Genomic DNA, 57,671 nt, shown 5'->3' on the forward strand with positions numbered 1-57,671 from the left:
TCCTGCGCAATCTGCGTCTCACCAACTGGATCGCGGCACCGATCGCGGCGGGCTTCACCGTCTGGTCGTTCGCCCTCTATCCCTATGGCGATCCCTTCGCCAAGAGCCAGGTGGCCTTCTACATGGCGGTGACCGTGATCGGCTGCATCTTCTCGCTGATGCATCTGCGTTCGGCCGCGCTGATCGTGACCCTCGTCGTCGACGTGCCCTACGTCGTGTTCTACTTCGCCACGGGCGAGCCGACGCTGGAGGCGATGGCCGTCAACAATTTGCTGGTCACCGGCGCGATGGTGACGGTGCTGACCATCTACTACCGGGACTTCGCCGATCTCGTCGCCAGCCGCAAGTCGCTGCTGGCACAGCAGGCGGCGACCCAGGCACTCTCGGACGAGAACTTCCGCCTCGCCAATCTCGATTCCCTCACCGAGCTGCCGAACCGCCGCCGCTTCTTCGCCGAACTGACGAGCGCCTTTGCCGACGCCGAGCGCAGAAACGTTCGCGTCGCGGTCGGCATCATCGACCTCGACGGCTTCAAGCCGATCAACGACAATTACGGCCACAGCGTCGGCGACCGCGTCCTGATCGAGGCGGGTCGCCGCATCCGCGAGGTCTGCGAGGGCTTCGGCCCGCAACGCGTGGAATTCGCCCGGCTCGGCGGCGACGAGTTTGGCCTCGTCGTCTGTGGCGATCCCGACGATGCCGATCTGGCACGGCTCGGCGAACGTATCGGCGGGCAGGTCAAGCTGCCATACCAGCTCGACACCGCCCACACCGGCCTGTCCTGCTCGATCGGTTTTGCGCTGTTTCCGGACTCCGCGACGACGTCGGAAGCTCTCTATGAATGCGCCGACTATTCGCTCTATCATGCCAAGCGCCAACTGCGCGGACGCACCGTGATCTTCTCGGGCGAGCTCGAGGCCGAGATCCGCAGCCGCGGCGTGATCGAGAATTTGCTGCGCACCTCCGATTTTGGCGCCGAGATGGAGCTGGTGTTCCAGCCGATCGTCGATGCCATGAGCGAGCACACTGCGGGTTTCGAGACGCTGGCGCGCTGGCACAGCCCCCGTCTCGGCTGGGTTTCCCCCGCCGACTTCATTCCGGCGGCCGAGCGCATCGGCCTGATCCGCCCACTGACGCAGACGCTGCTGGCGCGGGCGCTCGCGACGGCCAAGACCTGGCCCGACGACATCCGCCTGTCGTTCAACCTGTCCGCCCACGACGTCTGTGCCGCCGAAGGCATCCTGCCGCTGATCTCCATCATCGAGAAGAGCGGCCTGTCGCCGCGTCGGATCGACTTCGAGATCACCGAGACCGCCGTCACCTTCGATTTCGTGCGCGCGCAGCAGTCCATCTCGACGCTGAAGGCGATGGGCTGCGGCATCTCGCTGGACGATTTCGGCACCGGCTATTCCTCGTTGAGCCACGTGCACCGGCTGCCGCTCGACAAGATCAAGGTCGACCGCAGCTTCGTCGCCGACATCAACGAGAATCCGGTCAGTCACAAGATCATCAAGTCTTTGACGGGCCTCTGCGACGACATGGAGATCGCCTGCGTCGTCGAGGGCGTCGAGACCCGCGCCCAGCTCGACACCCTGCGCCGGCTCGGCTGCGACTTCATCCAGGGCTATTATTTCGCAAGACCCATGTCAGCCGATGCGATCGGCGACTATCTCGCGAACGAACGCCAGCGCCTCGACGGCGCCAAGGTCGTGGCCTAGCGGGCTAAACGTCAGACCGCGCAGTAGCGTTCCTGGATGTCCTTGTCCGCGAGCAGCGCCGCAGCGCTGCTCTCGTGCACGACCTCGCCCTGGTCGATGATCACGGCGCGGTCGGCCAGCCGCAGCGCCCATTCGACGTTCTGCTCGACCAACAGCAGCGTCTTGCCCTCGTCACGCAGGCGGCGGAACAGCACGCCCATCTCCTCGACGAGGACGGGCATGATGCCCTCCGAGGGCTCGTCCAGCAGGATCATCTTGGGCTTGCCGATCAGTGCGCGCGCGATCGCCAGCATCTGCTGCTCGCCACCGGAGAGCGTCACGCCCTCCTGGTCGAGGCGCTCCTTCAGGCGCGGAAAGGTCGCGGCGATTTCGTCGATCGCGGCCCGCTCCTCGATGCCGCTGCCGGCCGCGACGAGACCGAGCCGGAGGTTCTCGCGCACCGACAGCCCGGGAACGATGCGCCGCTCCTCGGGCACGTAAGCGAGGCCAAGGTGGAAGCGCTGATGGGCGCGCAACGGCAGGAGCTCCATGCCTGCAAAGCGCACGCGGCCGGTCGCCTTCGGCATGAGGCCCATCATGGTTCGCAAGGTCGTGGTCTTGCCGGCGCCGTTGCGGCCGACGAGGGCAACCACCTCGCCCTTCTTCACGTGCAGGGAGATGCCGTGGAGGATGTGGCTCGCGCCATACCAGGCGTGGAGATCTTCGATTTCGAGCAGCGCTGTCTCAGCCATAGCCTTCACTCTGTCCGAGATAGACCCGGCGGACTTCCGGATTGCTCCTGATCTCGTCGGGCGCGCCGTCCGCGAGCAGGCGGCCGTGGTGCAGCACCACCACGCGCTTGGACAGGCCCAGCACCATCTTCATCTTGTGCTCCACCAGCAGTACCGTGCGCTTGTCGGCGAGCCGCTCCAGCAGAGCGACCATGTCCTTGGTCTCTTCGGGACCCATGCCGGCGGTCGGCTCGTCGAGCAGCAGCAACTCCGGCTCGGAGACCAGCGCGATCGCGATCTCCAGCGCACGCTGCTGGCCATGCGAGAGGAACTTGGCAAATTCGCTTCGCCTGCCGAGAAGCCCCACCGCGTCGAGGGCCGCATCGGCACGCGCATGCAATTCGGTCAGCCGCGCGCGATTGCGCCAGATGTCGTAGCTCACGGTCAGCGCCTGGGCCGCGACGCGGACGTTCTCATGCACCGACAGGTCCGGAAAGATGTTGGTGATCTGGTAGGAGCGCGAAATGCCCTGGTGCACGAAGCGGTGCTGCGGCAAGCCGTTCAGCTCGCGCCCCCTGAATTGCAGCTTGCCGGAGGTCGGCGTCAGCGCACCGGAGAGGATGTTGAAGAACGTGCTCTTGCCAGCCCCATTCGGCCCGATGATCGAGGTGAGCTGCCCCGCCGCAAAGGACAAGGTAATATCCTCGAGCGCGACAAAGCCGCCGAAGCGCTTGCCGATTCCCTCGGCGCGAAGCAGTTCGCCGCTCATCGCCGCGCCTTTCCGATGCGAAGGGCATCCAGCAGCGTGCCCCAGATGCCCTTGGGCAGGAACAGCACGAACAGCACGAAGATTGCGCCGACGAAGATCTGCCAATGCGGCGTCCAGAGCGAGATGACATCCTCCAGGATCAGGAAGCTCGCCGCGCCGACGAAGGGTCCGAAAAAGCTGCGGGCACCGCCGAGCAGCACCATCATCACGATCATGCCCGAGGTCTGGTAGTGCAGGATGTCGAGCGGCACGATCGACAGATGCAGCGCCAGCATGCAACCGCCGAGCGAGGAGATCGCGCCCGACAGCATGAACACGACCAGCTTGCTGCGCTCTACGTCGTAGCCGCAGGCCCGCGCGCGCTGCTCGTTCTCGCGGATCGCCTCGATGACGGCCCCGAACGGCGAGTTCAGGATGCGCGACTGGAACCACATCGCCAGCGCCGCGAAGGCCATCAGCACGTAATATTTGTTGATGGGGTCGAGGAAATTGACCTGGAGGCCGAACAGGCTGATGCGGTCGACGGTGAAGCCGCGCAGGCCGTTCTCGCCGCCGGTGAAGGAGGACGCCTGGAGCGCGACGTAGTAGACGAGCTGCGCCAAAGCGAGCGTCACCATGGAGAAATAGATGCCGCGGGTGCGCGTCGAGACAATGCCGATCAGGGCCGCCAGGCAGGTGCTGAGACCCACGGCGAGCGCGACCGCGGCAAACCACGGCACGCCATAGCGGCCGATCGCAATGCCGGTACAGTATGCACCCGCCCCGAAGAACGCGGCCTGCCCGAACGACAACAGCCCGGTGTAGCCGAACAGCAGATTGTAGCCCATCACCACGACGCCGTAGATCAGGACGTTGACGGCCAGCGCCTTGGACGGCAGCAGCCAGGGCAATATCGCCAGCACGGCGATGGAGAGCAGCACGCGGTGGTCGAGAAGCCGGCCGAGCCCGCTCGGCGCAGGCTTGGCGAGAGCCTCGCCGCTCGAAGGGTGCGTCACGCCGTCCTCCCTCTCACGCCGAACAGGCCTTGCGGGCGGATCAGCAGCACCACCGCCATCAGCGCGAACATGACGATGGTCGCCATTTCAGGCGCGAACAGCGCCACCAGGCTGATGGAAATGCCGACCATGAGGCCGGCCACGACCGCGCCGACGATCGAGCCGAGACCGCCAATCACCGTGACGACAAAGGCTTCGGCCAGTACCAGCGAGCCCATCTCCGGATTGACGCTGCGCATCGGCCCGGCGAGCACGCCACCCAGCGCGGCGAGACCGACGCCGAGCCCGAAGATCGCAAGCCACACCCGGCCAATATCGACACCGAGCACCTGCATGATGGTGGGATCGCGCGCACCTGCGCGCACGATCAGGCCGACACGGGTCTTCTCCAGCGCCAGCCAGAGCGCCAGCAGCACCACCGCCACCAGCGCGATGACGAACAGGCGGTAGCGGGGGAAGAAGCCGATGCCGAGATCGAGCACGCCGATCAACTGCGGCGGGGTCGGAAACGGAATGCCGTCGCTGCCGAACACGATGCGCACGCCCTCGACCAGGACGTAGCTGAGGCCGAAGGTGAGCAGCAGCGGATCGTCGATCGAGCGTCCATACAGCCTGCGGATCAGCACGAACTCGATCAGCATCCCGAAGGCGCCGATCAGGATGGGCGCGAGCAGCAGCCCCCACCAGAAGCTTCCGGTGAGCGAGGCCAGATACAGCCCGGCATAGGCCCCGATCATGAACAGCGCGCCATGGGCGAAATTGACCACCCCGAGCATGCCGAACACGATCGTCAGTCCAAGCGCAGTGATCACCAGGACCGCCCCAAGGGCGATCCCGGAGAGAAGCTGCATGATGATCAGCGACAGGTCCATCGTCACAGGCTTCAGGTGGCGTGGCCGAGCTCGCTGCAGCTGCGCAGCATGTCGTCCGAGCCGGTGTCGTTGGCGAGAATGGCGAACAGATCGTTGTCGCCCGCCATGGCGGACTTCTTCTTGGACTCCAGCACCAGCACCGACTGAACCGACTGATGGTCGCATTTGCGGTAATGCTGCGGCCCCTTGGTCAGATCATATTGCAGCTTCTCGAGCGCATCGACCACCTTATCGGTGTCGGTGCCGCCGGCGGCCTGCATCGCAGCCAGCAACGATCCGACGCCGGAATAGCCATAGGCGCCGTAGTCGGTCGGGATCGCGCCGCCATTGGCAGCCTTGAACGCTGCATTGAAGGCGGCTGCCGACTTGCTCTGCGTCTCCAGGCCCCAATAGTAGTTGGCGCCGCCGACGACGCCCTCGAACACGTCGGGGCCGACCGCGAGGCGCTGGTTGTGCAGGATGACGGGGACCACGATCTTCATCTGCTGCTTGACGCCGAAATCCACCGCCTGCTTGATCGCGTTGGCCTGGTCGCGGCCGAAATTGGAGATGCAGAGCACGTCAGGCCGCATCGACATCAGGCGCGGCATGAAGGTGGAATAGTCGGCCGCACCGAACGGATGCAGGATCTCGCCGACATTGTCGGCGCCAATCGCGGCCTGCGCGCGCTTGAAGCCGCGCAGCATCTCATGCCCATAGGCGTAATCAGCAACAAGATGCGCGACCTTCATGCCCTTCTTCAGCGTCTGCCGCGCCACGGCAGCTGTCGTCATGTGTGGGTTCAGCGCTTCATGGAAGGTGTATTTGCTGAAATCCTTGGCTTCGTTGATGGTGTCCGACTGGCTGATCGAGACGTAGATCACGCCGCGGGCGCGGGTGACCTCGTTGACCGCGAGCTGCACGGCGCTCGATAGCGCGCCGACCACGGCATGAACCTTGTCCTTCTCGATCAGTTCGAGCGTACGCGTCGCGGCCTCACCGGCGTTGAGCTTGTCGTCGCGCACCAGCAGCTCGACCTTGCGGCCGCCGATGCCGCCCTTGTCATTGACGAGCTTCACCGCCAGCTCGGCGCATTTGACCTGATCGCGCGCTTCCGCCGCGAACGGGCCGGTCAGCGGCGTCGGAAAGCCGATGCGGATCGTCTCGTCCGCGGCGCGGCCGAGCCGGGGCATGGCAAGCAGCGCCGCGCCGGCCGAGAGGCCGGCGAGTGCGGTACGGCGAGTTATCTTCGACGTCGAACCGGATTTGGGCATGATTTCCTCCAATTGTCTTTTTTCTAGAAACGCTTCAGGGCTTTCAGGACTTTGGCAGGCGTGATCGGGATCGAATTGATCGTCGCACCAAACGGCGCGAGCGCGTCGTTGACCGCATTGAGCACGCAAGCCGACGCCGCCGCCGTGCCGGCCTCGCCGACGCCCTTGGCGCCGAGCTCGGTGTCGGCGGTCGGCGTCTCGACATGGGCGATGACGATGTCGGGCATCTCCATCGGCATCGGCACGAGGTAATCGGCGAGCGAGCCGTTCATGAGCTGACCGGTGTCGCTGTAGCGGCATTCCTCGAACAGCGCAGCACCCAGCCCCTGCACGATGCCGCCGCGGAGCTGTTCGTCGACCAGCATCGGATTGATGACGCGGCCGCAATCCTCGACGATGAAATGCTTCAGGAGCTTGATGAAACCGGTCTCGACATCGACCTCCAGCGAGCAGCCCTGGATGCCGTTGGTGAAGGCAAAGGGATAGCCCTGCGGCGCGAAATGATGGCTCACCGTGAGCTGCGCCTGCGTGCCCGGCGGCAGTGTGTCGGAGCGGAAATAGGCAATGCGTGCGATCTCGGAGATCGGAATCCGCGGGTTCCGCGTGCCTGCGTCGACGATTTCGCCATCGACGATGTCGAGCGCCGACGGTTGCTCCTGGAGGATCAGCGCGGCGATCTCCAGGATGTTGCGCTTGAGCGCGCGCGTCGCCTGCAGCGCGGTCTCACCGCCGATGCCGGCGCCGCGGCAGGCCCAGGTCGCCCCGCCATGCGGCGTCACCTCGGTATCCCCGGTGATGACCTTGACGTGCTCCTGGGCAAGGCCGAGCTGGTCGGCCACGATCTGGCTGATGATCGCCTCGGTGCCCTGCCCCTGCTCGGTGACCGAGATCAGGCAGCGGACCTCGCCCGACGGCGTCAGGCTGAGATTGGCGCCGTCCTGCGAGGAGATGCGCGCGCCGCCAACGCCATAGAACGCAGGGCTGGGATTGGTGATCTCGACGAAGGCGGCGATGCCGATGCCGCGATAGACGCCGCGCTTGCGCAAATCCGCCTGCTCGGCACGCAAGCCGTCATAGTCCATCATCTCGTGCAGGCGCTTCAGGCACGCCTGATGCGACAGCGCCTCGAAGCGGTAGCCGGTCGGCGAGGTTTGGGGATAGGCATTATCGGGGATGACGTTCCGCGCACGGATGGCGAAGGGATCGAGGCCGATCTTGCTTGCTGCCATATCGACCAGCCGCTCCGTGACGGCGCAGGCGATGGGATGGCCGACGGCGCGATACTGGCTGGTCTGCACCTTGTTCTGGAAGATCACCTCCAGCGTGGCGCGGTAATTCTTGAAGCGATAGGGCGCGCCGATCAGGCGAATGACCTGGTTGCCCTCGACCACGCTGGTGCGCGGATAGGTCGAGAACGCGCCGATCGCGGTCAGATCCAGCACGTCCATCGCCAGGATCTCGCCCCTGGCATCGAGCGCCATGCGGGCGCGGACGCGGTGGTCGCGCGCGTGGATGTCGGAGACGAAGGACTCCATGCGATCGGCAACGTACTTCACGGGACGGCCGAGCAGGATCGAGAGACCGACCACCGCCATGTCCTCGTGATAGACATGCAGCTTCATCCCGAAGGAGCCGCCGATGTCGGTCGCGATGACGCGGACGCCCGCTTCCGGGATGCCGTAGTGGCGGGAGTAGAGGTCCTGGAACTGGTACGGCGTCTGCGTGCCGTGATGCACGGTGAGCGTGCCCGCGGACGGATCGTAATCCGCGACAATGGCACGCGGCTCCAGCGTCACTGCGGTATGGCGGCCGAAGGAGAACTCCTCCTCCACCACATGGGCCGCATGCGCAAAGGCGTCGTCGACGGCGCCGTTGTCGAGCTGGCTGCGGAAGCAGGTGTTGTTGGCGCTGCCGGGATTGACCAGCGGACCGCCGGCCTCGCGTGCGCCGTCGATGTCGACGACGACGGGAAGGTCCTCGTAGTCGACCTCGATCAGCTCCAGCGCATCTTCGGCGATCGCCCGGCTCTCGGCAACGACGGCGACCACCGCCTGTCCGGCCCAGACCACGCGATCGAGCGGCAGCGGCAATTGCGGTGCGGAGGTCATGCCCTTGAAATGATCGAGCGTGCCAGTCCAGGGCGTGCAGATCCTGGCGAGATCGGCGCCGGTGGCGACGAGATGCACGCCTTCGATTGCACGCGCCTGCTCGGTCTTGATCGCGACGATCTTCGCATGCGCATGCGGGCTACGCAGGAACGCGGCGAAGAGCATACGCGGCAGACGGAGGTCGCTGACATAACGTCCCCGCCCGGCCAACAGCCGCTTGGCGTTCGGCCGCGGCACGGAACGGCCGATATAGGAGTTGGGCCGATCGAGCGAGGTCAGCGGCGCGCTCATGCTGCGCCTCCGCGTGCGCTGCGCGCTTTGGCCACCGCGTCGATGGCATCGACGATCGCTTCATAGCCGGTGCAGCGGCAGTAATTGCCCGACAGCGCGTCGCGGATCTCGTCGCGGCTCGGCTGCGCCGTCTGCGAGAGCAGCTCGTTGGCGTTGATCAGCATGCCCGGCGTGCAAAAGCCGCATTGCAGCGCATTGCGGCGATGAAATTCGGCCTGGAGATCGGCGAGCAGGCCGCTCTCGCTGAGCCCCTCGATCGTGTCGATCCTGCCGCCATCAGCCTGCACCGCAAAGATCAGGCAGGAATGCACGGCGCGGCCGTCGAGCTGCACCAGGCAGGCACCGCAAGCGCCCATCTCGCAGCCGGCATGCGTGCCCGTCAGCTCGAGCCTGTCGCGCAGGCAATCGACCAGCGTATCACGCGGCGCGACCTCGCAGGCGACCTTGCGGCCGTTGACGACGAGGCGGACTCGCACCGTCTCGTCCGCCTCGTTCAGCAGGCTGTCGTCGAAGCCGCTCATGCTCCCTCACCGAGACGTCCGAGCAGGCGGCCAAGCAATACGCGGGCGAGATGCAGCCGCATCGCCGGCGGCACCTCGTCGCTCTCGGGCGGCGCGAGATCGCCTTCGAGCGCGCCTTGCGCGGCAGCGATGCATGCCGCATCCAGGCTCGCGCCGATCAAAATTGTTTCCGCCCCTTTGACCCGTGCCGGCGTGTTACCGACGGAGAAGAAGGAGATGCGGATGTCGTCAATGCGCTCCCCGGTGCAGGTCGCAAGGATGCCGCAACCGACCAGTGCATAGTCCCCGCGCCGCCGCGCCAATTCGTCGAACGCAAAGCGCTGATCCGCCCTGAACAGCGGAACGTAGATCGCGGTGATCAGCTCGCCGGGCTGTAGCGCCGTCTCGAACAGGTCGATGAAGAAGTCGTCAGCCTTGACGCGCCGGCGGCCTGAGGGCCCGGCGATCTCGATCTCGGCATCCAGCGCCAAGGTCATCGCCGGAAATTCGGAGGCGGGATCGGCCAGTGCGACGCTGCCGCCGAGCGTGCCGCGGTTGCGGATCGCGGGATGGGCGACGAACGGTGCCGCAGCGTGCAGCAGCGGCGCGAACTCGGCAATCAACGGCTCGCTCAGCATTTCGCAATGGCGCGTCAGCGCACCGATGCGCAAGCTGTCACCTTCGCGCCTGACGCCGCGCAGTTCGTCGATGTGGGTGATGTCGATCAAAAGCCGCGGCGCCTGCAGGCGCAGCGACAGCGCCGGCACCAGGCTCTGGCCGCCGGCGATGAAACGCGCATCGTCCCCGGCGCGTGCGTGAGCATCCAGCGCCTGGTCGATCGTCGCAGCCCGAAAATAGCTGAAAGCCCGCGCCTTCACTGCCGTTTCCTCGATATCCATCGGCTCATCAGCCGGGATGCCAGATTTGTAACCATCTGGTCTCAAAATCCTGACACGGCTCCCGAGATCGGTCAACAGGAAATGACCATTTGGTCACAAAAGCACCTTGGGCTATGAAGACAGGGTTACGTTGATTCAGCGACGAGATGGCCCGAAAAGCGCAGAAAACTTTGAGGCGACCGGTCCGCAAGCGGACCGAGACAGGCAGCAAGTCCGCGCCAAAGCGTCGCAACATGCGCGCGGCCGACCGCGAGCGCGCGATCGTGGACGAGGCCATCCGCTTCTTCGCCGAGCGCGGCTTCGAGGGTCAGACCCGCGAGCTCGCCAAGCGCATGAGCATCACGCATTCGGCGATCTACCGCCACTTCCCGAGCAAGGAAGCGCTGATCGAGCGAGTCTACCAGGAGGTCTATCTCAGCCGCTGGTCGCCCGATTGGGGACCGATGATCCGCGACCGTTCGTTGTCACTCGAAGCAAGGCTCACACGCTTTTATCTCGACTATGTCGAACGCGTGTTCGAATACAATTGGGTACGGATCTTCGTGTTCTCCGGCATGAAGTCATTCGGCATCACCAGCCGCTATCTCGACATCGTCCGCCGCGAGATCATCGAACCGGCGGCGGCCGAACTGCGCCACGAGCTCAAACTGCCCGACTCGAAAGCTCACTCATTGGGTGAGCGCGAGACCGAGCTGTTCTGGGGCCTGCACGGCCGCATCTTCTATCTCGCCATCCGAAAATTCATCTACGAGACGCCGATCCCGCCCGATCTCGACGCCATCGTCCGGGACGCCGTCCAGACCTTCATGGACGGCGCGAAGACGACGATGCCGAAGCTGCTGGCGAGCAGCTAGCTACTTCGCAAGGCTCGGCAGATCGAGCCCCTTGTCACGGGCGCAGTCGATCGCGGTCTCGTAACCCGCGTCGGCATGGCGCATGACGCCGGTCGCCGGATCGTTCCAGAGCACGCGCTCGATCCGCTTGGCCGCTTCCGGCGTGCCGTCGGCCACGATCACCATGCCGGCATGCTGGGAATAGCCGATGCCGACGCCGCCGCCATGATGCAGCGACACCCAGGTCGCGCCACTGGCGCAATTGAGCAGCGCGTTCAGCAGAGGCCAGTCGGACACCGCGTCCGAGCCGTCCTTCATCGCTTCGGTCTCGCGGTTGGGGCTTGCCACCGAGCCGCTGTCGAGATGATCGCGGCCGATCACGATCGGCGCCTTGAGCTCGCCGCGTGCCACCATCTCGTTGAAGGCAAGGCCGAGGCGATGGCGGTCACCGAGGCCAACCCAGCAGATCCGAGCCGGCAGCCCCTGGAACTTGATGCGCTCCTTGGCCATGTCGAGCCAATTGTGCAGATGCTTGTCGTCGGGCATCAGCTCCTTCACCTTGGCGTCGGTCTTGAAGATGTCCTCGGGATCGCCCGACAGCGCAGCCCAGCGGAACGGCCCGACGCCGCGGCAGAACAGCGGGCGGATATAGGCCGGCACGAAGCCGGGAAAATCGAAGGCGTTCTTCAGGCCCATGTCCTGCGCCATCTGGCGGATGTTGTTGCCGTAATCGAGCGTCGGAATGCCCTGCGCATGGAAATCCAGCATCGCCTGGACATGCTCGACCATCGACGTCTTCGATGCACGCTCGACCCCCTTCGGATCGGAGCCGCGCTTGGCTTCCCACTCGGCGAGCGTCCAGCCCTTCGGCAAATACCCGTTGATCGGATCATGCGCGCTGGTCTGGTCGGTGACGATGTCGGGTTTGACGCCGCGGCGCACCAGCTCCGGGAAGATCTCCGCGGCATTGCCGAGCAGGCCGACCGAGATCGCCTTCTTCGTCTTGGCGGCCTCTGCCATGATCGCCAGCGCCTCGTCGAGCGTTGCGGCCTGGCGATCGAGATAGCCGGTGCGCAGCCGCATCTCGATGCGGCTCGGCTGGCATTCCACCGCGAGCATCGAAGCGCCGGCCATGGTCGCGGCCAGCGGCTGCGCACCGCCCATGCCACCGAGGCCAGCGGTGAGAATCCATTTGCCGGCAAGGCTGCCGCCATAATGGCGCCGGCCGACCTCGACGAAGGTCTCGTAGGTGCCCTGCACGATGCCCTGGCTGCCGATATAGATCCAGGACCCCGCGGTCATCTGGCCGTACATCATCAGGCCCTGGCGATCGAGCTCGTTGAAATGGTCGAGCGTTGCCCAATGCGGCACGATGTTGGAGTTCGCGATCAGCACGCGCGGCGCATCGGCATGGGTGCGGAACACGCCGACCGGCTTCCCGGACTGGACCAGCAGCGTCTGGTCGGCTTCGAGCTTGCGCAAGGCCGCAACGATCCGGTCAAAGCTCTCCCAGTCGCGCGCGGCGCGGCCGATGCCGCCATAGACCACGAGCTCGCTCGGGCGCTCCGCGACATCAGGATCGAGGTTGTTCATGAGCATGCGCAGCGGCGCTTCCGTCAGCCAGCTCTTGGCGCTGATGTCGCTGCCGCGGGGCGCACGGATGGTGCGGTCATTGTCCAGTCGGCGGTTCATGCGGGCACCTCTTTAGGCAAGTCGCGGAAATGGGTCAGTTGGAAGCATGGTGAGCGCCACGCTCGGCAGCGCATCGGCCTCGATCAGTGCAGCGGCCCTGGCGAGATCGCCGGCCATGTAGCGGTCCGCACCGAGCGCCGGCACCTGCTCGCGCAATGCGGCGATGACGGCAACGAGCGGCGCGCTGGTCGCATGCGGCGCGCGCAGCGTGATGCCTTGGGCGGCAACCAGGAGCTCGATGCCGAGGATGGCGGCGAGATTGTCGGCCATGTCGCACAGGCGGCGCGCGGCGTGTGCGGCCATCGAGACATGGTCCTCCTGGTTGGCGCTGGTCGGCGTCGAATCGATCGAGCAGGCCGCCGCGCGCTGCTTGTTCTCAGCATAGAGCGCGGCGGCCGTCACCTCGGCGATCATGAAGCCGGAATTGATGCCGGGATCTGGGGTGAGGAACGGCGGCAGGCCGAAATTCAGGGCGGGATCGACCAGCGTCGCAATGCGCCGCTCGCTGATCGCGCCGATTTCCGACAGCGCCAGCGCGAGCGCGTCGGCGGCAAAGGCCACAGGCTCGGCGTGAAAATTGCCGCCGGAAACGATCTCGCCGGTTTCGACCAGCACCAGCGGATTGTCGGTGACGGCGTTGGCTTCGACAATCAATGTGCGCGCGGCCTGCGTGATCAGGTCGAGTGCGGCGCCTGCAACCTGCGGCTGGCAGCGCAGGCAATATGGGTCCTGCACGCGCTCGTCGCCTTCGAGATGCGACAGACGAATGTCGCTGCCATCCAGCAGCGCCATCAACGTTGCGGCCGCGGCGATCTGCCCGGCATGACCGCGCAGCGCCTGGATTTCGGGACGGAACGGCGCCGTCGAGGCCATCGCCGCATCGACCGACAATGCGCCGGTGACGAGCGCAGCGCGAGCCAGACCGAAGGCGCGCAGCACGCCGGCAATAGCGTAGGCGGTCGAGAATTGCGTGCCGTTGATCAGCGCGAGCCCCTCCTTGGGGCCGAGCGTCAGCGGCGCGAGGCCGGCCGCGGCGAGCGCTTCACCGCCGGACACGGTTTTCCCGTCGACGATCGCCTGCCCCTCACCGATCATCACCGCCGTCATGTGCGCGAGCGGCGCAAGATCGCCGGAGGCGCCGACCGAGCCCTGCTGCGGCACCAGCGGCGTGACGCCCCGCGCCAGCATGGCCTGCAACTGCTCGATGACCGCGCGGCGCACGCCGGAAGCGCCGCGTCCGAGCGAGATGATCTTCAGCGCCATCATCAGGCGAACGATCGGCTCGGGCGTGACTGGGCCGACGCCGCAGCAATGCGAGACGATGAGATTGCGTTGGAGCAGCGCGGTCTGGTCCGCCGGAATGCGCTTCGAGGCCAGCTTCCCGAACCCGGTGTTGATGCCGTAGACGGGCGCATCCGCTTGCGCGGCCTTCGCGACGATTTCGGCTGCCGCCTCGACGCGCGGCCAGAATGAGGGATCGAGCACGACGGATGCGCCTTCCAGCACGCGCGCGAGATCGTCGAGGCTGACCGCTCCCGGCTTGACGACGATCGCGGTGCCCTGCTCCGTCACTGGCCCCTCCACACCCGGCGATGCAGCGGATTGAAGCCGATGCGATAAACAAGCTCGGCTGGACGCTCGATGTCCCAGATCGCGAGGTCGCACCATTTCCCGGCTTCCAGCGTGCCGGTTTCATCGAGCACGCCCAGCGCCCGCGCGCCCTCACGGGTGATTCCGGCGAGGCATTCGGCGACCGTCATCCGGAACAGGGTCGCGCCCATGTTCATCGTGAGCAGGAGCGAGGTCAGCGGTGAGCTGCCGGGATTGCAGTCGGTCGCGAGCGCCATGGAAACGCCGTGGCTGCGGAACGCCTCGACCGACGGCTTCTGCGTCTCGCGGATGAAGTAGAATGCGCCGGGCAGCAGCACCGCCACCGTGCCGGCCTTCGCCATCGCCGCGGCGCCGGCTTCGTCGGTATGCTCGAGATGATCGGCCGACAGCGCCGAGAATCTTGCAGCGAGCGCAGCACCGCCGAGGTTCGACAGCTGGTCGGCATGGAGCTTGACCGGCAGCCCCAGCTCCCTCGCCGTCTCGAACACCCGCGCAGTGTGCTCCGCCGAGAACGCGATGCCCTCCATGAAGGCATCGACGGCGTCGGCAAGACCGGCCTTCGCAACAGCCGGCAGCATCTCCTTGCAGACGAGATCGATATAGCGATCCTTGTCACCCTCCGCCTCCACCGGCAGGGCGTGCGCCCCGAGGAAGGAGGTGCGGATCGCAACCGGCCGCTGGCGACTGATGCTGCGCGCGGCCGCGAGCTGTCGCATCTCGGTCTCGGTGTCGAGGCCGTAGCCCGACTTGACCTCGACCGTGGTTGCGCCCTCGCCGATCAGCGCATCGAGCCGCGGCAACGCACTCGCGACGAGATCTGCCTCGCTCGCCTTGCGGGTCGCCGCCACCGTGGAGACGATGCCGCCGCCGGCGCGCGCGATCTCCTCGTAGCTCGCGCCCTTCAGGCGCAGTTCGAACTCGTGCGCGCGGTTGCCGCCATAGACGAGATGGGTGTGGCAGTCGACGAGGCCGGGCGTGATCCAGCGTCCCTCGCAATCGGTCCGTTCCGCCGCATCGGCATCCGCCGGAAAATCGGCCTGCGCACCGGCATAGGCGATACGTCCGCCGCGCGCGGCGATCAGGCCCCGCCCGATCTCGCCGAGATCGGGCCGGTCGGCCCGCATCGTGGCAAGCCGGGCATTGTGCCAGATCCGGTCGAAGCGCTCTGCCATGCAACGGTCCCTTCGCGTGGGATGCTTGACTTATATGTCTAGACATATAATCGTGGGACCGTTCTGTCCAGCCGGCGTGTAATCATGACCCGACTGCATTTCGCCTCCGCGCTCCTGCCCTCGGGCTGGGCCAATGACGTGCAGGTGGTGATCACCGCCGGCGCGATCGCGGCGGTGTCCGCGGGTGTGCAGCCGGCCGCCGGCGACGAGCGCCACGCCATCGCGCTTCCGGGACTTGCGAGCCTGCACAGTCACGCGTTCCAGCGCGGCATGGCGGGCCTGGCTGAGCTGCGCGGCAATTCCACCGACACGTTCTGGACCTGGCGCGAGACGATGTATCGCTTCGCCCTCGCAATGACGCCCGATGACGTCGCCGCCGTCGCGACTCTCCTCTATGTCGAGATGCTCGAACAGGGATTTACCCGCGTCGGCGAATTCCATTATCTGCACCACGATCGCGACGGCTCGCACTATGCCGATCCCGCCGAGACGGCCGCGCGCATCGCGCAGGCTGCCGAAGCCTCCGGCATTGCCCTGACGCTGCTGCCGAGTTTCTATGCGCACGGCTCCTTCGGCGGCGCAGCGCCTCATGACGGCCAACGCCGCTTCATCTGCTCGGTCGATCAGTTCGCGGCATTGATGGCTGCGTCGCGCAAGGCGATCAGCGCATTGCCCGACGCCAATATCGGCATCGCGCCGCACAGCCTGCGCGCGGTGACGCCACACGAGCTTGCGGCGATCATTCCGCTTGCCGACGGCGGGCCGGTGCATATCCACGCCGCAGAGCAGGTGAAGGAAGTCGAGGACTGCCTTGCCTGGTCGGGACGGCGCCCGGTGCAATGGCTGCTGGAGCACGCGCCCCTCGACCGGCGCTGGTGCCTTATCCACGCGACCCACACGACGGACGAGGAAGTCGCCGCGTTCGCGAAGACCGGGGCGGTGGCGGGCCTCTGCCCTGTCACCGAAGCGAGTCTCGGCGATGGCACCTTCCCGGCGCGCGAATTTCTCGGCGCCGGCGGTGCGTTCGGCGTGGGCACTGATTCCAACGTCCTGGTCGGGGTCGCCGACGAATTGCGCCAGCTCGAATATGGCCAGCGGCTGAAGCATCGCGAGCGCAACGTGCTCTCCAGCGGCGCGGGCCGTTCCACCGGTCGCACATTATTCGACCACGCTCTTGCGGGCGGCGCGCAAGCGCTGGCACAGCCGACAGTCGGCCTCGCCGCGGGCGCGCGGGCCGACATCGTCACGCTCGACACGGCGCATCCTTCGCTATCGGGGCGCGCCGGCGACGTAGCCATCGACGGCTGGATCTTTGCCGCGGGCAGTGGCGCGATCGATTGCGTCTGGGCCGGCGGCCACAAGGTCGTCGAAGGCGGCCGGCACAAATTGCGTCAGGGGGCGCGCGAACGCTTCAACGCGACGGTGCGGAGGCTCCTCGCATGAGCCTTGCGACCGATGCCGCCGACAAGCCGACGCTCTATAAGCGCATCCGCGCCGACATCGAGACGCGCATCCTGACCGGCGAATGGCCGCCGGGGCATCGCATTCCGTTCGAGCATGAGTTGGTGGCCCGTTACGGCTGCTCGCGCATGACCGTCAACAAGGCGCTGTCGGAGCTCGCGCAGGCCGATTTGATCGAGCGGCGGCGGCGGGCCGGCTCTTTCGTGCGCCGGCCGCAGCATCAGTCGGCCGTGCTCAAGATCGCCGACATCCGCGCCGAGATCACCGCACTGGGGCGCGGCTACGGCTACGAGTTGATCGGTCGCAAGCTGCGGGCTGCGACTGCCGCCGACCGTGACCGTCTCGGCGTGAAAAAGGCCGGCAAGGTGGTCGCGATTACCTGCCGGCACAGCGCCGACAAAGTGCCTTTTGCGGTCGAGGACAGGCTGATTGATCTGTCCTCGGTGCCGGAGGCCGCAACCGCGGATTTCGCGCGCGAACCGCCGGGGTCGTGGCTGCTTCATCATGTCCCGTGGACGGAGGCCGAGCACACCATCAGCGCCATCGTCGCCGACGATCGCACGGCGGATGCGCTCGCGATCGCCGTCGGCGCGCCCTGCCTCGTGATCGACCGCTACACCTGGCGCAGCGCACGCACCATCACTGCCGTGCGCCTGCTCTATCCCGGTGACTCTCACCGCCTTGTCGCGCGATTCAAGGGAGGCTGAGAGGATATGTCGGCACAAATCGTGCAACGCTTCGGGCAACGGTCCATCTGGACCGACAATGATCAACAGGACGTCAATCCATCGATCGGCAAGAGGACGACAATCATGCGTAGTTCGACGATATTTGCGACAATCATTGCTCTTTCGGCCTCCACTCCCGTGCTCGCCGACGACGTCAAGGTCGGAATCGGCATCTCCGGGTGGACCGGCTTCGCGCCGCTGACGCTGGCGAAGGAGGCTGGCATCTTCAAGAAGAACGGTCTCGACGTCACCATCAAGAAGATCCCGCAGAAGGACCGCCACCTCGCGATCGCGTCCGGCGACATCCAGTGCGCGGCGACCACGGTCGAGACCTGGATCTCCTGGAACGCCAACGGCGTTGCGACCAAGCAGATCTTCCAGCTCGACAAGAGCTTTGGCGCCGACGGCATGGCCGTGCGCAACGACGTCGCCGCGATCAAGGACCTGAAGGGCAAGACCGTCGCCGCCTCCGCGCCCGGCACCTCGCCTTATTTCGCGCTGGCCTGGATGCTCAAGAAGAACGGCCTCACCGTGAAGGACGTCACCGTCGTCAACCTCGAGCCGGCCGCCGCCGCGCAGGCTTTCGTCTCCGGCCAGAACGATGCGGCGATGACCTATGAGCCTTACCTCTCGACCGTGCGCGCCGCGCCCGACAAGGGCAAGATCATCGCCACCACGCTGGACTATCCGATGGTCATGGACACCTTCGGCTGCACGCCGAAATTCCTGACGGAGAATCCCAAGGCCGCCAAGGCGCTCGCCGACAGCTATTTCGAGGCGCTCGACATGATCGCCAAGGACCAGGCCAAGGCCTACGAGATCATGGGCGCGGACGTGAAGCAGAGCGGCGAGCAATTCGGCAACTCGGCGAAATATCTGCGCTGGCAGGACAAGGCCGCGAACCAGAAGTTCTTCGCCGGCGACTTCCTGACCTTCAACAAGGAGGCTGCCGAGCTGCTGCTCGAGATCGGCATCATCAAGGCCGCACCAAAGGTCGAGGATCTCTTCGACGCCAGCTTCATCAAGTAACTTCTTCTAGCGCTGCCGGTCCCGTCTTGCGGCGGGGCCGGCATTTCTCTTCATCGCCCGGATAGACAGTTTGATGCGTCCCCTGGACCCTGTTACATCGAAGCAGCGCATGGCCTACGGCCTTGCGTTCTTCGTGGTGTTCGTCGCCCTCTGGTCGTGGGCGACCTTCGGCGGCTATGTGTCGAAGACCTTTCTCGCCAACCCGCTGACCATGGTGCAGGAAGGCTATGACCTCTTGGCCAAGCAGGGGTTTGTGTTCGACATCGGCATGACGATCTGGCGCGTCGTGGGCGGCTTTGCGCTCGCAGCGATCATCGCAGTGCCGCTCGGCGTTCTCATGGGCGCCTACAAGCCGGTCGAAGCCTTCCTCGAACCGTTCGTCTCCTTCGCGCGCTATCTGCCCGCCTCCGCGTTTATTCCGCTCCTGATCCTGTGGGCCGGCATCGGCGAACTGCAGAAGCTCCTCGTCATCTTCATCGGCTCGGTATTCCAGGTCATCCTGATGGTCGCCGTGACCGTCGGCGCAACGCGGCGCGATCTGGTCGAGGCGGCCTATACGTTGGGGGCCCGCGACCGCGGCATCATCCGCCGCGTGCTGCTGCCCTCCTCCGCACCCGAGATCGCAGAGATCCTGCGGCTGGTGCTCGGCTGGGCCTGGACCTATGTCATCGTCGCCGAGCTGATCGGCTCGTCCTCCGGCATCGGTCACATGATCACCGACAGCCAGGCGCTGCTCAACACCGGACAGATCATCTTCGGCATCATCGTGATCGGGCTGATCGGACTGCTCTCGGACTTCATGTTCAAGGCGTTCAACGCCTGGCTGTTTCCGTGGAGGCTCGCATGACGATCCTCAAGGTCGAACAGGTCTCGCGCACCTTCCCCGCGCGCCACGGCAACGCGCCGACCAGGGCGCTGGAGCCGACCGATCTCGTCATCGGCAACAACGACTTCGTCACCATCCTCGGCCCCTCCGGCTGCGGCAAGTCCACACTGCTGCGCATCGTCGCGGGCCTCGACCGTCCGACCAGCGGCCGCGTCACGCTCGACGGGCGCGAGGTCACCGGCCCCGGCGCGGATCGGGGCATGGTGTTCCAATCCTACACGCTGTTTCCCTGGCTCACCGTGCGCGAGAACATCGCCTTCGGCCTGCGCGAGCGCGGCGTGTCGCAGGACGAACGCTACAGGATCGCCGACACCTTCATCCGCCAGGTCGGATTGTCCGGCTTCGAGAATCACTGGCCCAAGCAACTCTCCGGCGGCATGCAGCAGCGCACGGCGATTGCCCGCGCGCTTGCCAACGATCCCAAGATCCTGCTGCTCGACGAGCCCTTCGGCGCGCTGGACAACCAGACCCGCGCATTGATGCAGGAGATGCTGCTCGGGATCTGGGAGCGCGACCAGAAGACCGTGTTGTTCGTGACCCACGACATCGAGGAAGCCATCTTCCTCGGCAGCCGCGTCATCGTCATGAGCGCGCGCCCCGGCCGTATCAAGGCCGAGATCACAGTGGACCTGCCCCATCCGCGCTCCTACAAGATCAAGACCACGCCGGAATTCGTCCAGCTCAAGGAACGGCTGGTCGAGGAGATCCGCACCGAGGCGCTGAAGGTTACTGAGCATGCCTGACACCAAGCCGCGCGCCGATGGCCAGCGCGTCCTCGCCGACCTCAACGCACTCCGTGCCATCGGCACCTACAAGACCGGCGTGCACAAGCCGACCTTCTCCGAGCCGCATAAGGAGTCGCTGGACTGGCTGGTGCAAAAGCTGCCCGGCGCCGGTCTTACCGCTGCGATCGACGGCATCGGCAATGTGTTCGGCACTAGCGCCAAATCCGGACCCAAGCTTCTGGCCGGCTCGCATCTGGAGAGCCAGAACTACGCCGGCTGGCTCGATGGCCCGCTCGGCGTCGTCTATGCGCTCGAGGCGGCGCGCGTGCTCAATGCCGATCCGACCGTCAAAGGCGCCGTCGAAGTCGTCGCCTGGTGCGACGAGGAAGGGCATTTCGGCAACTTCCTCGGCTCGCGTTCCTATGTCGGCCAGGTGACTGAAGCCGAGATCGACGCCGCGCGCGACCGCACCAGCGGCCGCACCATGCGCGATGCGCTCGCCGAGATCGGGCTCGCCGGTCGCGCGCGCCTCGGCGTCGAGCCGGGCCGCCACGTCGGATATCTCGAGGCCCATATCGAACAGGGCGACACGCTCGAAAGCGGCAAGCTCGCGATCGGCGTCGTCACCTCCATCGTCGGCATCTGGCAGTACCGTATCAATTTCACCGGTGAACAGAATCACGCCGGGACCACGCGCATGGCCGTGCGCAAGGATGCCGGGCTGGCGCTGGCCAAATTCTGCGTCGCGATCGACCTGCGTTTTCCTGACACCTGCGGTCCGCGCACGGTCTGGACCACCGGGCGCATCACGCTCGATCCCGGCGCGCCGAGCATCATTCCGGGTGGAGCGGAGATGCTGTTCCAGATTCGCGACGACGATCCGGCCGTCATTGCCCGGCTGGAGCAGTTGCTGCGAACAATGGCGGACGAGGCCAGCGCGAACGGTCCCTGCACCGTGACCGTCGAGAAGATTCGCACCGGTGCGCCTGCCATGATGAATCCCCGCTTTCAGGACGCAATCGACGCCGCGAGCAAGGCGCTGGCCGGTGGACGTTCCATCCGCATGCCCAGCGGCGCCGGCCACGACGCGCAGATGCTGGCAACCGTCATGCCCGCCGCCATGCTGTTCGTGCCGTCGATCGGCGGCATCAGCCATCACTGGACTGAAGACACCGCCGACGCCGATATCGTCACCGGCGCGGAGGTGTACGTCGACGCCTGCCGGCGGATCCTCGCGGGCTGACGCCCTTTTTTTTGAGCATGATCTTTCGGAAAACCGCGCCACACTTTTCCGGATCATGCTCTAGAACGACGTCCCTCCTCCGAACCTGAACTCCTGGACGACGTCATATTTGCCCTTCGTGATCGGCACGGCGTAGTCGAAGCGCAGCGGCCCGAACGGGGAGGCCCAGATCAGGCCGACGCCGACCGACGACCGCACCGTGTTGCCGTCGTCATATTGCAATCCGCAGGTCGGGCACGCCTTGGTGTTGACTTCGCCCGTGGCCGACCACGAGGTCGGCCCCTGATAGCCCCAGAGCGATCCGGCGTCGACATAGACCGCGCCCTTCAGGCCGACCTCCTTCGGCAGGAACCAGAACGGCATCTGCAATTCCGCGGACGCGCCCCAATATTTCGTGCCACCGAGCGCATCGCCGCTGGCGCCGAGGCTCCAGTAGGTGATGTCGCGTGGACCGATACCGTTCGAAGCGAAGCCGCGCACCAGGCTCGGGCCCATCTGGAAGTGATCCAGCATGCGCAGGTCCTGATCGCCGAGCTTGCTGAGGAGGCCGCCCTGGAGATGGATCACGCTGACGATCTCGGAGACGAGCGGCGTGTAGTATTTGGCGTCCAGCGCGGTCTTCAAATAGGTGACGTCGCCGCCGACCCCGGCGAAATCCTGCCGGAAGTCGACCAGCAATCCGTCCGTCGGGTTCTTGGTGTTGTCGAGTGTGTTGTAGCTCAACGTGTAGCCGAGCGCCGAGGTCCAGGTCGCGCCGTTCGCCAGTTCTTTCCGGACCGGCAGGCTCGACTCGCCGTCGCCGTAGCAGCCGTAGCCATAGACCCCCGAGCTCGTGGAGTTGGTCGGGTCCACGCCGCCCAGGACGTTCTGGATGTAGGACGGCGTCGGGTTGTAGGCCAGCGAGGCGTTGGACGCGTTGTTGTTGCAATTGTTGTAGGCGCTGGCGAGCGTGATGCTCTGCTGATAGAGCGAATAGCGGAGCTGGAGCGAAAGGTCCTCGCGCAATGCAAGGCCAATGCGCGGAGAGAAGCCGAGCGTGGTTACGCCGTAGCTCGTATAGCTGTTCGACTTCTGCTGCTTCCAATATGTGTCGAACCCCAGCGCCATCCGGTAGTCGAGCAGATAGGGCTCGACGAAGGACAGCGATATGCCGCGTGAATACTGGCCATAGCTGACCGAGGCCTTGCCGTAGAGACCGCGGCCGAGCAGGTTGCGCTCGGAGATCGAGACTTCGGCGAGTGCTCCGTCGGTGGTGGAGTAGCCGCCCGAGATCGAGAAGTCGCCGGTCGATTTCTCCTCCATGTCGACGATCAGGACCACGCGGTCGCTGGAGGAGCCGGGCTCGGTGACGATCTTGACGCTCTTGAAGTAGTCGAGGTTCTTCAGCCGCCGCTCGGCGCGGTCGACCAGCGCGCGGTTGTAGGCATCGCCCTCGGAGAGATCGAATTCGCGGCGGATCACGTAATCGCGCGTGCGGGTGTTGCCGCGCAGGTTGATGCGCTCGATATAGCTCCGCGGGCCTTCGTCGACGTTGAACACGACGGAGACGGTGTGCGCCTCGAAATTGCGGTCGCCGCCGGGCCGGACCACGGCAAAGGCATAGCCGCGGCGCGAGGCCTCGATCTGCATCTCTTCGGTCGACTTCTCGACCAATTCGACGTTGTAGAGCGAGCCGGCACTGACGCGCGAATAGCTGCGGAGCGAGCCCGCGTCGAAATTGGGAATGCCGGAGCGGAAATCGACGGAGCCGATGCGATATTGGGCACCTTCCTCGATCTTGAAGGTGACCAGAAAGCCCTTCTTATCCGGATCGTATTCGGTGAGCGCGGCCACGACCTGGACGTCGGCGAATCCGTTCTTGAGGTAGAAGCGGCGAATCAGGTCGCGGTCGGCCTCGACGCGATCGGGGTCGTAGATGTCGTTGCTGCCGAGGAAGCTGAGCAAATTGCTCTCGCGCGTCTTGATGACGTCGCGCAGGCGGGAGGCCGAGAAGGCGCTGTTGCCGACGAACTCGACCGACTTCACCGAGGTCTTGGCGCCCTCCTCGACCGTGAAGACGAGATCGACACGGTTGTTCGGCTGCTCGATGATTTCAGGGGTGACGCGGACGTCGTAGCGGCCGGAGCGCCGGTAGATTTCGGCAATGCGCAGGGTGTCGGATTGCACCAGCGCGCGCGAGAACGTCCCGCGCGGCTTGGACTGGATTTCCGCCGAGAGCTGCTCGTCCTTGATCTTCTTGTTGCCCTCGAAGGCGATGCGGCCGATCACGGCATTCTCCACCACCGACACCACGATGCGGCCGCCCGCCGGGTTGATCTTCACATCCTGAAACAGGCCTGTTCCGATCAGCGCCTTGAGCCCGTCGTCGATCGCGGATTGATCGAGACGCCCGCCGGGGCCCGGCCTGAAGTAGGAGCGGACCGTCTCGGCCTCCACCCGGCGATTGCCTTCGACGACGATCGTCTCCGCCGCCTGCGCGGCCGCCGGCTGCGGCAGCAGTGCAAGCGGAAGCGAACTCGCAATCGATACAGCACTCATCGCCACGGCGATCAGCCAGGTCCGCAAAAACGGCATTCCACACCTCAGCAGCACTTCACATGCCCTGAAGACGGGAGCCCTGTGGCCGCGGTGTGGCTTTGAGATTTCCGCATTGTTTCTACGCGTTGAATTTCGTGCGGGCGGCCGGTCGCGCCGCGGCGTTCATGTCCCGGACAAGCTGCAACGCGCAGCATTGCGGCGCAGCGCCGGGACCCAGGGCAACCGCACCGGACGATGCTTCGCATCGCCGGGAGCGCTGCGCTGCAGAGCCGGGGCACGAGAGCGGAGTGCGGCGCCCGGTCTCTCCACCGTCATTGCGATGCTCCAATGCACATCCCAGCGTGCAGTGTCGTAGGGTGGGCAAAGGCGCACCGCGCCGTGCCCACCAATTCAATTGCGGTGCGAGGATGGTGGGCACGCTGCGCTTTGCCCACCCTACGATATCGAGTTTGTGGCACGCAGCTCAGCTCGCAAACACACCTTCGCGGCCTCGCGGCGGATTTCGCCCGAGCTTTGCTTCAACTCTCCACCCTCCAATCCAAGAGGGCGCAGGGAAGGCCGGGTGCCAGCTCGCACCCGCGGTCCGCTGCGCGAAATGCACACGCAGAAAGAACCGCACAGCAGCATACAGGTGGTGCCGAACACTCGGCCTTCCCTGCGCGGTGGTCGGACGGCTTATGCCGTGCTCTCCCGGGAGCCGAACTTTCCTTCTGGCCTCCCTCGCCCCGCGAATTGGATGATGCAGTCTGCCCGGTTGGGCTCGCTCGCACCTCCGCGGAAGCTTGACCGTAGCAACGACGGCCAGGACGACACGGTTTTGCCGTACGCGTTCAGCGTCGCTCGTCCGCACGCGGTTTCGGGCTCACAGGGACGACCCGCCCTGCCCGCTACCTTTTCGTGCCGACGCTGCCGCGTCCACCGCAACCCGGCTCGCGAAACGTGACGACGCGCGATCGCCCCTCAAGGTCAAGCCGGGATGGACGACACATACGTCGAAACCGAATTTCGGTAAAGTGGAATATTTTTAACGGAGCGGATTGACACGCGGCGACACAGGCGGGTCGCGTAACCCGGATGGAGCGCTAGCGGAATCCGGGACGGTGCAAAATGCCGGGCGAGCAGTCCGGATTTACGCTTTCGCTCCATCCGGGCTGCGGGACATCACCGCTTCGGCAGCGCCGAGACGTCCTGCAATACCTGTTTACATTCAGCAACATTCCGGCTGCCGAAAGGCCACGATCGGCCGGCTAGTGGCGGCTGCCTCGTCCTGCCCCTGAGGGCCATGAGCTCCCTCCGAGCCGAGGTCAATGGATTTCAGCCGATTTGATGCCGTCGTACTCGTTCGCCGCAAGTCCCCTGTCAACCGCCAAGGAGACGCATCGTTCGAAGCCCGCCCCGTTGCGCAGCCCCATGTCGCGCGCCGGATCAGCCTGCGTTGCGCTGATGCTGGGCAGCGCCCTGGCCGGCTGCGCGGTCGGCCCGGATTATGCCGGCCCGCCCAAGCTCGCCTTGCCCTCGCACTGGAGCACCAACACCGCCCCGCATCGGGACGCCGGCAAGCTCGACCGCTGGTGGCTGCGCTTGCGCGATCCCCTGCTCAGCCGGCTGATCGAGGAGGCCGTCGAAGCAAACCCTGATGTCGCGAAGGCGAAAGCGGTCGTGCGCGAGGCGCGCGCCACGCTGCAACAAACGATGGCAGGCCTGTTTCCATCCGTGAGCGGCACGGCCTCGGTGACCAGCAACAAGACCAGCGCCGGCTCCTCGTCCGTCCTCGTCGACAGTGCGCCCTACTCACTTCACCAGGCAAGCTTCGATTCGAGCTGGGAGCTCGACCTGTTCGGCGGCACGCAGCGGAGCATCGAGGCCGCGGCGCATGGTGCGCAATCCGCCGAGGAGGATCTGCGCGACAGCCTCGTCACGCTGATCGGCGACGTCGCCGCCTATTACGTCGAGTCGCGCGGCTATCAGGCCCGGATCGCGCTGGCGCAGCGGACCGCGGTCTCGCAGCGCGACACCGAAAAGCTCACCCGCAGCAAATACGAGGCCGGCAGCGGCAACGCCGTCGATCTCGCCAAGGCCACCGCGCAGGCCGCAAGCACGGAAGCCAACGTTCCGACCTATCAGGCGGCGCTTGCGGCCGACATTCACCGGCTCGGAATCCTGCTCGGGCGGCCGCCCGGCGGCGTCGCCTCGTTGATGGCGCAGTCCGCGCCCGTGCCGGCGCCGCGTATGCCGCTCCCCATGGGACTGCCCGCCGATCTCCTCATGAGCCGTCCCGATATTGCCAGTGCCGAGCGCAAGCTGGCGCAGGCGACCGCCAAGATCGGCGCCGCCGAGGCCGACCGCTATCCGGCGGTGTCGTTGACCGGCTCGGTCGGCACCTCTGCTCTGCGGGCCGGCGATCTCGCCAAATATTCGAGCGTCAGCTGGTCGGTCGGACCCTCGATCACCGTACCGGTATTCGACGCGGGCAACCGCCTGGCCACGGTCAGGATTGCGGAGGCGCAACGCGACCAGGCCTTCGCGACGTTCCATTCGACCCTGCTCACCGCGCTCGAGGACGTCGAGAATGCCCTGGTCTCGTTGTCGCGCGAACGCGTGCGCGCCACCAAGCTGACGGAGGCGGCCAGGAACTACCGCGAAGCCGCACGGCTGTCGCGATCGCTGTTCGAGACCGGCAGCGCCAGCTTCATCGACGTGCTGGATGCCGAACGTTCGCTCTATTCGGCCGAGGATTCGCTGATCCAGAGCAAGGTGTCGGCGGCCAAGGATTACATCGCGCTGGCAAAGGCGCTCGGCGGCGGCTGGTCCGATCCGGTCGACGTATCTACGCCTGTTATCGTGGACACCAACACGGGACCTCACTTCCGGGAGGCGCAGAAGTGACCGAGATCATCACCGCCAGACGCCTGAAGATTGCCGCAGCGATTGTTGCCGTCGTGGCGACCGGCGTGGTCGCGGCCACGCGCTTTCCGGGAACGTCGAGCAAGGCGCAGTCCTACATCACGGCGCCGGTCACCGTCAGCGATCTGCGCGAGGAGGTGCTCGCCAGCGGCACGCTGAAGCCGGCGCGGCTGACCGCGGTCGGCGCGCAGGTGTCAGGCCGGATCACCGCCCTCAACGTCCGCGTCGGCGACACGGTGAAGGCCGGCGACGTCATCGCCCAGATCGATCCCGTCACCAGGCAGAACGACCTGCGCAGCTCCGAGGCGTCGCTGAAGAACTACCGGGCGCAGAAGATCGAGAAGGAGGCCGCGCTGGTGCTGGCCGAGGCCAATCTCGCGCGCCAGCAGGCGACCCTGGCGCAACGCGCGACGTCGCGCAGCGACTTCGACAGCGCGGATTCGACCGTGCGGCAGACCCGCGCCCAGATCGTCGCCCTCGAAGCCCTGATCGTGGGGGCGGAAGCCAGCGTCGAGACGTCACGCGTGAACCTCGAATACACCCGCATCACCGCGCCGATCGACGGCACGGTCCTCGCCACCGTGGTGCAGGAAGGACAGACGGTCAACGCGGTGCAGTCCGCGCCGACCATCGTCGTGCTCGGCCAGCTCGCGACGATGACGGTGCGGGCGGAGATCTCCGAGGCCGACATCGTCAAGGTCAGACCGGGGCAATCGCTCTACTTCACCATCCTCGGCGACCAGGACCATCGCTATGAGGCCCGGCTCGAGCAGATCGAGCCGGCGCCCGAATCGATCAAGAACGACGCCAGCTTCTCCTCGACCACCACCAGCTCGACTTCGAGCACGAGCTCGTCGAGCTCGACCAGCACGGCGATCTACTACATCGGCGTCTTCAACGTGCCGAACAAGGAGCTCTCGCTGCGGACCTACATGACCGCGGAGGTGCACATCGTCACCGGCGAGGCCAAGCGCGTGAAGGTGATCCCGGCGCTCGCGGTGATGCGAAAGTCCGACGGCCGCAGCACGGTGCGCACGCTCGCCGCGTCCGGTGACATCCGCGAGCGCGAGGTCAAGACCGGCCTCAACGATCGCACCACCGTCGAGATCAAGTCCGGCCTCGACGAGGGCGAACGTGTCGTGACCGGCGAGGCGAACGAGCAGACCGCATCACGCGGCATGCCCGGCGGCCCGCCGGGAGGGGGAGGTCCCTGACATGATCCCTCATTTGGCCGATCCGATCATCGCGATCGAGAAGGTCCGGCGGGAGTTCGCGGCCGGCGACACCAGCGTGGTCGCGCTCGACGATTTCTCGCTGAGCATCCGGCCCGGCGAGATGGTGGCGATCATCGGCTCGTCCGGATCGGGCAAATCGACGTTGCTCAACATCCTCGGCTGTCTCGACCGCCCGACCTCCGGCACCTATCGCGTTGCCGGCAAGAACGTCTCCGAGCTCGATGCCGATGCGCTGGCGGCGCTGCGCCGCGAGCATTTCGGCTTCATCTTCCAGCGTTATCATCTGCTCGGCGACCTCTCGGCCGGCGAGAATGTCGAGATCCCCGCGATCTATGCCGGGATGAAGGCCCGCGAGCGCCGCACGCGCGCAGAGCAGCTTCTCGCAAGGCTCGGCGTCAACGACCGGCGCGGCCATCGCCCGAACCAGCTATCGGGCGGCCAGCAGCAGCGTGTCTCGATCGCACGCGCGCTGATCAACGGCGCCGAGGTCATCCTGGCGGACGAGCCGACCGGCGCGCTCGACCGGCGCAGCGGCGAGGAGGTCCTGAAGATCCTGAAAGAGCTGCATCGCGAGGGGCGGACGATCATCATCGTCACCCACGATGCCGATGTCGCCGCGCGGGCCGAACGCATCATCGAGCTGCGCGACGGCAGGATCGCCTCCGATCGCCGCGCGGAGACGACAAGCGCGTCGGAGCCGGCGGTTCCGGTGTCGCGGACGTCATGGAGCAGCGGCACCGGCTGGTCCGGCGCCTTGCGGCGCCTGCGGGAGGCCTCGCGGATGGCGCTGGTTGCGATGGCCGCGCACCGGCTGCGGGCCTTCCTGACCATGCTCGGCATCATCATCGGCATCGCCGCGGTGTCGTCGGTGGTCGCGCTCGGCAACGCGTCCCAGCGCAAGGTGCTGTCCGACATTTCGAGCCTCGGCACCAACACGATCGAGGTGTTTCCGGGCAAGGATTTTGGCGACGCCCGCGCCGGCAAGATCAAGACGCTGGTGCTGGGCGATGCCCGCGCGCTCGGCCGGCAGGATTTCATTGCCGGGGTCACGCCGACGGTGTCGACCAGCACGACGGTGCGATATCGCGGCAACGAGTCCAACGTGCTGGTGAACGGCGTCGGCGAGAGCTATTTCCAGGTCAAGGGCGCCAAGCTCGCGAAAGGACGCCTGTTCGATACCGACGCGATCCGCAACATCGAGCGGCAGGCCGTCATCGACGACAATACCCGCAAGACCTTCTTCGCCGACGACCAGACCTCCGGGATCGGCCGCGTGATCTGGCTCGGCAAGGTGCCCTGCCGCATCGTCGGCGTCATCGCCCAGCAGCAGGGCGGGTTCGGCTCGAACCAGAACCTGTCGGTCTACCTGCCCTACACCACCGTGCAGGCCCAGTTCACGGGCGATCGCGCGCTGCGCAGCATCCTGCTGCGGATCAGCGACGAAGTTTCGACTGCGCTGGCGCAGGACGCGGTGACCACGCTCTTGACGCAGCGGCACAACACCCGGGATTTCGTCATCCTCAACACCGACGATATCCGCCGCACCATCACCAGCACGACACAGACGCTGGCGTTCCTGGTGGCGGCGATCGCGGTGATCTCGCTGGTCGTCGGCGGCATCGGTGTCATGAACATCATGCTGGTGTCCGTATCGGAACGGATCAGCGAGATCGGCGTGCGCATGGCGGTCGGCGCCAGGCGCAGCGACATCCTCCAGCAATTCCTGGTGGAAGCGACCCTGATCTCGTCGATCGGCGGCATCGCCGGCATTCTCGTCGCGATGCTGCTCGGCGTCGCCATCAACGTCGCGGTGCCCGGATTCGAGGTCAGCTATTCGACGTTCTCGATCGGCGCGGCGTTCCTGACCTCGACCGGGATCGGGGTTGCCTTCGGCTTCTTCCCCGCCCGCCGCGCCGCCTTCCTCGACCCCGTGGTGGCACTGAGCCGCGACTGACCTTAGGATTGCACGATGACCGTAGTTCTTCGGGCGAGACATTCGTCCGCAAATCGACCAACGATCGGCAACCCCGATGCGATTTCAATCATGACCAGCGGCCCCCAGAACATCCTGATCGTCGAGGACGACAAGCAGACCCGCGACCTCATCTCGCGTTATCTGCTTGATCACAACTTCTCGGTCGACGCGGTCGCGAACGGCAGGGAGATGGACCGCCATCTCTCCCGCGAGCGGGTCGACCTGATCGTGCTCGACCTGATGCTGCCGGGCGAGGACGGCCTCAGCCTCTGCCGCCGGCTGCGGATGGAGTCCACGACGCCGATCATCATCCTCACCGCGAAGGGCGAGGATCTCGACCGGATCCTCGGCCTCGAGATGGGCGCCGACGACTATCTGCCAAAGCCGTTCAACCCGCGCGAGCTCCTCGCCAGGATCAACGCCGTGCTGCGGCGGCGATCGAGCAGCCTCACGGGCCCCACCGCGGCGCGTCTCAAGTTCCAGGGCTGGACCATCGATCTGCGCCTGCGCGAATTGCGCGATCCCGAAGGCGCGCAGGTGCCCCTGACCAGTGCCGAGTTCGATCTGCTGCAGGCTTTCTGCGAGCGGGCCGGCCGCATCCTCACCCGCGACAACCTCCTGAGCATGACGCGCGGTCGTGCCGGAGCAAGCTTCGGCCGCAGCATCGACGTGCTGGTCAGCCGGCTGCGCCGCAAGCTCGACCGGGCGGAAGGCGCATCCGTGATCAAGACCGTCCGCATCGGCGGGTACGTCTTCACCCCGAGGGTGGAGGAAGCATGAGCCGCACCGCCGACCTCGTCGCGCTCTTCAGCTTCAGGCGGATCAGCGGCCAGATCGCCGCCTTGATCCTGGGATCGCTGGTCCTGATCCATGTCCTGATCGCCGGCTATTTTCTCCTCAACCAGCCGAAGCTGCTGGCGGACACGCCGCTGGAGCAGATCGAGCTGATCGTGCGGATCATCGCCAACACGCCGAAGGCCGAGCGCGCGATCGTCCTCGACAGCGTCAGCCGGACCTTTCCGCCGCTCAAGCTCCAATTGCGGGACAGCGTATCCGCCGCCGCCACGCCGCAGTCGATGCGGACCTCACTGACCATCCCCTCTGCGCTTGGTGTCAGGGCCGAGCTCGTTCGCGGCAGCGGCGCGGACGGCGAGCGCGTCTGGTTCTACCTTCCGGGCGACGACGTGCTCGAAGCCACGATCGGATCGCCCAAGATGCCGGCCTTCGTCAGCGGCCTCTGGACCTCGACGCTGCTGTTCCTCGTGGCAAGCCTGACGCTGCTCGGTATCTGGGCCGGCCGCGCGCTCTCCTCGCCGCTGTCGGCCTTCGCGCGCGCGGCGGAGGATTTCAGCCTGAGCCGGTCCTCCGCACCGCTGCCGGAAAACGGACCGGAGGAGATCAGGTCCGCGGCAAGGGCGCTGAACCGGATGCGCGATCGCATCACCACGCTGATGAACGACAGAACCCGCATGCTCGCGGCCATCAGCCATGATCTTCGCACGCCGATCACGCGTCTACGGCTCCGTTCGGAATATATCGAGGATCCGGCACAACGCACCCAGACCGTGCGCGACCTCGACCAGATGCAGTCGATGCTCGAATCGGTGCTGTCGCTCCTGCGCAGCGAAAGCCCGGTCAAGCCGACGCTGGTGGACGTCGCGGCGCTGCTTCAGATGGTTTGCGAGCAGTTTTCGGATTCCGGATTTGCCGTGACCTATTCCGGCCCCGACAGGGCCGCCTTCGTCCTGCGGCCCGACGAAATCATTCGCGCGGTCACCAACCTCGTCGAGAACGCAACGCGATTCGGAACCCAAATCGACGTCGCGCTGGTGACCGCCGAGGACCGGCTCGTCATCGACGTCTGCGACGACGGGCCGGGCATTCCCGACGAAAGCAAGGCCGCGATGCTGGAGCCCTTTGTGCGGGGAGAGGAAGCCCGCACCATGGACGAGACATCAGGATTTGGTCTCGGTCTGTCGATCGCGCAGGCGATCGTGACCGCGCATGGCGGAACGCTTCAGCTGCTCGACAACGCGCCAGAGGGCCTGCGCGTCCGCTTGCAACTCGCGCGGGCTGCCCGCGACGATTTGGGAGCGCCTCGGACATAAAGCCGCGGCATTTCTCGGGCTTGTCGATCGCCCTGCCTCTGCTTCTCCGGAGTTCCCATGTCTTCCGCCGACCGGCCTGCGACGCGCCTTGCGACCCGGCTTGCCTTCCTCGTCGCGGGTTTCGGCATCTCGTGCTGGGCGCCGCTGGTGCCGTTCGCGAAGACGCGGCTCGGCGTCGATGACGGCGTGCTCGGACTGCTGCTGCTCAGCCTCGGCATCGGCTCGGTCATCGCGATGCTGGTGACCGGAATCGTGAGCGCGCGCTACGGCAGCAGGCCGATCATCATTGCCGGCGGGTTCGGCCTGGCGCTGGTCCTGCCCCTGCTCGCCATTGCGGCTTCGCCCGCAACGCTGGCGCTGGCGCTTTTCGCATTCGGCGCCGCGCTCGGCTCGATCGACGTCGCCATGAACATCCACGCCGTGGAGGTGGAGCGCGCCGCGCACCGCCCGCTGATGTCCGGCTTCCACGCCCTGTTCAGCATCGGGGGTTTTGCCGGATCCGCGCTGATGACGGCGCTGCTCTCGCTGCAATTCGGAACGCTCGCCTGCACGCTGGTCTGCTCCGCCCTGATGCTGCTCGCGATGGCCCTGACCTCGCCGCGCCTGCTTCGTTCCGTGCAGGTGCAGGAGGGCCCGCTGTTCGTGCTGCCGCACGGATCGGTGCTGCTGCTCGCGCTGCTCGGCGCCATCACCTTCCTGGTCGAAGGTGCGATGCTCGATTGGGGCGCCCTGCTCGTCATCGGCGCAGGTCTCGTCACCGAGGCGCAAGGCGGCGCCGGCTATATCGTGTTCTCGATCGCGATGACTGCGGGCCGGCTCGGCGGCGACGCCGTCGTCGCGCGGATCGGCGACCGCACGACGTTGCTCTGGGGCAGCCTGATTGCGATCGCCGGTTTCGTGGTCCTGCTCACGGCGCCCATCGCAGCGGTCGCCATCGGCGGATTCCTGCTGATCGGGCTCGGCGCGTCGAATCTCGTGCCGGTGCTGTTCCGTCGGGCGGCGCGGCAGACGGTGATGCCCACGGGGCTTGCGGTCGCGGCGATCACGACCGCGGGCTACGCAGGAATCCTCATCGGCCCCGCCGGCGTCGGCTTCGTCGCACGTTTTGGCGGATTGCCCATGGCGTTCTGGCTGCTGGCTGCGCTGATGGGTCTGGTCACGCTGTCGGCACACATCGTCACAAAGGACAAGGGTAAGACCACGGCGACCTAACCCCTTCCATTTCCAGCATGATTCTGGCGGAGCCGAAGCCGACCGAAGCCATCTGCGCAGGTCTGCCAGCCATGCTGCTTTCGGCCAGTTTACTGGACGGCTCGTTCTGCTAGACCAGAATAAAATACCTTTTGACTCCCGTTGCGGGGGCAATGGCACGTGCCAGCTCACAATAACAACCAAGACTCGGCCATTTCATTCGGGCCATTTCGGCTGTTTCCCAAGTCCCGGCTCCTGGAAAAGGAAGGGGAGCCGCTTCACGTCGGCGGGCGCGCGCTCGATATTCTCATCCTGCTTGCCGAGCGCCCCGGAGAAGTCGTCGACAAGAGAGAGCTGGTCAAGCGCATCTGGGCCGAGGTGAATGTCGACGAGGGCAGTCTGCGCTTCCATGTCGCAGCGCTCCGCAAGGTGCTCGGCGATACCGGAAAATCGGCCCGTTATGTCCTCAATGTACCCGGCCGTGGCTATTGCTTTGTCGCCCCGTTCGCTCAAGCGCCCTCGCAGGTCGCGCCAGCCGCCGCCGAAATCATTCCTCCCCGCTCCCTGCCCGCCCAGCTTGCGAAGATGGTCGGACGCGAGGAGGTCATCGAGAAGATTTCGAACGGCCTGACGCTCTATCGCTTCATGACCCTGGTCGGTCCCGGCGGCATCGGCAAGACCGCCGTCGCCGTCACGGTCGGGCATCGCCGCTCGGCGGATTTCGACGGCCGCGTCTTCTTCGTCGATTTCGGTCCGCTGCGGGATGCGAGCCATGTCCCAACCAGCATCGCCGCCGTCCTCGGACTGACCGTCAGCGCGGAGGATCCGACGCCGGCCCTGCTGACATTTCTGAAGACCGGGCCGGCCCTGCTGATCTTCGACAGCTGCGAGCATGTGCTGGATAATCTGGCGCCTCTCGTCGAGCGCATCGTTCGCGAAGCGCCGCAGCTTCGTGTTCTCGCCACCAGCCGCGAGTCGTTCCGAAGCGAAGGCGAGCGGATCTTCCGGCTGTTTCCGCTGGATTGTCCGCCCGAGCGCGACGGCCTCGACGTCGCCGAGGTTCTCGCCTACCCCGCGGCCCAGCTCTTCGTCGAGCGCATCGCGCAGAGCTCCGGGCCGTTCCAACTCAGCGCCGAAGAGGCGCCGCTTGTCGCCAGCATCTGCCGGCGCCTCGACGGCATTGCGCTGGCGATCGAGCTTGCGGCAGGCCGTGTCAATGCGTATGGCATCGCCGGCACCGCTTCCCTGCTCGACAGCCGCTTCTCGCTGCAATGGCGGGGACGGCGCACGGCCGTCCCGCGGCACCAGACGCTCGCCGCCGCCCTCGACTGGAGCTACGACCTGCTGCCTCCGGCGGAAAGCGCCACCTTGCGGCGATTGTCGGTGTTCGCAGGACCCTTCGCGCCGGAGGCGGCTGCCGCGGTCGCGTCCGGCGATGGCCTCAGCACCTCGGAGACGCTGGAGGCGATCGACAGCCTGGTCACCAAATCGCTGATCTCGCCATCCGGCTCGCGGACGCTGCGCTATCGCCTGCTCGACACCACGCGCACCTACGCGCTCGGGAAACTGAACGGGCTCGGCGAAGCCAGGCAGTTCGCGCGGCGTCATGCGGAGCATTTTCGCGATTTCTTTGAGCGCGCGGGGGCCGACGCGTCGACGCCGCTGCCCGAATGGCTCAGCACCTATGGTGGGGAGCTCGACAATGTGCGCGCGGCGCTGGACTGGGCCTTCGCGCCCGACGGCGACACCCGGCTCGGCGTTGCGCTGACGGCGGCCGCGGTCACCCTGTGGGTGCGTCTGTCGCTGTTCGCCGAATGCCGCGAGCGCAGCAGAACGGCACTGGCGGCGCTCGGAGACGACGGCGACAACGACCGCGTCCGCATGCAGCTCCTGTCGGCACTCGGCTGGTCGCTGATGTATGGCGAGGGCCGCGCGCGCGAGGCGCGCCCGATCCTCGAGACGACGCTCGAGCTGGCCGAGAGCCTCGACGACAAGGACTTCCGGCTGCGGGCGCTCTGGGGCCTGTGCATCGACCAGTTCAACAACGGGCAGTTCGGCAAGGCCCGCGTGCTCGCCGAGCGCTTTGCGAACGCGGCTGCGAATTCGCCTGACAGCACCGATCTCATGCTGGGCGACCGCCTGATGGCCGTCGCGTTGCATTACCTGGGTGATCAGAACGACGCGCGGCAACGCATCGACCGCGTGAACGCCTCGCTGCATGTGCTGGTGGCGAAGCCGAAAATCTTCCCACTCGACCTCAGGATATCGACGCAATATTTCCGGGCCCGCATCCTCTGGCTTCAGGGCCTTGCCGATCAGGCCCAGGCGCTCGCCGCCACGAACATCGAGGAAGGCCGCGCCAACGGCCATGCGCTGACCTTCTGCAGCGTGCTGGGACAGGCCGCCTGCCCGATCGCGTTCTGGTCCGGCGATTTCGATGCCGCCGAGCGCCACGGCGCCGAGCTGCTCGAACACACCGAGCGCCACGGAATCCGGCTGTGGGGCCTATGGGCACGCGCCTTCAACGCCGCGGTCGTGGCCAGGCGCGGCGACATCGCCACCGGCCTGCCGCTTTTGCGGGAAGAGCTCAACCGCGCCGGCGATGCGCGCTTCCTGCCGCGCTTTCTGCCGCTGCTCGGCGAGCTCGCCGCGTGCTTCCTCGAAGCCGACCAGGTCGACCGTGGCCTCGACGTGATCGAAGACGTCCTGACCCGTTGCAACGACCGGCAGGAGCGCTGGTATCTGCCGGAGCTGCTCCGCATCAAGGGAGAATTGATGCTCAGGAGCGCGCGGCATGCGGAGCAGGCCGAGGCGCACTTTCGCGAGGCCATCGACATTGCCGCCCAGCAGGGCGCGCGCTTCTGGGAACTCCGCTGCGCGACCAGCCTCGCGCGGGCCATGATCGGAGCCGGCCGGGGCGCGGAAGCCCGGGTGGTTCTCGACAACGTCTGCGGGACGTTTGCCGAAGGCTCCGATATCGCCGACATGCGCATGGCCCGCGATCTGATCGCGCGATCGCGGGCCTGACGGCGCGGCGTCTTGATCTAGCCTCCGACGGCAGCAGCGCGGCGCGGCAGCTTCCAGCCGGGCCGGATGAAGTGGCAGGTGTAGCCGTCGGGATAACGTTCGAGATAGTCCTGATGCTCGGGCTCGGCCTGCCAGAACTCGCCTGCGGGCGCGACCTCGGTCACCACCTTGCCGGGCCACAGGCCGGACGCCTCGACGTCGGCAATGGTGTCTTCGGCGATCTTCTTCTGCTCCTCGCTCGTATAGAAGATCGCGGAGCGATAGCTGGTGCCCCGATCATTGCCCTGGCGATCGAGCGTGGTGGGATCGTGGATCTGGAAGAAGAACTCGAGCATGACCCGGTAGCTGGTCTTGGCGGGATCGAACATGATCTCGATCGCCTCGGCGTGGCCTTCGTGGTTGCGGTAGGTCGCGTTCTTCACCTTACCGCCGGTGTAGCCGACGCGTGTCGAGATCACGCCCGGTTGCTTGCGGATCAGATCCTGCATGCCCCAGAAGCAGCCTCCGGCCAAAACTGCGCGCTCCGTCGTCATTTGATGCTCCCTTGGTTTCGTCGAGATGCTTACCTTTGCTCCGCAACCGCACGCAAGCGCGGGTCATCCTTGTCGTCGTGATATTCGAGGCCCAGCGGCCCGATCGCACTCACCTGCGTGACATACTCGCCGGCCTTCGCCCAATGGAAATGCCAGGTCTCGCCAGGCAGCACGATAACACTCCCCGGCGGATAGGCGCTGACTTTATCGCCGTCAAAACTCTCGCCGAGCCCGATGTAGAACACGCCCGACATGACCGTGTAGATGCGGTCCTCCGGATGCTTGTGCGGCATCAACCTCGTGCCGCCGGGCACCTTGACCCGGACCACGTAAGGTCCGGGCTCGGCGGGATGTCCGACCATGACGGCCAATCGCGCACCGGGCGGAAATGCCGGGAAGGGCTGCCATGCGATATCCTCGGGCAGGATTGCCCGGAACCTGTCCTCATCCGGCTGATGTTGGCGAGACGGATTTTGGCGAGACATGGCAACACTCCCTGCGTTCAGTCAGCCCAGCTTGGCGTCGAGCGTGATCGCGGCGTTGAGCACCTTCGAGACCGGGCAGTTCTTCTCGGCCTCGCCGGCGATCTTGGCAAAACCTGCGTCGTCGAGGTTCGGCACCTTGGCACGCAAGGTCAGCGCGGACTTGCTGATCTTGAAGCCCTTGCCTTCGGGCTCGAGCGTGACGGCGGCTTCGGTCGAGAGCTCGTCCGGCGTGAAACCGGCCATCTGAAGGCCAAAGGCCAGCGCCATCGTAAAACAGCCGGCATGGGCCGCCGCGATCAACTCCTCGGGATTGGTACCCTTCTCGTTCTCGAAGCGGGTCTTGAACGAATAGGGTGTCTGCGCGAGCACGCCGGATTCGCTCGTCAGATGACCGGTCCCATCGCGACCGGTGCCTTTCCAGACTGCCGTTGCCTTGCGGATCATCTCAATTCTCCTTGTTTGATTTCAGCACCGCTACTCCGTACCGGTGGAAGGCGGCATCGGCGTGACCGCCTGCCGCCGCTCCAACCGGCCGCGCGTCGCAACGGTTCCGTTAGCTGCCGATCTGTCCGACGTGGAAGCCGAGCCGGTTCTCGACGTCCCCGGAGCGGTGGAAGCCGCGCGCCATCAGCGCCTTGATCCTGGTCTGGCTCGCGGGGCGGCCGAGCGAGGCCAGGAACGCATCCCACTCCGGCTTGATTTCGGCGTCCGGCGGCAGGCTTGCGACATCGACAAGACGCTTGGTCTCGGCGATCGCCTCCTTGTCGAACGAGGCGATGCGCATGGCGAGTGCCTCGACGAAACCATCGAGCTCGGCGTCCGGCAACGACCGGTTGACGTAACCGTAGCGTTCGGCGAGATCGCCATGGATGTCGTCGGCGCCGAGCAGCACTTCGAGCGCACGGCCGCGGCCCATCAGGCGCGGCAATCGCGCCATCGGCCCGCCACCGGGCACGAGGCCCGCCCCAACCTCCCATTGCGACAGGATCGCCTTCTCGCGGCTGGCAAAGCGCATGTCGCTCGCGAGCGCGAGCTCGCTGCCGACACCGGTCGCGCGGCCCCGGATCGAGGCGATGGAGACGACCGGCGCGCGGCTGAGGCGCACCAGCATGTCGGGCAGCGCCTCAAGGCCGGTCGACCCCGGCGGAATACGAAGCGAATCCTCCAGCGGCGCGAGGAAGTCGTAATGGGTGATGAAGAAGCCTTCGACGGCACTGTCGAACACGACGACCTTCACGTCCGGATCGGTCTCGATCCTGGTGACGATGTCGCCCAGCAGCGGCAGCTGCTTCGGGCCGAAAATATTCACCGGCGGCATGTCGAAGGTGACACGCCAGTAGGACGGCAGGCGGCGCTCGAGGTGAATCTGTTCGGTCGTGAAGGTGGGTTCGGGACGGTTCATGTCTTGCACTCCTGATCTATGGGTTCGCATCTCAGATCGATTGCCGCAGCGGGCGGAACGCGGTGCGCACTTCCGCGGAGAACAGCGCCGGCTGCTCCCAGGCCGCGAAGTGTCCGCCCTTGTCGAGACGGTTGTAGTGGATCAGCTTGGGGTAGGCCCTCTCGGCCCAGCTCCGCGGCGCGGCGTAGATCTCGTCCGGAAAGACGCTGACGGCGACCGGAATCGTCACGTGCTTAGGCGCGAAGAACACCAGCTTGTTCTCCCAGTACAGGCGGGCCGAGGAGACCGCGGTGTTGGTGAGCCAATAGAGCGTGATATTGTCGACCACGTCGTCGCGCGACAGCCCTTCCGTCCGACCGTCGAACACGCGCGCGATCATCGCGGCGCTGCGCGCATCGTGATCGAGCATCCAGGACGCGAGGCCCGCGGGCGAATCCACGAGGCCATTGAGCGTCTGCGGCCGGTTCGACATCTCGATCGCGTAGCCGAGACCGTGCTTGTAGAAATCATCGAGCTGGTCGTAGGCAAGGCGCTCGTCGGCCGAAAGGTTCGCCGGGCGCGTTCCGCCGGGTTGAAGCGCCTTGGCGATGTCGTCGGGGACGGTCGCGGGCATGTTGGTGTGGATGCCGAGCAATTCCGGCGGCGCGATCAGCGCCATCTGCTCCGTCACGGCATTACCCCAATCGCCGCCTTGCGCGACGTAGCGGCTGTAGCCGAGCCGCTTCATCAACACGACCCAGGCCCGCGCGATGCGCTGGGGATCCCAGCCGAGAACCGCCGGCTTGCCCGAGAAGCCGTGGCCGGGGAGCGAGGGAATCACAAGGTCGAACGCGTCCGCGGCCTTGGCACCGTGTGCGGTCGGATCGGTGAGCGGACCGACGATCTTCATCTGCTCGATGATCGAGCCGGGCCAGCCATGCGTGACGATCATCGGCAGTGCATTCTCGTGCCGCGAGCGGACGTGAATGAAGTGAATGTCGACGCCGTCGATTTCGGTGACGAATTGCGGCAAGGCGTTCAACCGCGCTTCCAGCTTGCGCCAGTCGTAGTCGCTCAGCCAGTAGCGCACGAGCTGTTGCACCGTCGTCAGCTGCACGCCCTGCGACTGATCATTGACGATCTCGCGATCCGGCCAGCGCGTGGCAGCCAGGCGCCGGCGCAGGTCGAGCAGATCCTGCTCGGGCACGTTGATCTGGAAGGGGCGGATGGCGCCGCCTGCGGCGGCCCTGGCCGGATGCAGCGGCAACAGGCTCGATACGCTGGCGGCAACCGCGGTCATCGCGGCCTGGCTCAGCAATTGACGGCGATCGGGATTGAGGCTCTCGGTTCGTGCTTGCGCGGTCATGTTGGATCTCCCTTGCTTTGGTCGGTGACGCTGACCGAGTTCGAAATCAACGCGTCGGTTGGTGTGCAGAGAGATTGGCGCGGGCCCCGGAAATTTGCTCGTTATGGATTGTTAGCCTGCGTTAGCCGTTGCGAGTCCGCGCACCGCAAGAGGACGATGACATGCGCGCGATGCGACACGGCGCGCGATGACCATGTCATCGCGCGCCGTGTCGGCTAAAGTCGGAGATGCCTTTCGCGGCAGCTCAAGTCGGCAACGGCTGGCCGGCCTGCTCGCGGACGATGTAGTCGGCGTACCATTCCGCCCAGTTCTCGTCGTGCCCGCCGGTCCGCGCCTCATGCTCGCCATGCGCCAGCGCCGCGCGACGCAGCGCTGCGGCCAGATCGGTCGCTGAGGCGAATGCCGTACCGTCGCCTGCGATGCGTCCGGGCAATCGTGTCGTGACTTCCTGGAACAGCCAGCCATTGCCGTCGGGATCGCTGAACGCGGCGAATGAAGCATAGCTGCCGCGCTTCGGGTCAGCACCACTGACTCGAACGCTGCCGAACAGATAGGGCTCGTCAGGCCCGGCATGAACGTCGCCGGCACCGTGGAACGGCGCGCTGACTTCGACGCCGCGGTCGAGCAGATCCTGTCGTGCCGCCTCGAGATCGGAGACGACCAGATACAGGCCGCGCGCCGAGCCGGGCGCTGCCGCCGTGACGTTCCTGCCGAAGATCACCGAACAGGCCGAGCCCGGCGGCGTGAACTGGATCACGCGCCAGTCGTCGCCTGACGTGAAATCGGCATCCAGTCGCCAGCCGAGTCGCGCATAGAACGCCTTGGCGCGGTCGACATCGGACACCGGGATCACGAGGACCTCGAGCTTCATATCGACGCCGCGAGATGTCGAGGGCTTGGTTTCAGCTTCGCGATTGATCTCGATCACAGCCATGTCCAACTCCTTGTTTCAAGCCGCGGGCCCGGAATCGACACCCGCTCTGAACGTCAGGACTGTTGCGCAAACAACAGACCTTTGCCCGTTATGGAGTGTTAGGGTCCGCTAGCCGTTGTGAGGCAGGGGGAAGCTTCCCCCGCGGTCACGCCGCAGCAATCGGCATCACGATCGTGACCCGGGTGCCGCCCTCCCCCGCCTCGCCCTGCAGCCGCGCATGGATGCTGCGTGCGAGCCCTTCGAGAATCCGGCTACCGGTGCCCTGGAGCGGACCGGTCGCGCCGATGCCGTTGTCGGCCACCGTGCAGAGCCAGGCGCCGCCGCGCCGGGCCAGGCCGATGCGGATCAACGCACCATTCTTGCTCGGGAAAGCATGCTTTGCCGCATTCGTGACCAGCTCCGTCAGCATCAGCGCGAGCCGATGACGCTGCGCCGCCGGCAATGAGCCGCTTTCGATCGCAGCCTCGCAGCGGATACCTGCCGGTTCCAGCACAGCCTCGGAGATCGCCTCGCACAGGCTTTCGAAGAAGGCCGCTGTGGAGACGACCGGCAGATCGTCATGATCAGACAAGAGTTGATAGAGCCTGCCGAAGGCGACGATGCGCCGCTCGAGCCGGTCCACCGCCAGCGACATATCGCCCCTGCCCGCGCGCGTGAAATCGCGACGGACTGACGCACCCAGCAGCGTCAGCGTGTTCTTCATGCGATGGTGGGATTCCCGCAGCACGAGCTCCCAATCACGCGACTGATCATCGAGACCAGGTACAAATTGAGATCGAACGACGTGGTCGTTCGGCCGAGCGCCGATCGCGGACATCATAGCCTCCCGTTGAAAATTGCGTCTAACTCGAAGGCCATACTGGATGCTGTTTGCGCCCGTTGCTCGTTAGACGTTGCAAGATTCTGTTATGATCACCGTCGCGACGACCGAGATCCAGATCCGCCATCGCGGTCCAGCGCATTGCCGGATTGTCCCGATCGCTCGCTGGACCATTCGCGTTTAAGTTAGATTTGCGACGCTCCTCGCGCATCGGCCGATTGCGATGATCGCCACGCGATTTCGCCACTTTCAGCCAGTTTACTGGACGCCTCGTTCTGTTAGACCAAGACTGCACTTCAGCATTTTTACTGGAATTATTGGCCCGTGCCGGACACTAACGAGCAAGATTCGGTCATTGCCTTCGGACCATTCCGCTTGTTCGCGAAGTCGCGGCTGCTCGAGAAGGACGGCGTCCCGCTTCACCTCGGCGGCCGTGCGCTCGACATCCTCATTTTTCTCGCCGAGCGTGCGGGTGAGGTCGTTGACAAGCGGGAGCTGATCAAGCGCATCTGGGCCGACGTGAATGTCGACGAAGGCAGCCTGCGTTTCCACATCACGACGTTGCGCAAGGCCTTGAACGACAAGGCCTTGAACGATGCCGGCGAAGGCTCCCGCTACGTGATCAACGTCCCCGGACGCGGCTATTGCTTCGCGGCCCCGCTGCTCCGGGCTGCGCCTTCGGAGAGCCGGACCAGCCCGCCCGACGCTTCGCTCCGCTCGCTGCCCGCGCCGCTCGCGAAGATGATCGGGCGGGACGATGCGGTCGAGAAGATCTCGGCCGAGCTTGCCCAGCATCGCTTCGTCACAATCGTCGGCCCGGGCGGGATCGGCAAGACGTCGGTGGCACTTGCCGTCGCGCATCGCGAGCTTGCCGGCTTCGATGACCAGGTGTGTTTCGTCGATTTCGGCGCGCTGACGGATGTCCGGCTGGTTCCCGGCACGATTGCGGCCGCGCTGGGCCTGACCGTCAACGCCGACGATCCCGTGCCGAGCCTGCTGACGGTCCTGCGCAGCCGGCGCATGCTGCTGGTGTTCGACAGTTGCGAGCATATCCTCGACGAGCTCGCCCCTTTGGCCGAGCGCATGGTCCGCGAGGCGCCGAAGCTGCATATTCTGGCCACCAGCCGCGAATCCTTTCGCACCGAAGGTGAGCGCGTGCACCGGCTGTTTCCGCTGGATTGCCCGCCGCAGCGCGAAGGCCTCGGCATCGCCGACATCCTTGCCTATCCCGCAAGCCAGCTCTTCGTGGAACGCATTGCCGAGAGCCTGAGCGAATTCGAGCTCACCGAGGAGGATGCGCCGCTCGTTGCCGAGATCTGCCGGCGGCTGGACGGCATTGCCCTGGCAATCGAGCTCGCGGCCGGACGCGTCAACGCCTATGGCATTGCCGGGACCGCATCGCTGCTGGACAGCCGCTTCTCGCTGCTGTGGCGGGGACGGCGCACCGCGATTCCGCGGCACCAGACCCTGAGCGCAGCGCTTGCCTGGAGCTACGATTTGCTGCCGCCGGCCGAGAGCGCGACCCTGCGCGGCTTGTCGGTGTTCGTCGGGCCGTTCACGCTGGAAGCCGCGCTTGCGGTCGCATCCTGCCAGGGCATCAGCGAGGGCGAAGGTGTGGAAGCCATTTCGAACCTGCTCTCCAAATCCCTGATCGCGACCTCGCCGGCGGAGCGGCGGTTGCGCTATCGCCTGCTCGACACCACCCGGGCCTTCATGGCGGACAAGCTCGTCGAGAATGGCGAAGCGGACCGCGTCGCGCGCGCCCACGCCGAATATTTCCGCGACTTCCTGCGCGACATTGCGCTGAAATCCACGGGCATGCAGAGCGCGGGCGGCTTCCTTCCCTATGCCGACCATGTGCCCAATGTCCGGGCCGCGCTGACCTTCAGCTTTTCGGACGGCGGCGACCGGACGATCGGCGTGGATCTGGCGGCCTCGGCGGCGCAGTTCTTCCTCGAACTGACATTGCTGACGGAATGCTACCGATGGACCCAGCAGGCGCTGGCGTCGCTCGACACCAGCGCGGTGGACAGCCGTCAGGAAATGACCTTGCAGGCCGCGCTCGGCGTCTCCGTGATGTTCACGCAAGGCAATACGGAAGCGGTCCGGTCGGCCTTCACGCGAAGTCTCGAGCTCGCCCGGCAGCTCGATGACCTGCACTGGCAGCTCTGGCTGCTGCGCGGATTGCACATCTACCTGACCAGGGTCGGAGATTTCCACGGTGCGCTCGGGACCGGCGAACAGGGCGAGGACGTTGCGCGCAAACTGAATGATTCCGCCGCCACGCTGAACGTGGATTGGATGCTCGGCGTCGCGCATCATCTGATCGGCAACCAGGACAAGGCGGTTCGGTTCTGCGAAAGCGCGATGGTGCACAATCCCGGCTCGCAACGGCTGAATATCGGGCATCTCGGCTATGACGACCGCATCGTCGCGCTGGTTGCGCTGGCGCGCGGGCTCTGGCTCACGGGCCGGCCCGAGCGAGCGGTCGAGGTGGCCAGATACACCGTTCGCGAGGCCGAGTTGCTCGAGCAGCCGCTCACCCTCGGCATCTCCCTGATCTGGACGATCTATGTGTTCCTCTGGGTCGGCGACTGGGCCAGTGCCGAAATCCTGATCGAGCGGCTGATCGACCATTCCGCGCGGCACTTCCTCGGCCCCTATCACGCGGTCGGCATCGGCCAGAAGGGCGAGCTGCTGCTGCGCCGGGGCGACGTCGCGGGGGGTATCGAGCACCTCCGCCGCAGTCAGGCCACGTTGTACGCCACACGGCACCGCATCATGACGACGGTGTTTGCGACGGCGCTCGCGGAGGGTCTCGCCTCCCAGAACCAGCCCGACGAGGCCTTGCAGACGATCAACGAGGCCATCGCCCAGATTCCCGATCACGGCGAATCCTTCGACATGCCGGAGATGCTCAGGATCAAGGGTGATATCCTCGCCGGGTCGGGCAACGCTGTGGAGGCGGAGAGCACCTTGCGCAAATCGCTCGATCTGTCCCGGCGTCAATTCGCGGTCGGCTGGGAGCTTCGCGGGGCGATCAGCCTCGCCCGCATCTGGGAGCAGGCCGGCAAGGCCGCTGACGTCCGCGCTTTGCTCAACCCCCTCGTTGCGCGCTACCAGGAGGGCCTCCAGACCCGCGATCTGATCGCTGCCAGGGAGCTGCTGGGCACCCTGAATTGAGAGTATCTTCAACGAGATACTGCCATGCTGCCCGCTCGCAACTCCTAACAACTTCTAACACGCCAAGCCGCATGCGCCCCGCCATGGTGGAGACACTGCACGGTGGATGTGGCGGGACATGGCGCTTCTTGACGATGTAATCGATGCCAGCGGCGGAATGGCCCGCTGGAACAGCTTGAACCGGTTCACGCTCCACCTTTCCGTTGGCGGGACGCTGTTCTCCAGTGCCGGCCATGCCCGGGAATTCAAGGATGTGACCGCTGAAGGCTCGACCCGGACGCAATCGGTGCGCTTCACCGGCATCACCGGGGGTGAGCACTCCGGCTCCTTTCAACCGGATGCGATCACGATCGAGAGCCTGGATGGTGAGGTCCTGCGGTCCTGGCGTGACCCGAGCCTTGCATTCTCCGAGGTCGATCCACCAGCGCTTGCCGATGAACTGCATCTCGTCTTCTTCTGCGGCGTCGCGATCTGGAGTTATCTGACGATTCCATTCCTGCTTGCCCACCCCGATGTCGTGATCGAGGAGCTGCCGCCCTGGCAGGAGAATGCCGAAACCTGGCGGCGGCTGCGGGCACGATTCCCGGCTCACCTGATGACGCTCGCGCCCGAGCAGATCTTCTATTTCGACGAGAGCGCCCTGCAGCGGCGGACAGATCACGATCTCTTCGGGATGAAGGTCGCACATTCTTCCTGGGCTCATGACAACTTCGGCGGCATCCTGGTGCCGACACTTCGGCGCGCGCAGACATTGCGGCCCGATGGAACCGTGATTGCCAAGCCGGTGCTGATGGACGTCGAGATCTTCGACGCCGTCTTCGAATAGCGGCCTGATATCGCCGCTCTCAACGTCTAACATTACATAACGAGCCAACGGCCCGCCTCGAGCGCAGATTGGGTTCGCGAGCAACGCACGACGTGCTTCGAACGAAACCCAGGTGACGCATCCACAAGCGTGGAATGCGCCGCAGCACTTTCCACAAACCCTCGCGCCACGTGCAAGAGCAATGACATGAGCATTCCAGCCACACTCGCCCTCTCGGCCGCAATGGCTTGCGCCGTCGTGCAAGCCTCAGCGCAGGAATTGCGATCGAGCCGGCGCTCGATCAGCTATCACAGCGTCGATGTTCGTGACCTCAAGATATTCTACCGCGAAGCTGGGCCAGCCGACGCCCCGACCGTGCTGCTGCTGCACGGCTTTCCGTCCTCGTCGCGGATGTGGGAGCCCTTGCTGCCGCTGCTCGCCGACAAATATCACGTGATCGCACCGGACTATCCCGGCTTCGGCAACAGCAGCGCGCCGCCGCCGTCCGATTTCACCTATACGTTCGACAACATCGCCGGCGTGATGAACGAGCTTACGGTGAAGCTCGGTCTTGGCAACTACGTCCTGTTCATGCAGGACTATGGCGGCCCGGTCGGCTTCCGCATGGCGCTGGCGCATCCCGAACGTGTCCGCGGGATCATCATCCAGAATGCCGTGTCGCACGAGCAGGGCTTGAGCCCGCTCTGGGAGGCGCGTCGCAGATATTGGGCCGATCCGGCCCACGAGCTCGAGGCGCTCAAGGCCAATTTCACCTCGCTGGCGGCGACGCGCCAGCGGCATCTCGGCTCCAGCCCGCACCCCGAACGCTACGACCCCGATACCTGGACCGACGAATACGCCTTCCTGACCCGTCCGGGACAGGCCGAGATCCAGACCACGCTGTTCCTGGATTACCGGACCAACGTCGCCTCCTATCCGGAATGGCAGGAATGGTTGCGCAAGACCCGGCCGCCGACGCTGGTGGTCTGGGGCAAATACGATCCGTCCTTCGCGGTCGCCGGCGCGTCGGCCTATCGCGACGACGTTCCGGATGTGCAGGTTCACATCCTGGAAGCGGGCCACTTCGCGCTGGATGAAGCCACCGACGAAATCGCTGCGCTCGTTCGCGGCTACCTTGCGCGACTGGACGGGCACAAGGGCTGACAGCAACCGCGGGGCGGATCGCTACGGAGGCGCCGCCGCTGTTCGGCTTGATCAGGGGGAAGGCGGATTCAGCATGAGCCGTGCGGCCTTGAGATCGGCGGTCTCGAACCCTTCGGTGAACCGCGCGTACGTCTTGGCGAGCTGTTCGCGCGGATCTCGTACACCCTGCCGCTCGCGTAGCCGCGCCAGCGACATCTCGGTGCGCAGCCGCCAGGACAGCGCGCCCTGTTGCTCGGCGAGCTCTGCCGACGCAACAAGGCTAGCCTCGGCCGCGTCGAGCTTTCCGCTCTGCGCCTCGAGCTCTCCGCGCAGACGGAGCAGCTCCGGCATGTCGAAGGCGCCGCCTTCCTGCTCGACGCGGTCGATGGTTTCGTGAAGGACCTGAGCGCCTTCCGCCAAGCGCCCCAACGAGACCAGCCCGGAAGACAGATCCGCGGCGAACGCCGACATATAGAGCTCGTAGCGATCCGCGTGCAGACGCGGAAGCGCGCTCCGCAACAGGTCGATGCCGCCAATGGCCTCGCCGTGGGCAATCATGGTCTGCGCCCGAAAGCCGGTCGCAACGGCTTCGTAGGGGACGAGCCCGTGCATGCTCGCATGCGTCGCCAGGCGAGCGCTCATGGTCTCGACGGCGGACCAGTCGCCGACCCAACCGAACACCGAGGCGGACCAGCACAGCGCGATACAATGCATGACCACGTCGCGCGGCGCTGATGCGCCGACGAGCGGGAGGACGCATTCGAGCGCGCGATCGGGATAGCCGCGCAGCCACAACACGCGCGCGAGCGGAATTTGCGGCGTACGCGAATAGGCGAAATGTCCCGGTTGCGTGCCCCGCAGCGCGGCGTCGTCGCGCATGCCCTCGTCGAGATGAGCTTGCGCCTCGGCCTGGTCGCCGGCGAGGTGATAGGACACGCCGAGAAGCGCCTTGCTGCCCGCAATGCCCGCGGTATCGCCGATCAGGCGCGCGATCCGCTCGGCGTGACGCGCTGTCGGCACCAGATGCCGGTAGCCGCCGGTCCGGCGGTAGAACATGTTCAGTCGCGACAGCAGCCTGAACGTGTTGGCATGGTCGCCGAGCGCTTGCGCGATCTCCAGCCCGCGCCTGAGCGCCGCTTCCGCCTGCTCGCTGTTGCGCTCGGTGAACATGAAGGCGTGGCCGAGCGTCGACTGGAGCTCGAGCTCCCATCGGCCGCCACGATCGGCGTCGTCGAGCATCGCGAGTGCGCGATCGGACCAGATGCGCGCCTCGTTCAGCAAATTGAGCTCGACGAACAGACCCGTGCAACTGCCGGCAAGCGGCACGCGCAAATCGGCGCCGTCATCATGGGCGTAGCTCCAGGCCAGCGCCGCGCGGGAATCGGCGAGCAGACCGGCGCGCTCCTGCGAGCGGGACACCTGGCCGCTGCCGCCCTGCGCCGTCAGGCCGGCTTCGAGCGTGCGTTGAACGTAACAGGCGTGACGGCGCGCGATAGTGTTGGCCTCACCGCCATCCGCCAGCTTCTGCATGGCATAGGCACGCGTGGCATCCAGCAGGCGATAGCGCCGCGATGCGCCGTCCGGCTGCGAGGACACCAGCGACTTGGCCACGAGCTGCTCCAGCGCCTCGATGACGCGATCCTCCGGCGTTCCCTCCTCGGCCGCCACCGCTATGGCGCCCTTCAGGGTGAAGTGACCTGCGAAGACGGCGAGCCGCAGAAACACGATGCGCTCGTTCTCGCCGATCAGGCCGAAACTCCAGTCGAGCGTGGCACCGAGCGTCTGCTGCCGCGGCGGCGCCGTTCGCCGCCCGCGCCATTCGAGCTGCAGACGGCTGTCGAGCAGCGCCGCCATCTCGCGCAGCCCGTAGAGACCGACGCGCGCGGCGGCAAGTTCGATCGCGAGCGCGATGCCATCGAGCTTGCCGCAGATCTGCACCAGGATTTCCGCATCCTCGTCGGTGAGATCGTCGCGATGCCCCGCCGCACTGGCGCGGTCGACGAACAGGCGCGCCGCCGGATAATTCAGCACCTCGCCGGCGCTGAGGCGTGTGCCTTGCGGCGGGCCGGGCAGCGGAGCAAGTTCGAAAATCTGCTCGCCAGCCACCGACAGCTGCTCGCGGCTGGTGGCGAGGATGGCAACGCCGGGCGCCTCGCGGTGGATGTCTTCTGCGAGACGTGCGACCGCGTCGATGACGTGCTCGCAGCTGTCGAGAACGAGAAGCAGCCGCCGCCCGCGCAGGAAATTGACGATGCTGCCACTCGGATCATTGTGATGCACGACGAGGCCAAGCGCGGCGGCAACCGTGCTCGCTACCAATGCGGCATCCTTGAGCGGACCGAATTCGAGGAAATGGACGTTGCCCTCGAATCTGTCGCACAGGTCATGCGCGAGCGCGACCGCAATGGTGGTCTTGCCGATGCCGCCTGGCCCGCGCAGCGTGACGAAGCGATCGCGGAGCAGGCGCGGCGCCAATTCGGCCACGATTTCGTCCCGCCCGACCATCCGGTCCAGGCGATGCGGCAGAGACGGTGACGGCGTCACCTCTTCGCCCGGCCGCGCCGTGAGTGCAGGCGGCTCGGCGCGCTGCACCGGCGCGACGAAGCAATAACCCCGGCTCGGGATGTTGGTGATGTAGCGGACACCGTCCTTGCCGTCGCCGAGCACCTTGCGCAGCTCCGCGACATGAACCCGCAAGGAGATCTCCTCGACGGAGAGTCCGGACCACGCGTAGCCGAGAATCTCGTTCTTTGGCACCACCTCGCCGGCACGGCTGACGAGCAGGCGCAAAATATCCATCGCCCGACTGCCGAGCTTGACCGGTACGCCGTCCTTCTCCAGCAGCCGCGAGCGCAGCGAGAACGGCCCGAACGAGACGGCATCGAGATCTAGGATCGGTCCGGCGCCGCCGCTGCGGGGGCCATGTCCTGCCGTGAGGTCGGTCACATCTTGCTCATCTTGACGGCGGCTTCCTCGAAACGCGCAGGGACTATACCCGGCACCGATGCGAGGTCCAGCGAAGGCCCTGCGCGGATCTCACACCGGCACGTCGATCGTCACGCGATCCTCCTTGAGGTCCCCTCAAACAGGGGCAGCCGGGCAAATCTCCGACAAATTGGACCTGATCAAACGTCTGCGGCGGGCTGTCGCACCTGGTGCACGCGCACAAAATCTAACAGATCCTAATCACCACTAACGGGCGTCCTGGCCAGTTCGCGCCTATCCTCCGAGCATGGAAAGCATTGGGTTTGCGCGTTTGCCGGTCGTTGCAAACAGCGGCAAAGCCAGGAGAGGACGAGCGATGTCGAACAATTTGCACGCGGCCCATGCCTGGATCGATTTTCCGGCCGGCTCGCGGGATCACGAGGTTCTTCGCCCGACGCAGGTGATCGCCCGGGAGAGCCAATGGCGTCAGATCGATCGCGCTCCGGACGCCGCGACCCAGGACATCACGATCTCGCGATGGGAGGACACGCGGAGCAGCTCGTCGCACGAGACGACGACGCCGGACGATCGCTATTTCATCGGCATCGCCCTGAAGACCACGCGCGCGAAGCTGACACGGGACCGCCAGATCATTTTCGACGGCACCATGCCTGCGGGGACGCTCTATGTCACCGCTCCGTCGAAATCTCTCGGCGTGCAGTTCCAGTCGCCATGCGCCTTCCTGCACGTCCACATCTCCACGGATCATCTTCCGGCCCATGTCGTTGCGACTGACGGGCTCAATGATCTCGTGCTGCTCCGCGATCCGCTCGCCGCCGAACTTGCCAAGGCGCTGATCGAGCAGAGTGATGCCAAAGACCGGCATTTCACGCAGTGCATCGGCCGGACCCTGGCGATGCATCTCACCCGGATGGAGTTGCCGCGCGTCAGGGTCAACGCCTTGCCGAAATGGCGGCTGCGGCGTGTCGAGCAATATATCGCCGATCATTTCCACCGCGGCATCAGCCTGTCCGAGCTCGCCAATGTCGCCGGCCTGTCCCGGATGCACTTTGCGGCACAATTCCGCGCCGCGACCGGTTACCGTCCGCGCGAATATCTGCTCAATCACCGGACCGAGCAGGCGAAGACGCTGCTTGCAACCACCGAGCGGCCATTGGCGGAGATCGCGCTTGCCGTGGGCTTCAGCACACAGGCGCATTTCTCGACCGTGTTCAAGCGCATCAGCGGCGAGTCACCGGCACGCTGGCGCCTCGCCAGCAGGGGTGAGCGGCTCGAGGTCGAAGCGCCGACGCGGCGCCGCCCTTCCCCGCAGATCGGCTGGATCGCCAGCGCCGCGGCGTAGTGCAGCGTCGGGCGCACGTGAGGGCTACACCGGATCGAACGCGCGGATCGGCGGCAGATTGCCGGTGAACTTCTCCACCTCGACCACCGTCAGCTGCCCCGTGCAGCCTTGCGCGAACGACGAGGTCCCGATGTCGCGGGTGAGCACGTTCGGATTGCCGTGAACGCAGAGCGGCGCCTCGTCTTCGGGGTCCATCGGATCGTACCAGGCGCCGGTCGGAAGCTGCACCACGCCGGGCGCGATGCCGTCGGTGACGTGGACCGCGGCGAGGCACGCACCGCGATCGTTGAACAGGCGGATGATGTCGCCGTCCTTGATGTCGCGCGCATCGGCATCGCGCGGGTTCATACGCGCCACCTCGCGCCCGCGATGCTTTGCGGCAAGCGAATGCCCGCCGAAATCGAGCTGGCTGTGCAGGCGCGTCACCGGCTGGTTCGCGACGAGGAAGCACGGCGCCCCCGGCTTGGGCATGTCGGTCTTGTCGAGCCAGACCGGATGTCCCGGACAATCCGCATCGTTGTGCCCGGCAATCTTGGCCGAAAATATCTCGATGCGCCCGCTCGGCGTCGGCAGCGCGTGATTGACGGGATCCTCACGGAAGCGGCGCAGCCGGCCGCCGTCATCGGGCTGCTGCGGCACGACCAGGCTGCCGCGCGCCCAGAACTCGTCGAAGCGAGGGGCCTCCAGGCCGCGCTTGGCGAGCGAGGCGCGGGTCGGCTCGTAGAGATGCTCCAGCCATTGCCGCGAGGTGCGGCCCTCGGTGAAGGGTTCGCGGGCCCCCAAACGGTCGGCGAGATCGGCAAAGATATCGTAGTCGTCGCGCGAAAGCCCAAATGGCTCGGCGATCTGGTGCATGGCCACCATGAGGGGGTCGTTGCTGGAATAGCCGATGTCCTCGCGCTCGAGCGTCATCGTCGACGGCAGCACGATGTCGGCATGACGGGCGGTGGCGGTCCAGGCCAGCTCGTGCACGACGAACGTATCGAGTTTCGCAAAAGCCTTGCGCAGGCGGTTGATATCCTGGTGGTGATGGAAGGGATTGCCGCCGGCCCAGTAGACCATGCGGATGTCCGGATAGGTCCGCGTCTCGCCATTGTAGCGATAGGTGCTGCCCGGCTTGAGCAGCATGTCGGCGATGCGCGCCACGGGAATGAAATCGGCGACGCCGTTGCGGCCCTGGCCCAGCGTCGGCCCCGGCACGTCGTTGACGCGGCGGCCGTAATAGCCGATCGCTCCGAGCGAATAGGCGTATCCGCCGCCGGGAAGGCCGATCTGGCCGAGCGCCGCCGCCAGCACCATGCCCATCCACACCGGCTGCTCGCCATGCTCGGCGCGCTGCAGCGAATGAGAGACGGTGATCAGCGCGCGCTTTCCGGCGAGCCGGCGCGCGAGCTTGCGGATCGTCTCCGCCTCGACGCCTGAGATCGCGGCGGCCCATTCGGCATGCTTGGCCTGCCCGTCACTCTCGCCGGTGAGGTAGCGCAGGAAGACCGGCCAACCCTCGGTGTAACGATCGAGGAAGGCCTGATCGTGCAGGCCTTCGCTGACCAGCGTGTGAACGATGCCGAGCATCAGCGCGGTATCGGTGCCGGGCACGCAGCTCATCCATTCGGCACCGGCTTCCACCGGCAGATCGTCACGCAGCGGGCTGACCAGGATGAAGTCGCAGCCGCGCCGGCTCGCCGCTGCCATCGCGCCGCGCTCGACGTGCTTGCTGATGGAGCCGCCGGCCACCATTGAGTTCTTCAGCGCCATGCCGCCGAAGGCCAGCACGATGTCGGTGGTCTCGGCGATCTGCTCCCAGGTGACATTGCGCTTGGTGATGTCCTCGTAACCCGCCAGAATCTGCGGCAGCAGCACCGAGGACGCGCCGGAGGAATAGGTGTTGACCGAGCGCACATAGCCGCCCATCGCGATGTTGAGGAAGCGATGCACCTGGCTCTGGGCGTGATGAAAGCGGCCGGCGCTCGACCAGCCATAGGAACCGCCGAACACGGCGCCAGGCCCGCGGGTATCGCGGATGCGCGACAGCTCGTCGCCGAGGAGGTCAAGCGCCTTCTCCCAGCTCACGGAGACGAATTCGTCGCGGCCGCGGCGATCGTCGGGGCCCGGCCCGCGCTCGAGCCAGCCGCGGCGGATCGCCGGCTGGGAAATGCGCGCCTGATGGCGGAGCGCGCCGGCGAAATTGTCGATGATGCCGTTCGGATCGGGGTCGCCCGCATAAGCCCTGACCTCCAGCCCGGCCGCGCCCTGACGCGCGGAAAACACGCCCCAATGCGATGTGTGCGGCTTGAAGCCATCCGAGAGGTCGAGACCGGGATCGGGGAAGCCAATCGTATCGTCCATCGTCTGATCCTTGTTCCGGCGTCGGCCTGCAATCGGGGTGGTACTATACCGATCCAATCCGGACGTCGTCGAGATCAGCGTTGACGGAAATGCTGGGCTGCCCCGCGGTGCTGGCCCTTGGCGTCAAATCGCGGCGGCTAGGCGCTGGCCCGCACGCGCTGCAGCAGGCGCGCGGCGGCTACCAGATCCTGCGTTTCAAAGCCTTCGGTGAATTCGCCGTAAAGGGGAGCCAGCAATCGGATGGCTTTCGGCCTGCGGCCCGTCGCGATCCAGTGCGCGGCAAGATCGGTGGCGATCCGCAACTCGAAGGTCACCGCCCCGATGGCGCGCGCTTCGGCGAGCGCCTGCTGCAGCCGCTTTTCGGCACGCAGCGGCTCCCCTTCCTGCAGTAGAACCGATGCCTCGACCCGCTGAACTTCCGAGCGGCACCAGCGCTCGCCCTGACGCTCCTGGTGGTCGATCGCCCGCGTGATGGCCGCACGCGCCTCCGCGATTCGCCCCTGCCGCAGATGGGCGCGCGCGAGGACCGCCAGATAGCTGCCGATCCGCATCAGAAAGCGGCATTCGATCAGTTCGTCGATCGCGGCTCGAATATCCTCCACCGCCTGCCGATCGCCACGCAGATCGCGAAGGCAGGCGGAGAAATAGTGCTCGACCGGAACCCAACGCGAGATCCGCTCCCGTTCCAGATTGCGCCTCAGCCGCTCCGTATAGGTCTCGAGCGCGGTCAGGTTTCCGGTCTCGAGCGAGACAGGGAGCGCGGCGAGCCCGAGCGCATTCGACTGGGATACCCAATGACCGCTGCGATCCGCGGCGTCGACGGCGTCGCGCGCGAGCCTTGCCGCATAGTCGGGCTGCCCTTGCATCCACGCAACGAAGGGCAAATTGAAGCGGACGGTGATGAACCGATAGACCTCGTTCGCATCCTTGCGCGAACGTCCGGCGGCGAGCGAATAGGTCGCCGCGAGGCGATCGAGAACCGGGCGGCTCTTGCTCAATTCGCCGGCAAAGGCGCGGGCCCAGGCCAATGCCCGATCGGCTTCGGACGTTGCCGTCAGGTCGCGGTCCCGCTCGGCGAGCTCCGTGGCCTCCTCGAGATAGGTGATGGCGCGCGGGACCTGGCCAATCTGCAGCAGGTAAAAGGCAAATCCCACCAGCGCGCGCTGCTGATACTCGACGTTACCCGAGCGCCTTGCAAAGGCGATCGCATCGAGCCAGGCAACCTCGTTTTCGTTCGACATCTTGCGTGCGTAGAACAGGCTCCATCCGAGGGCACAGGCGAGCTTTGCCTTCGACAGGTCGTCGCATTCCACAATCTTGGCCAATGCGAGCGCCTGCTCCAACCGCGCCTGCGCTTCCGACAGGATGGAGGTTTCCGACCACAAGGTGATCGCCGCGACCGTGAGCCTGATTCCGAGGACAGGGTCTCCCGCCTCGCCGAATGCCCAAGACAGAGCAGCCCTCAAGTCCGCGATACGGCCAAGGTAGCGATGCGTCCAATCAGCCGGCTCGCGCCAGTTCCACTCCTCCTCGGACTGCTCGAACAGCGCGAGGACGCGCAACGCATGACGGTGCAGGGCATGGCCGCAGGCGGGATCGGCCTGGCGCCGCTCGGCCGCGTAGCGCCGTGTGCTGTTGAGCAGTCGATAGCGAAGGCCCGGTCCCCTCGTCTGCGCGCTTACAAGCGATTTGGCGACGAGACTGCCGAGGCCGGTGACGACGTCGACCGGAGTGAGCCCGGCGGCCTCCGCCACGAAAGCCGCGTCCTCGACCTCGAACGCGTCGCTGAACACCGACAGCAAGCTGAACAGCACGGCTTCCTTCTGCGACAACAGCCTGAAGCTCCAATCGATCGTCGCCATGAGGGTTTCGTGACGCGGCGGTGCGCCCTCGGTGCCGGGGGCGCGAAAACCCAGATTCTGATCAAGCAGCGTCACCAATTCGCGAGGATTGAATGCGCCGATCTGGGCCGCCGCCAATTCGATCGCCAGCGGAAGACCGTCGAGCGAATGGCAGATCGAGGCGACAGCCTCGCAATCGCCGTCGATGAACTGGTAGTCCGACCATTCGGCGGCGCGGCGGACGAACAGCTGGACCGCCGGAAACCTGACGGCCTGATCGACCGTCAAGTCGAGACCGGACCTCGGTGAGGGCAGCGAACCAAGCCGCACGACGTGTTCGGTGGCCGTCCCAAGCGGTTCGCGGCTCGTGGCCAGCAGCCTGGACGGCGAGGTGTCCGCCAGGAACCTGCCGGCAAAGATCGTGGCAGCCGGCAGCACATGCTCGCAATTGTCGAGAATGAGCAGCATCTGCCGTGGTCGCAGATAATCGAGGACCGCAGCCAGGCTGTTGTCCGGATTGCCCCTGATGCCCAGCGCCGTGACCAGCGCCGCGCCGAACAGCGTCGGATCGGAGATCGTGGCGAGATCGACGAAGCAGGCGCCGTCCCGGCATTGTGGCGCGAAGAGCCGTGCTGCCGCAGCGGCGACCGTGGTCTTGCCGACCCCGCCCGGGCCGGCCAGCGTGACGTGCCTCGTATTGGTCAACACATCGGCAATGTCGGCGATGTCGGCCTCGCGACCGACGATCCCCCGCAACAAGGGCGGCCCGGACAAGGCGACCGGCCGAACGAGTGCCGGATCGTCCTCGATCTCGCCAATGCTGGTTTGCACCTGCGCGATGAACTTGTAGCCACGCCGCGCCACGGTCGCGATGTAGACCGGCTCGATCTGGGTATCACCTAGCGAGCGACGCAAGCTCCACATGTTGACCTTCAGATTGCTGTCGTGAAGGAAGGTGCCCGGCCAGGCGGCCGCCATCAGCTCATCCTTGCTGACGAGTTCGCCGCCACGCTGCACCAGCAGCTGCAAGAGTTCGAATGCCCGCCCGCCCAGTTTGACGGGGCGCCCGTCGAGCAGGAGCAGCTGGCGGCGGGGAATCAGCCGAAACGGCCCGAAGGAGAATGTGAGTTCCTGTCGGCCTACGCTCCGCTGCAGTGTCTCGGTGACAGCCCGCATTGACCATTGCCAGTCGATCGAAGAGATCGCCAGCAAATTATCATGCACTGCGAAAGTGTTGAATAGCGCCCTTTTGAATTAGCACGATTGCGGCGGGCATTTCGCCGCAGGACATGCGCGAGAACACCGCGTGTGCGGAATTCCGATCATTTCCTGGGCACGTCGAGGATCGCCATCCGCATGACCTCGACGCCGCCTTCGGCAAGCTCCGGAAGCTTGGCGAACCATTCCTGGACGTAAGCAGTGGCGTTATGCGCGTCGAAATCAGCCTGGCTCGCGAAGACCTCGTAGAAGATGAAGCGGCCAGGTTTGGCGCGGTCCTCCTGGAGAAAATAGACCAGGTTCTTGGGATCGCTGCGGACCTTGGCAATCAGCGGCAGGGTGGCTGCGCGCAGCGCATCTTCCTTCCCGGGCCTTGCTCGCACCTGCGCCACGACCGAATAGGCGCCTTCCGGAATCTCCTGGTAGTGCACGCGCGGCGCTTCCTGAGCGACGGCCGAGGACGCCGCCATGGATAGCGAGACCGCGAGCAGCAGGACAGCCGGCGAATGACGGACGAGAGTCGGCATGATGAATTCCTTCACATTGTGGTCGTGAACGCTTCACTGGACGAGGCAGGCTGCCGGCACGGATCCGGCGGCCCGTCGCCCGGGGACTTGCGGATCAGCGTGTGACTGTCTGCTGCCGTTTTGCCAGGGCCTCGCTGAAACGCTTCTTGACGGGGCCGAGTGCCTTGACGAACTCGAGCTGCTCGCCTTCGGGACCCTTGCAATAGATCAGCTCCCAGCCGTTGGAGGGCTCCTCGGTCACACGGTTGGTGTTGGCGCTCTGAGGCGCGGCTTTGCGGGCGGCCTCGGTCGTGACCCGAACCGTGCGGTTCGCCCTCACCTGCGTCAT

General features: G+C 65.9%; 43 protein-coding genes (2 of these 43 only partly in view). 19 read left to right on the forward strand and 24 right to left on the reverse strand.

The genetic code is table 11. The features are described from left to right. Positions 1-1,718, forward strand: partial view of a putative bifunctional diguanylate cyclase/phosphodiesterase gene (locus XI03_RS31195; RefSeq protein ID WP_271594246.1) — the 3' portion only. 286 nt of this gene lie to the left of the window's left edge; 1,718 of the gene's 2,004 nt are visible here — the last part of the coding sequence; its start codon lies beyond the left edge, outside the window; it ends in the stop codon at positions 1,716-1,718. Positions 1,719-1,729: 11 nt separating this feature from the next. On the opposite strand, the gene XI03_RS31200 is transcribed toward XI03_RS31195, so the two are convergent. Genes XI03_RS31200 through XI03_RS31235 form a run of 8 tightly spaced genes read right to left on the reverse strand, consistent with a single transcriptional unit; the run spans position 1,730 to position 10,094 of the window. Then, positions 1,730-2,449 carry an ABC transporter ATP-binding protein gene (locus tag XI03_RS31200; RefSeq protein ID WP_271594247.1) on the reverse strand — a complete coding sequence of 240 codons (720 nt, stop codon included), beginning with the start codon at positions 2,447-2,449 and terminating at the stop codon, positions 1,730-1,732. Beyond that, on the reverse strand, positions 2,442-3,197 hold the full coding sequence (locus XI03_RS31205) for an ABC transporter ATP-binding protein (RefSeq protein ID WP_271594248.1): 756 nt from the start codon (positions 3,195-3,197) through the stop codon (positions 2,442-2,444). The genes XI03_RS31200 and XI03_RS31205 overlap by 8 nt, the downstream gene beginning before the upstream one ends. Next, complete coding sequence (locus XI03_RS31210; RefSeq protein ID WP_271594249.1) at positions 3,194-4,192, reverse strand: branched-chain amino acid ABC transporter permease; 999 nt, start codon at positions 4,190-4,192, stop codon at positions 3,194-3,196. The genes XI03_RS31205 and XI03_RS31210 overlap by 4 nt, the downstream gene beginning before the upstream one ends. Next, the gene (locus XI03_RS31215; RefSeq protein ID WP_161966383.1) at positions 4,189-5,064 is read right to left on the reverse strand and encodes a branched-chain amino acid ABC transporter permease; all 876 of its coding nucleotides are present in this window, start codon (positions 5,062-5,064) and stop codon (positions 4,189-4,191) included. Before XI03_RS31215 ends, XI03_RS31210 begins: the two co-directional genes overlap by 4 nt. A gap of 11 nt (positions 5,065-5,075) precedes the next feature. After that, positions 5,076-6,317 (reverse strand): ABC transporter substrate-binding protein, encoded by a 1,242-nt coding sequence (locus XI03_RS31220; RefSeq protein ID WP_038973422.1) that lies wholly within the window; start codon positions 6,315-6,317, stop codon positions 5,076-5,078. Between the two features lie 23 nt (positions 6,318-6,340). Continuing rightward, a complete protein-coding gene (locus XI03_RS31225; RefSeq protein ID WP_271594250.1) occupies positions 6,341-8,716 on the reverse strand; it encodes a xanthine dehydrogenase family protein molybdopterin-binding subunit in 2,376 nt (791 codons plus the stop codon). Next, positions 8,713-9,237 carry a (2Fe-2S)-binding protein gene (locus XI03_RS31230; RefSeq protein WP_271594251.1) on the reverse strand — a complete coding sequence of 175 codons (525 nt, stop codon included), beginning with the start codon at positions 9,235-9,237 and terminating at the stop codon, positions 8,713-8,715. Before XI03_RS31230 ends, XI03_RS31225 begins: the two co-directional genes overlap by 4 nt. Continuing rightward, complete coding sequence (locus XI03_RS31235; RefSeq protein ID WP_271594318.1) at positions 9,234-10,094, reverse strand: FAD binding domain-containing protein; 861 nt, start codon at positions 10,092-10,094, stop codon at positions 9,234-9,236. Before XI03_RS31235 ends, XI03_RS31230 begins: the two co-directional genes overlap by 4 nt. Positions 10,095-10,348: 254 nt before the next feature. Between XI03_RS31235 and XI03_RS31240 the strand changes: the two genes are divergently transcribed. After that, complete coding sequence (locus XI03_RS31240; protein ID WP_271594252.1) at positions 10,349-10,969, forward strand: TetR/AcrR family transcriptional regulator; 621 nt, start codon at positions 10,349-10,351, stop codon at positions 10,967-10,969. Here XI03_RS31240 and hutU read toward each other — a convergent pair whose 3' ends face one another. From hutU to hutI, 3 genes are read right to left on the reverse strand one after another with little or no spacing between them, the layout of a single operon-like run. After that, a complete protein-coding gene (gene hutU / locus XI03_RS31245) occupies positions 10,970-12,640 on the reverse strand; it encodes a urocanate hydratase (protein WP_028142732.1) in 1,671 nt (556 codons plus the stop codon). A gap of 12 nt (positions 12,641-12,652) precedes the next feature. Next, positions 12,653-14,212 (reverse strand): histidine ammonia-lyase, encoded by a 1,560-nt coding sequence (gene hutH / locus XI03_RS31250; RefSeq protein WP_271594253.1) that lies wholly within the window; start codon positions 14,210-14,212, stop codon positions 12,653-12,655. Next, entirely contained in the window at positions 14,209-15,423 is a 1,215-nt protein-coding gene (gene hutI, locus XI03_RS31255; protein WP_271594254.1) for an imidazolonepropionase, read from the reverse strand. The genes hutH and hutI overlap by 4 nt, the downstream gene beginning before the upstream one ends. An 84-nt stretch (positions 15,424-15,507) precedes the next feature. On the opposite strand from hutI, the gene XI03_RS31260 reads away from it, so the two are divergent. The 6 genes from XI03_RS31260 to XI03_RS31285 all read left to right on the forward strand — a co-directional run bounded on the left by XI03_RS31260 (position 15,508) and on the right by XI03_RS31285 (position 21,495). After that, complete coding sequence (locus tag XI03_RS31260) at positions 15,508-16,866, forward strand: formimidoylglutamate deiminase (RefSeq protein ID WP_271594255.1); 1,359 nt, start codon at positions 15,508-15,510, stop codon at positions 16,864-16,866. Beyond that, entirely contained in the window at positions 16,863-17,591 is a 729-nt protein-coding gene (hutC, locus tag XI03_RS31265; RefSeq protein WP_028142736.1) for a histidine utilization repressor, read from the forward strand. Before XI03_RS31260 ends, hutC begins: the two co-directional genes overlap by 4 nt. A 105-nt stretch (positions 17,592-17,696) precedes the next feature. Beyond that, positions 17,697-18,641: an ABC transporter substrate-binding protein gene (locus XI03_RS31270; protein ID WP_095427040.1), complete on the forward strand. Its 945-nt coding sequence runs from the start codon at positions 17,697-17,699 to the stop codon at positions 18,639-18,641. A 73-nt stretch (positions 18,642-18,714) separates the two neighbouring features. Further along, positions 18,715-19,488, forward strand: coding sequence for an ABC transporter permease (locus XI03_RS31275; protein ID WP_095427009.1), 774 nt, complete (start codon positions 18,715-18,717; stop codon positions 19,486-19,488). Next, on the forward strand, positions 19,485-20,270 hold the full coding sequence (locus tag XI03_RS31280; protein ID WP_271594256.1) for an ABC transporter ATP-binding protein: 786 nt from the start codon (positions 19,485-19,487) through the stop codon (positions 20,268-20,270). The genes XI03_RS31275 and XI03_RS31280 overlap by 4 nt, the downstream gene beginning before the upstream one ends. After that, a complete protein-coding gene (locus XI03_RS31285) occupies positions 20,263-21,495 on the forward strand; it encodes a Zn-dependent hydrolase (protein WP_271594257.1) in 1,233 nt (410 codons plus the stop codon). The genes XI03_RS31280 and XI03_RS31285 overlap by 8 nt, the downstream gene beginning before the upstream one ends. Positions 21,496-21,555: 60 nt before the next feature. Here XI03_RS31285 and bamA read toward each other — a convergent pair whose 3' ends face one another. Further along, positions 21,556-24,069 carry an outer membrane protein assembly factor BamA gene (bamA, locus tag XI03_RS31290; protein ID WP_271594258.1) on the reverse strand — a complete coding sequence of 838 codons (2,514 nt, stop codon included), beginning with the start codon at positions 24,067-24,069 and terminating at the stop codon, positions 21,556-21,558. Positions 24,070-25,476: 1,407 nt separating this feature from the next. Between bamA and XI03_RS31295 the strand changes: the two genes are divergently transcribed. The 7 genes from XI03_RS31295 to XI03_RS31325 all read left to right on the forward strand — a co-directional run bounded on the left by XI03_RS31295 (position 25,477) and on the right by XI03_RS31325 (position 36,473). Next, positions 25,477-26,919, forward strand: a complete 1,443-nt coding sequence (locus XI03_RS31295; RefSeq protein WP_271594259.1) for an efflux transporter outer membrane subunit — start codon at positions 25,477-25,479, stop codon at positions 26,917-26,919. Further along, entirely contained in the window at positions 26,916-28,151 is a 1,236-nt protein-coding gene (locus XI03_RS31300) for an efflux RND transporter periplasmic adaptor subunit (protein WP_271594260.1), read from the forward strand. Before XI03_RS31295 ends, XI03_RS31300 begins: the two co-directional genes overlap by 4 nt. A gap of 13 nt (positions 28,152-28,164) precedes the next feature. Then, positions 28,165-30,126 carry a MacB family efflux pump subunit gene (locus tag XI03_RS31305; protein WP_442869759.1) on the forward strand — a complete coding sequence of 654 codons (1,962 nt, stop codon included), beginning with the start codon at positions 28,165-28,167 and terminating at the stop codon, positions 30,124-30,126. 90 nt (positions 30,127-30,216) lie between these two features. After that, complete coding sequence (locus tag XI03_RS31310; RefSeq protein ID WP_038949631.1) at positions 30,217-30,927, forward strand: response regulator; 711 nt, start codon at positions 30,217-30,219, stop codon at positions 30,925-30,927. Next, positions 30,924-32,255, forward strand: a complete 1,332-nt coding sequence (locus XI03_RS31315) for an ATP-binding protein (RefSeq protein WP_271594262.1) — start codon at positions 30,924-30,926, stop codon at positions 32,253-32,255. The genes XI03_RS31310 and XI03_RS31315 overlap by 4 nt, the downstream gene beginning before the upstream one ends. A gap of 57 nt (positions 32,256-32,312) precedes the next feature. Next, the gene (locus tag XI03_RS31320) at positions 32,313-33,467 is read left to right on the forward strand and encodes an MFS transporter (RefSeq protein WP_038949633.1); all 1,155 of its coding nucleotides are present in this window, start codon (positions 32,313-32,315) and stop codon (positions 33,465-33,467) included. A 159-nt stretch (positions 33,468-33,626) separates the two neighbouring features. Continuing rightward, the gene (locus XI03_RS31325) at positions 33,627-36,473 is read left to right on the forward strand and encodes an ATP-binding protein (RefSeq protein ID WP_271594263.1); all 2,847 of its coding nucleotides are present in this window, start codon (positions 33,627-33,629) and stop codon (positions 36,471-36,473) included. A 17-nt stretch (positions 36,474-36,490) separates the two neighbouring features. Here XI03_RS31325 and msrA read toward each other — a convergent pair whose 3' ends face one another. The 7 genes from msrA to XI03_RS31360 all read right to left on the reverse strand — a co-directional run bounded on the left by msrA (position 36,491) and on the right by XI03_RS31360 (position 41,989). Then, on the reverse strand, positions 36,491-37,006 hold the full coding sequence (msrA, locus tag XI03_RS31330; RefSeq protein WP_271594264.1) for a peptide-methionine (S)-S-oxide reductase MsrA: 516 nt from the start codon (positions 37,004-37,006) through the stop codon (positions 36,491-36,493). A 29-nt stretch (positions 37,007-37,035) separates the two neighbouring features. Beyond that, positions 37,036-37,491, reverse strand: a complete 456-nt coding sequence (locus tag XI03_RS31335) for a cupin domain-containing protein (protein WP_028143734.1) — start codon at positions 37,489-37,491, stop codon at positions 37,036-37,038. A 21-nt stretch (positions 37,492-37,512) separates the two neighbouring features. Next, on the reverse strand, positions 37,513-37,935 hold the full coding sequence (locus tag XI03_RS31340) for an OsmC family protein (protein ID WP_028143735.1): 423 nt from the start codon (positions 37,933-37,935) through the stop codon (positions 37,513-37,515). Between the two features lie 109 nt (positions 37,936-38,044). Next, on the reverse strand, positions 38,045-38,893 hold the full coding sequence (locus tag XI03_RS31345; protein ID WP_271594265.1) for an enoyl-CoA hydratase/isomerase family protein: 849 nt from the start codon (positions 38,891-38,893) through the stop codon (positions 38,045-38,047). 31 nt (positions 38,894-38,924) lie between these two features. Continuing rightward, positions 38,925-40,238 carry an epoxide hydrolase family protein gene (locus XI03_RS31350; RefSeq protein ID WP_271594266.1) on the reverse strand — a complete coding sequence of 438 codons (1,314 nt, stop codon included), beginning with the start codon at positions 40,236-40,238 and terminating at the stop codon, positions 38,925-38,927. A gap of 244 nt (positions 40,239-40,482) precedes the next feature. After that, entirely contained in the window at positions 40,483-41,172 is a 690-nt protein-coding gene (locus XI03_RS31355; protein ID WP_028143738.1) for a VOC family protein, read from the reverse strand. A gap of 145 nt (positions 41,173-41,317) precedes the next feature. After that, entirely contained in the window at positions 41,318-41,989 is a 672-nt protein-coding gene (locus XI03_RS31360; protein ID WP_028143739.1) for a sensor histidine kinase, read from the reverse strand. Between the two features lie 327 nt (positions 41,990-42,316). Between XI03_RS31360 and XI03_RS31365 the strand changes: the two genes are divergently transcribed. The 3 genes from XI03_RS31365 (at position 42,317) to XI03_RS31375 (ending at position 47,144) form a co-directional block, all read left to right on the forward strand. Next, positions 42,317-45,175, forward strand: coding sequence for an ATP-binding protein (locus tag XI03_RS31365; protein WP_271594267.1), 2,859 nt, complete (start codon positions 42,317-42,319; stop codon positions 45,173-45,175). Between the two features lie 118 nt (positions 45,176-45,293). Further along, entirely contained in the window at positions 45,294-46,001 is a 708-nt protein-coding gene (locus XI03_RS31370; protein ID WP_271594268.1) for a hypothetical protein, read from the forward strand. Positions 46,002-46,187: 186 nt separating this feature from the next. Further along, a complete protein-coding gene (locus tag XI03_RS31375; protein WP_271594269.1) occupies positions 46,188-47,144 on the forward strand; it encodes an alpha/beta fold hydrolase in 957 nt (318 codons plus the stop codon). Positions 47,145-47,195: 51 nt separating this feature from the next. Here the strand turns inward: XI03_RS31375 and XI03_RS31380 are convergent, their stop codons facing one another. Then, positions 47,196-50,069 carry an ATP-binding protein gene (locus XI03_RS31380; RefSeq protein WP_271594270.1) on the reverse strand — a complete coding sequence of 958 codons (2,874 nt, stop codon included), beginning with the start codon at positions 50,067-50,069 and terminating at the stop codon, positions 47,196-47,198. Positions 50,070-50,424: 355 nt separating this feature from the next. On the opposite strand from XI03_RS31380, the gene XI03_RS31385 reads away from it, so the two are divergent. Further along, positions 50,425-51,411 carry a helix-turn-helix domain-containing protein gene (locus tag XI03_RS31385; protein WP_271594271.1) on the forward strand — a complete coding sequence of 329 codons (987 nt, stop codon included), beginning with the start codon at positions 50,425-50,427 and terminating at the stop codon, positions 51,409-51,411. Between the two features lie 24 nt (positions 51,412-51,435). On the opposite strand, the gene XI03_RS31390 is transcribed toward XI03_RS31385, so the two are convergent. The 4 genes from XI03_RS31390 to XI03_RS31405 all read right to left on the reverse strand — a co-directional run. After that, a complete protein-coding gene (locus tag XI03_RS31390) occupies positions 51,436-53,757 on the reverse strand; it encodes a molybdopterin guanine dinucleotide-containing S/N-oxide reductase (protein ID WP_271594272.1) in 2,322 nt (773 codons plus the stop codon). Between the two features lie 137 nt (positions 53,758-53,894). Then, positions 53,895-56,774 (reverse strand): ATP-binding protein, encoded by a 2,880-nt coding sequence (locus XI03_RS31395; protein ID WP_271594273.1) that lies wholly within the window; start codon positions 56,772-56,774, stop codon positions 53,895-53,897. A gap of 146 nt (positions 56,775-56,920) precedes the next feature. Then, a complete protein-coding gene (locus tag XI03_RS31400) occupies positions 56,921-57,343 on the reverse strand; it encodes a putative quinol monooxygenase (RefSeq protein ID WP_271594274.1) in 423 nt (140 codons plus the stop codon). A gap of 94 nt (positions 57,344-57,437) precedes the next feature. Further along, positions 57,438-57,671, reverse strand: partial view of a VOC family protein gene (locus XI03_RS31405; protein ID WP_271594275.1) — the 3' end only. 621 nt of this gene lie beyond the right edge of the window; the window shows 234 of its 855 coding nt (coding positions 622-855); the start codon falls outside the window, past its right edge; it ends in the stop codon at positions 57,438-57,440.

Source organism: Bradyrhizobium sp. CCBAU 65884, from assembly GCF_028128835.1.
GTDB lineage: Bacteria > Pseudomonadota > Alphaproteobacteria > Rhizobiales > Xanthobacteraceae > Bradyrhizobium > Bradyrhizobium ottawaense.

Bases quoted from the DNA above. Each gene is read 5' to 3' on its own strand.
- XI03_RS31200 (WP_271594247.1), bottom strand. From the start codon at position 2,449: ATGGCTGAGACAGCGCTGCTCGAAATCGAAGATCTCCACGCCTGGTAT.
- XI03_RS31205 (WP_271594248.1), bottom strand. From the start codon at position 3,197: ATGAGCGGCGAACTGCTTCGCGCCGAGGGAATCGGCAAGCGCTTCGGC.
- XI03_RS31215 (WP_161966383.1), bottom strand. From the start codon at position 5,064: ATGGACCTGTCGCTGATCATCATGCAGCTTCTCTCCGGGATCGCCCTT.
- XI03_RS31220 (WP_038973422.1), bottom strand. From the start codon at position 6,317: ATGCCCAAATCCGGTTCGACGTCGAAGATAACTCGCCGTACCGCACTC.
- XI03_RS31225 (WP_271594250.1), bottom strand. From the start codon at position 8,716: ATGAGCGCGCCGCTGACCTCGCTCGATCGGCCCAACTCCTATATCGGC.
- XI03_RS31230 (WP_271594251.1), bottom strand. From the start codon at position 9,237: ATGAGCGGCTTCGACGACAGCCTGCTGAACGAGGCGGACGAGACGGTG.
- XI03_RS31240 (WP_271594252.1), top strand. From the start codon at position 10,349: ATGCGCGCGGCCGACCGCGAGCGCGCGATCGTGGACGAGGCCATCCGC.
- hutU (WP_028142732.1), bottom strand. From the start codon at position 12,640: ATGAACCGCCGACTGGACAATGACCGCACCATCCGTGCGCCCCGCGGC.
- hutI (WP_271594254.1), bottom strand. From the start codon at position 15,423: ATGGCAGAGCGCTTCGACCGGATCTGGCACAATGCCCGGCTTGCCACG.
- XI03_RS31260 (WP_271594255.1), top strand. From the start codon at position 15,508: ATGACCCGACTGCATTTCGCCTCCGCGCTCCTGCCCTCGGGCTGGGCC.
- hutC (WP_028142736.1), top strand. From the start codon at position 16,863: ATGAGCCTTGCGACCGATGCCGCCGACAAGCCGACGCTCTATAAGCGC.
- XI03_RS31270 (WP_095427040.1), top strand. From the start codon at position 17,697: ATGCGTAGTTCGACGATATTTGCGACAATCATTGCTCTTTCGGCCTCC.
- XI03_RS31275 (WP_095427009.1), top strand. From the start codon at position 18,715: ATGCGTCCCCTGGACCCTGTTACATCGAAGCAGCGCATGGCCTACGGC.
- XI03_RS31280 (WP_271594256.1), top strand. From the start codon at position 19,485: ATGACGATCCTCAAGGTCGAACAGGTCTCGCGCACCTTCCCCGCGCGC.
- XI03_RS31285 (WP_271594257.1), top strand. From the start codon at position 20,263: ATGCCTGACACCAAGCCGCGCGCCGATGGCCAGCGCGTCCTCGCCGAC.
- bamA (WP_271594258.1), bottom strand. From the start codon at position 24,069: ATGCCGTTTTTGCGGACCTGGCTGATCGCCGTGGCGATGAGTGCTGTA.
- XI03_RS31295 (WP_271594259.1), top strand. From the start codon at position 25,477: ATGCTGGGCAGCGCCCTGGCCGGCTGCGCGGTCGGCCCGGATTATGCC.
- XI03_RS31310 (WP_038949631.1), top strand. From the start codon at position 30,217: ATGACCAGCGGCCCCCAGAACATCCTGATCGTCGAGGACGACAAGCAG.
- XI03_RS31315 (WP_271594262.1), top strand. From the start codon at position 30,924: ATGAGCCGCACCGCCGACCTCGTCGCGCTCTTCAGCTTCAGGCGGATC.
- XI03_RS31320 (WP_038949633.1), top strand. From the start codon at position 32,313: ATGTCTTCCGCCGACCGGCCTGCGACGCGCCTTGCGACCCGGCTTGCC.
- msrA (WP_271594264.1), bottom strand. From the start codon at position 37,006: ATGACGACGGAGCGCGCAGTTTTGGCCGGAGGCTGCTTCTGGGGCATG.
- XI03_RS31335 (WP_028143734.1), bottom strand. From the start codon at position 37,491: ATGTCTCGCCAAAATCCGTCTCGCCAACATCAGCCGGATGAGGACAGG.
- XI03_RS31340 (WP_028143735.1), bottom strand. From the start codon at position 37,935: ATGATCCGCAAGGCAACGGCAGTCTGGAAAGGCACCGGTCGCGATGGG.
- XI03_RS31345 (WP_271594265.1), bottom strand. From the start codon at position 38,893: ATGAACCGTCCCGAACCCACCTTCACGACCGAACAGATTCACCTCGAG.
- XI03_RS31350 (WP_271594266.1), bottom strand. From the start codon at position 40,238: ATGACCGCGCAAGCACGAACCGAGAGCCTCAATCCCGATCGCCGTCAA.
- XI03_RS31355 (WP_028143738.1), bottom strand. From the start codon at position 41,172: ATGGCTGTGATCGAGATCAATCGCGAAGCTGAAACCAAGCCCTCGACA.
- XI03_RS31360 (WP_028143739.1), bottom strand. From the start codon at position 41,989: ATGTCCGCGATCGGCGCTCGGCCGAACGACCACGTCGTTCGATCTCAA.
- XI03_RS31370 (WP_271594268.1), top strand. From the start codon at position 45,294: ATGGCGCTTCTTGACGATGTAATCGATGCCAGCGGCGGAATGGCCCGC.
- XI03_RS31375 (WP_271594269.1), top strand. From the start codon at position 46,188: ATGAGCATTCCAGCCACACTCGCCCTCTCGGCCGCAATGGCTTGCGCC.
- XI03_RS31385 (WP_271594271.1), top strand. From the start codon at position 50,425: ATGTCGAACAATTTGCACGCGGCCCATGCCTGGATCGATTTTCCGGCC.
- XI03_RS31390 (WP_271594272.1), bottom strand. From the start codon at position 53,757: ATGGACGATACGATTGGCTTCCCCGATCCCGGTCTCGACCTCTCGGAT.
- XI03_RS31395 (WP_271594273.1), bottom strand. From the start codon at position 56,774: ATGCGGGCTGTCACCGAGACACTGCAGCGGAGCGTAGGCCGACAGGAA.
- XI03_RS31400 (WP_271594274.1), bottom strand. From the start codon at position 57,343: ATGCCGACTCTCGTCCGTCATTCGCCGGCTGTCCTGCTGCTCGCGGTC.